Source organism: Pseudoalteromonas luteoviolacea NCIMB 1944 (assembly GCF_001625565.1).
Classification (GTDB): domain Bacteria; phylum Pseudomonadota; class Gammaproteobacteria; order Enterobacterales; family Alteromonadaceae; genus Pseudoalteromonas; species Pseudoalteromonas luteoviolacea_F.
The window spans coordinates 1-57,671 of sequence record NZ_AUXS01000028.1 but is presented as its reverse complement, the minus strand read 5'-3'; the positions used below and the strand labels follow the sequence as shown (position 1 = coordinate 57,671).

At 44.7% G+C, this 57,671-nt stretch carries 58 protein-coding genes (1 of these 58 running past the window's edge); 22 read left to right on the top strand and 36 right to left on the bottom strand.

The window, feature by feature from the left end:
- A protein-coding gene (locus N483_RS10895) for a penicillin acylase family protein (protein WP_023401252.1) crosses the window boundary here: on the bottom strand, nt 1-934 show its 5' portion. 1,499 nt of this gene lie to the left of the window's left edge; only the first 934 of its 2,433 coding nucleotides appear in the window; its start codon is at nt 932-934; its stop codon lies off the left edge, out of view.
- 282 nt (nt 935-1,216) lie between these two features.
- On the opposite strand from N483_RS10895, the gene N483_RS10890 reads away from it, so the two are divergent.
- Nucleotides 1,217-1,738 (top strand): RNA polymerase sigma factor, encoded by a 522-nt coding sequence (locus tag N483_RS10890; protein WP_023401251.1) that lies wholly within the window; start codon nt 1,217-1,219, stop codon nt 1,736-1,738.
- On the opposite strand, the gene N483_RS10885 is transcribed toward N483_RS10890, so the two are convergent.
- Nucleotides 1,735-2,193, bottom strand: coding sequence for a TerB family tellurite resistance protein (locus N483_RS10885; protein WP_023401250.1), 459 nt, complete (start codon nt 2,191-2,193; stop codon nt 1,735-1,737). The genes N483_RS10890 and N483_RS10885 overlap by 4 nt on opposite strands.
- 101 nt (nt 2,194-2,294) lie before the next feature.
- Between N483_RS10885 and N483_RS10880 the strand changes: the two genes are divergently transcribed.
- Nucleotides 2,295-2,636 (top strand): hypothetical protein, encoded by a 342-nt coding sequence (locus tag N483_RS10880; RefSeq protein ID WP_023401249.1) that lies wholly within the window; start codon nt 2,295-2,297, stop codon nt 2,634-2,636.
- Between the two features lie 49 nt (nt 2,637-2,685).
- Here the strand turns inward: N483_RS10880 and N483_RS10875 are convergent, their stop codons facing one another.
- From N483_RS10875 to fabR, 13 genes are all read right to left on the bottom strand, one after another.
- Nucleotides 2,686-3,288, bottom strand: coding sequence for a hypothetical protein (locus tag N483_RS10875; protein WP_023401248.1), 603 nt, complete (start codon nt 3,286-3,288; stop codon nt 2,686-2,688).
- A 91-nt stretch (nt 3,289-3,379) separates the two neighbouring features.
- Nucleotides 3,380-3,979: a 3-isopropylmalate dehydratase small subunit gene (leuD, locus tag N483_RS10870; RefSeq protein ID WP_023401247.1), complete on the bottom strand. Its 600-nt coding sequence runs from the start codon at nt 3,977-3,979 to the stop codon at nt 3,380-3,382.
- Entirely contained in the window at nt 3,976-5,379 is a 1,404-nt protein-coding gene (gene leuC, locus N483_RS10865; protein WP_023401246.1) for a 3-isopropylmalate dehydratase large subunit, read from the bottom strand. Before leuC ends, leuD begins: the two co-directional genes overlap by 4 nt.
- A gap of 30 nt (nt 5,380-5,409) precedes the next feature.
- Nucleotides 5,410-6,486 carry a 3-isopropylmalate dehydrogenase gene (gene leuB, locus N483_RS10860; protein WP_023401245.1) on the bottom strand — a complete coding sequence of 359 codons (1,077 nt, stop codon included), beginning with the start codon at nt 6,484-6,486 and terminating at the stop codon, nt 5,410-5,412.
- Nucleotides 6,483-8,030, bottom strand: coding sequence for a 2-isopropylmalate synthase (gene leuA / locus N483_RS10855; protein ID WP_023401244.1), 1,548 nt, complete (start codon nt 8,028-8,030; stop codon nt 6,483-6,485). Before leuA ends, leuB begins: the two co-directional genes overlap by 4 nt.
- Nucleotides 8,031-8,432: 402 nt before the next feature.
- A complete protein-coding gene (locus tag N483_RS10850) occupies nt 8,433-9,143 on the bottom strand; it encodes a PKD domain-containing protein (RefSeq protein WP_023401243.1) in 711 nt (236 codons plus the stop codon).
- A gap of 273 nt (nt 9,144-9,416) precedes the next feature.
- Nucleotides 9,417-10,484 carry a hypothetical protein gene (locus tag N483_RS10845; RefSeq protein ID WP_023401242.1) on the bottom strand — a complete coding sequence of 356 codons (1,068 nt, stop codon included), beginning with the start codon at nt 10,482-10,484 and terminating at the stop codon, nt 9,417-9,419.
- Between the two features lie 57 nt (nt 10,485-10,541).
- Nucleotides 10,542-12,020 carry a hypothetical protein gene (locus tag N483_RS10840; protein ID WP_023401241.1) on the bottom strand — a complete coding sequence of 493 codons (1,479 nt, stop codon included), beginning with the start codon at nt 12,018-12,020 and terminating at the stop codon, nt 10,542-10,544.
- Between the two features lie 11 nt (nt 12,021-12,031).
- Nucleotides 12,032-12,904: a GEVED domain-containing protein gene (locus tag N483_RS10835; RefSeq protein WP_023401240.1), complete on the bottom strand. Its 873-nt coding sequence runs from the start codon at nt 12,902-12,904 to the stop codon at nt 12,032-12,034.
- A gap of 10 nt (nt 12,905-12,914) precedes the next feature.
- A complete protein-coding gene (locus N483_RS10830) occupies nt 12,915-14,162 on the bottom strand; it encodes a hypothetical protein (protein WP_023401239.1) in 1,248 nt (415 codons plus the stop codon).
- Between the two features lie 51 nt (nt 14,163-14,213).
- Nucleotides 14,214-16,238, bottom strand: coding sequence for a Hint domain-containing protein (locus N483_RS10825; RefSeq protein ID WP_023401238.1), 2,025 nt, complete (start codon nt 16,236-16,238; stop codon nt 14,214-14,216).
- An 85-nt stretch (nt 16,239-16,323) separates the two neighbouring features.
- Nucleotides 16,324-19,650, bottom strand: a complete 3,327-nt coding sequence (locus N483_RS10820; protein WP_023401237.1) for a M4 family metallopeptidase — start codon at nt 19,648-19,650, stop codon at nt 16,324-16,326.
- A gap of 456 nt (nt 19,651-20,106) precedes the next feature.
- Nucleotides 20,107-20,718, bottom strand: a complete 612-nt coding sequence (gene fabR / locus N483_RS10815; protein WP_023401236.1) for an HTH-type transcriptional repressor FabR — start codon at nt 20,716-20,718, stop codon at nt 20,107-20,109.
- Nucleotides 20,719-20,828: 110 nt separating this feature from the next.
- On the opposite strand from fabR, the gene N483_RS10810 reads away from it, so the two are divergent.
- Nucleotides 20,829-21,962, top strand: coding sequence for an acyl-CoA desaturase (locus N483_RS10810; protein ID WP_023401235.1), 1,134 nt, complete (start codon nt 20,829-20,831; stop codon nt 21,960-21,962).
- 42 nt (nt 21,963-22,004) lie between these two features.
- Complete coding sequence (gene sthA, locus N483_RS10805) at nt 22,005-23,441, top strand: Si-specific NAD(P)(+) transhydrogenase (protein WP_023401234.1); 1,437 nt, start codon at nt 22,005-22,007, stop codon at nt 23,439-23,441.
- Between the two features lie 37 nt (nt 23,442-23,478).
- Here the strand turns inward: sthA and N483_RS10800 are convergent, their stop codons facing one another.
- Together N483_RS10800 and N483_RS10795 are read right to left on the bottom strand one after the other, a co-directional pair.
- Nucleotides 23,479-24,738, bottom strand: a complete 1,260-nt coding sequence (locus N483_RS10800) for a hypothetical protein (protein ID WP_023401233.1) — start codon at nt 24,736-24,738, stop codon at nt 23,479-23,481.
- The gene (locus N483_RS10795; RefSeq protein ID WP_023401232.1) at nt 24,731-25,423 is read right to left on the bottom strand and encodes a hypothetical protein; all 693 of its coding nucleotides are present in this window, start codon (nt 25,421-25,423) and stop codon (nt 24,731-24,733) included. Before N483_RS10795 ends, N483_RS10800 begins: the two co-directional genes overlap by 8 nt.
- 164 nt (nt 25,424-25,587) lie before the next feature.
- Here N483_RS10795 and N483_RS10790 point away from each other — a divergent pair, with 164 nt between their 5' ends.
- The 12 genes from N483_RS10790 to N483_RS10735 all read left to right on the top strand — a co-directional run bounded on the left by N483_RS10790 (nt 25,588) and on the right by N483_RS10735 (nt 32,807).
- Nucleotides 25,588-27,648, top strand: coding sequence for a glycoside hydrolase family 97 protein (locus tag N483_RS10790; RefSeq protein ID WP_023401231.1), 2,061 nt, complete (start codon nt 25,588-25,590; stop codon nt 27,646-27,648).
- Between the two features lie 317 nt (nt 27,649-27,965).
- Nucleotides 27,966-29,453, top strand: coding sequence for an AraC family transcriptional regulator (locus tag N483_RS10785; RefSeq protein ID WP_023401230.1), 1,488 nt, complete (start codon nt 27,966-27,968; stop codon nt 29,451-29,453).
- Nucleotides 29,454-29,508: 55 nt separating this feature from the next.
- Nucleotides 29,509-29,766 carry a RebB family R body protein gene (locus N483_RS10780; protein ID WP_023401229.1) on the top strand — a complete coding sequence of 86 codons (258 nt, stop codon included), beginning with the start codon at nt 29,509-29,511 and terminating at the stop codon, nt 29,764-29,766.
- A 74-nt stretch (nt 29,767-29,840) separates the two neighbouring features.
- On the top strand, nt 29,841-30,125 hold the full coding sequence (locus N483_RS10775) for a RebB family R body protein (protein WP_023401228.1): 285 nt from the start codon (nt 29,841-29,843) through the stop codon (nt 30,123-30,125).
- A gap of 38 nt (nt 30,126-30,163) precedes the next feature.
- Nucleotides 30,164-30,430: a RebB family R body protein gene (locus N483_RS10770; protein WP_023401227.1), complete on the top strand. Its 267-nt coding sequence runs from the start codon at nt 30,164-30,166 to the stop codon at nt 30,428-30,430.
- 53 nt (nt 30,431-30,483) lie between these two features.
- Nucleotides 30,484-30,753, top strand: coding sequence for a RebB family R body protein (locus tag N483_RS10765; protein WP_023401226.1), 270 nt, complete (start codon nt 30,484-30,486; stop codon nt 30,751-30,753).
- Between the two features lie 103 nt (nt 30,754-30,856).
- On the top strand, nt 30,857-31,150 hold the full coding sequence (locus N483_RS10760; protein WP_023401225.1) for a hypothetical protein: 294 nt from the start codon (nt 30,857-30,859) through the stop codon (nt 31,148-31,150).
- 154 nt (nt 31,151-31,304) lie between these two features.
- Nucleotides 31,305-31,685: a RebB family R body protein gene (locus N483_RS10755; protein ID WP_063383343.1), complete on the top strand. Its 381-nt coding sequence runs from the start codon at nt 31,305-31,307 to the stop codon at nt 31,683-31,685.
- Between the two features lie 5 nt (nt 31,686-31,690).
- On the top strand, nt 31,691-31,933 hold the full coding sequence (locus N483_RS10750) for a hypothetical protein (protein WP_023401223.1): 243 nt from the start codon (nt 31,691-31,693) through the stop codon (nt 31,931-31,933).
- 38 nt (nt 31,934-31,971) lie between these two features.
- Complete coding sequence (locus N483_RS10745) at nt 31,972-32,256, top strand: RebB family R body protein (protein ID WP_023401222.1); 285 nt, start codon at nt 31,972-31,974, stop codon at nt 32,254-32,256.
- A gap of 92 nt (nt 32,257-32,348) precedes the next feature.
- Nucleotides 32,349-32,528: a RebB family R body protein gene (locus tag N483_RS10740; RefSeq protein ID WP_023401221.1), complete on the top strand. Its 180-nt coding sequence runs from the start codon at nt 32,349-32,351 to the stop codon at nt 32,526-32,528.
- A gap of 6 nt (nt 32,529-32,534) precedes the next feature.
- Nucleotides 32,535-32,807 (top strand): RebB family R body protein, encoded by a 273-nt coding sequence (locus N483_RS10735; protein WP_023401220.1) that lies wholly within the window; start codon nt 32,535-32,537, stop codon nt 32,805-32,807.
- On the opposite strand, the gene N483_RS10730 is transcribed toward N483_RS10735, so the two are convergent.
- The gene (locus tag N483_RS10730; RefSeq protein WP_023401219.1) at nt 32,787-33,224 is read right to left on the bottom strand and encodes a hypothetical protein; all 438 of its coding nucleotides are present in this window, start codon (nt 33,222-33,224) and stop codon (nt 32,787-32,789) included. The genes N483_RS10735 and N483_RS10730 overlap by 21 nt on opposite strands.
- An 87-nt stretch (nt 33,225-33,311) precedes the next feature.
- A complete protein-coding gene (locus N483_RS10725; protein ID WP_023401218.1) occupies nt 33,312-34,490 on the bottom strand; it encodes an MFS transporter in 1,179 nt (392 codons plus the stop codon).
- A gap of 119 nt (nt 34,491-34,609) precedes the next feature.
- On the opposite strand from N483_RS10725, the gene N483_RS10720 reads away from it, so the two are divergent.
- Complete coding sequence (locus N483_RS10720) at nt 34,610-35,371, top strand: AraC family transcriptional regulator (RefSeq protein WP_231105446.1); 762 nt, start codon at nt 34,610-34,612, stop codon at nt 35,369-35,371.
- Nucleotides 35,372-35,380: 9 nt separating this feature from the next.
- Here N483_RS10720 and N483_RS10715 read toward each other — a convergent pair whose 3' ends face one another.
- Nucleotides 35,381-36,517: a hypothetical protein gene (locus N483_RS10715; RefSeq protein ID WP_155250804.1), complete on the bottom strand. Its 1,137-nt coding sequence runs from the start codon at nt 36,515-36,517 to the stop codon at nt 35,381-35,383.
- Nucleotides 36,518-36,727: 210 nt separating this feature from the next.
- Between N483_RS10715 and N483_RS10710 the strand changes: the two genes are divergently transcribed.
- On the top strand, nt 36,728-39,106 hold the full coding sequence (locus N483_RS10710) for a beta-N-acetylhexosaminidase (protein WP_023401215.1): 2,379 nt from the start codon (nt 36,728-36,730) through the stop codon (nt 39,104-39,106).
- On the opposite strand, the gene N483_RS10705 is transcribed toward N483_RS10710, so the two are convergent.
- Entirely contained in the window at nt 39,103-40,074 is a 972-nt protein-coding gene (locus tag N483_RS10705; RefSeq protein ID WP_023401214.1) for a DJ-1/PfpI family protein, read from the bottom strand. The two genes, N483_RS10710 and N483_RS10705, sit on opposite strands and share 4 nt — an antisense overlap.
- A complete protein-coding gene (locus tag N483_RS10700) occupies nt 40,074-41,039 on the bottom strand; it encodes a GlxA family transcriptional regulator (RefSeq protein WP_023401213.1) in 966 nt (321 codons plus the stop codon). The genes N483_RS10705 and N483_RS10700 overlap by 1 nt, the downstream gene beginning before the upstream one ends.
- A 424-nt stretch (nt 41,040-41,463) precedes the next feature.
- On the opposite strand from N483_RS10700, the gene N483_RS10695 reads away from it, so the two are divergent.
- Nucleotides 41,464-42,780 (top strand): trypsin-like serine protease, encoded by a 1,317-nt coding sequence (locus N483_RS10695; RefSeq protein ID WP_023401212.1) that lies wholly within the window; start codon nt 41,464-41,466, stop codon nt 42,778-42,780.
- Between the two features lie 66 nt (nt 42,781-42,846).
- Here the strand turns inward: N483_RS10695 and N483_RS10690 are convergent, their stop codons facing one another.
- Nucleotides 42,847-44,466: a glycosyl hydrolase family 18 protein gene (locus N483_RS10690; RefSeq protein ID WP_023401211.1), complete on the bottom strand. Its 1,620-nt coding sequence runs from the start codon at nt 44,464-44,466 to the stop codon at nt 42,847-42,849.
- 289 nt (nt 44,467-44,755) lie between these two features.
- Nucleotides 44,756-45,067: a hypothetical protein gene (locus N483_RS10685; protein WP_023401210.1), complete on the bottom strand. Its 312-nt coding sequence runs from the start codon at nt 45,065-45,067 to the stop codon at nt 44,756-44,758.
- Between the two features lie 261 nt (nt 45,068-45,328).
- On the opposite strand from N483_RS10685, the gene N483_RS10680 reads away from it, so the two are divergent.
- Nucleotides 45,329-45,796 carry a hypothetical protein gene (locus N483_RS10680; RefSeq protein ID WP_023401209.1) on the top strand — a complete coding sequence of 156 codons (468 nt, stop codon included), beginning with the start codon at nt 45,329-45,331 and terminating at the stop codon, nt 45,794-45,796.
- A gap of 24 nt (nt 45,797-45,820) precedes the next feature.
- On the opposite strand, the gene N483_RS10675 is transcribed toward N483_RS10680, so the two are convergent.
- Nucleotides 45,821-46,621 carry a substrate-binding periplasmic protein gene (locus tag N483_RS10675; protein ID WP_023401208.1) on the bottom strand — a complete coding sequence of 267 codons (801 nt, stop codon included), beginning with the start codon at nt 46,619-46,621 and terminating at the stop codon, nt 45,821-45,823.
- Nucleotides 46,622-46,707: 86 nt separating this feature from the next.
- On the bottom strand, nt 46,708-47,640 hold the full coding sequence (locus N483_RS10670; RefSeq protein ID WP_231105445.1) for a class I SAM-dependent methyltransferase: 933 nt from the start codon (nt 47,638-47,640) through the stop codon (nt 46,708-46,710).
- Between the two features lie 248 nt (nt 47,641-47,888).
- On the opposite strand from N483_RS10670, the gene N483_RS26960 reads away from it, so the two are divergent.
- Both N483_RS26960 and N483_RS10665 read left to right on the top strand, forming a co-directional pair.
- Nucleotides 47,889-48,035, top strand: a complete 147-nt coding sequence (locus N483_RS26960; protein ID WP_023401206.1) for a hypothetical protein — start codon at nt 47,889-47,891, stop codon at nt 48,033-48,035.
- Between the two features lie 186 nt (nt 48,036-48,221).
- Nucleotides 48,222-48,875, top strand: a complete 654-nt coding sequence (locus N483_RS10665; RefSeq protein WP_023401205.1) for an XRE family transcriptional regulator — start codon at nt 48,222-48,224, stop codon at nt 48,873-48,875.
- Nucleotides 48,876-48,885: 10 nt separating this feature from the next.
- On the opposite strand, the gene N483_RS10660 is transcribed toward N483_RS10665, so the two are convergent.
- From N483_RS10660 to N483_RS10615, 10 genes are all read right to left on the bottom strand, one after another.
- Nucleotides 48,886-49,461, bottom strand: coding sequence for a GNAT family N-acetyltransferase (locus tag N483_RS10660; protein ID WP_023401204.1), 576 nt, complete (start codon nt 49,459-49,461; stop codon nt 48,886-48,888).
- Between the two features lie 119 nt (nt 49,462-49,580).
- Complete coding sequence (locus N483_RS10655; protein WP_023401202.1) at nt 49,581-50,771, bottom strand: hypothetical protein; 1,191 nt, start codon at nt 50,769-50,771, stop codon at nt 49,581-49,583.
- Between the two features lie 80 nt (nt 50,772-50,851).
- Nucleotides 50,852-51,562, bottom strand: a complete 711-nt coding sequence (locus N483_RS10650; protein ID WP_023401201.1) for a hypothetical protein — start codon at nt 51,560-51,562, stop codon at nt 50,852-50,854.
- A gap of 71 nt (nt 51,563-51,633) precedes the next feature.
- On the bottom strand, nt 51,634-52,938 hold the full coding sequence (locus N483_RS10645; RefSeq protein ID WP_023401200.1) for a hypothetical protein: 1,305 nt from the start codon (nt 52,936-52,938) through the stop codon (nt 51,634-51,636).
- 134 nt (nt 52,939-53,072) lie between these two features.
- The gene (locus tag N483_RS10640) at nt 53,073-53,387 is read right to left on the bottom strand and encodes a hypothetical protein (protein WP_023401199.1); all 315 of its coding nucleotides are present in this window, start codon (nt 53,385-53,387) and stop codon (nt 53,073-53,075) included.
- Between the two features lie 10 nt (nt 53,388-53,397).
- Nucleotides 53,398-53,838, bottom strand: a complete 441-nt coding sequence (locus N483_RS10635) for a hypothetical protein (RefSeq protein ID WP_023401198.1) — start codon at nt 53,836-53,838, stop codon at nt 53,398-53,400.
- Nucleotide 53,839: 1 nt separating this feature from the next.
- Nucleotides 53,840-54,823 (bottom strand): hypothetical protein, encoded by a 984-nt coding sequence (locus N483_RS10630; protein ID WP_023401197.1) that lies wholly within the window; start codon nt 54,821-54,823, stop codon nt 53,840-53,842.
- Between the two features lie 123 nt (nt 54,824-54,946).
- Complete coding sequence (locus N483_RS10625) at nt 54,947-56,050, bottom strand: hypothetical protein (protein ID WP_023401196.1); 1,104 nt, start codon at nt 56,048-56,050, stop codon at nt 54,947-54,949.
- 30 nt (nt 56,051-56,080) lie between these two features.
- Nucleotides 56,081-56,905 (bottom strand): lamin tail domain-containing protein, encoded by an 825-nt coding sequence (locus N483_RS10620; protein WP_023401195.1) that lies wholly within the window; start codon nt 56,903-56,905, stop codon nt 56,081-56,083.
- 10 nt (nt 56,906-56,915) lie between these two features.
- The gene (locus N483_RS10615) at nt 56,916-57,548 is read right to left on the bottom strand and encodes a glycoside hydrolase family 19 protein (protein ID WP_023401194.1); all 633 of its coding nucleotides are present in this window, start codon (nt 57,546-57,548) and stop codon (nt 56,916-56,918) included.
- Nucleotides 57,549-57,671 lie beyond the last annotated feature (123 nt).

Here is a 57,671-nt window from a genome sequence, read left to right as displayed (position 1 = left end):
ACTGGTAGATGACTTCATGTCGGGCCGAAGAGTAAGTATGTGTCCAAGCCACATCTTGGTTAAAGCCAATATTGACGATCCCAGGTACGCCAATTACTGACGCTCCCATGGTGCTAAAATCTCCCTCAACACTGGCATGGTTCGCCCAAAATCGTAAATTACCATTAAATGGGAAGTGTGGGTTTGCCAACAGCAGGCCGCGACCATTCTCAGTTACTTCATGGCCCATTGCCCAGCCATTTGACCCTTGTGTCAATTGCTTTGGTTGGTAGTTGGTGTTGCTTGCCATTAACCAAGGCTGTGGCTGCTTGCTCTCCTGCTTGGCGATGGTCGGCAACCATTCATTACCAGTCCCCGGGTTCGCCTGTAAGATTTGCACTAGCAAACGGCCAATGCTGTTTTGTACCGCTGAGGCCAGTACGGATGCAACCACATCAACACCACTGATAGGCTTTACCCAAGCTTGGCCGCTACAAGCTGGGGCCAATGCAGCTTTACCTACGCTCACATCTTGCAAATACTGGTTATACCCCGCGGCAAAACCATCTGCCAACGCTCGAGTATCTGCCGATAGGTTGGCATACTCCCGCGCCACTCGACCATGTAAGTCAATAATTTTATAGCCTAAATCTAAGCTTACAAAAAAGTTGTCCTGACCATTTTTATGAGGCCCAAGGTACTTGGCGCGCTCCCCTTTTACACGTACATAACCATCCGCCAAAATACATGCATGGTCTTGCGCCTGTGCGTATGCATTACCATAGCCCAAACCAAATAGTGACTTAGCTTGAATATGTGGCACACCATGTTGGGTGCGTGTAATTTTAACATCCTCGCTCAAGCTCATCGTTGAAGTGCTTTCGTGAGCTGAGATATGACCACCTGCTAGGGCAAAACCCGCCACAACAGGGATTAATGTAGATTTTAACTTCATAACTTTCCTTAAGTTCTTAATCACGGTTAAAAATTTAAAGCCGCGCACCCAAGACGAATTAAACCGCAAAAAACCAAAGAAAATAACAAACCCAATTATTGCATTTTTGATAACAAAGGTTGCAAGAACCCACTCTTCTTTGCGCTGTAGTTAATTTGCCTTTAATTAGTAAAACCACACAAAACACTTGACTGCTAATAGAAGATCAAAATAACATAATAGTGATAATTATTCGCATTATCTATTACGGATAAACTTTTAGTACAAATAGGAGTAAATACTGTGCAGCTGTGCAACAAGTGGTCTAAAGTGATTGCTGAGAATGAAGCGAAATTATTGGCTTATTTGAACAATATCCTACGCTGCCCATATCTGGCTGAGGACGCTTTACAGGATACTTTTCTACGCTTATCAGGTATGTCAAAGTGTCAAGATTGCCAAGTGAAAAACACGAAAAGCTACTGCTATCAGGTTGCTAGAAATATCGCGATTGATATGATCCGTAAACAAAATCGCGAATCCCTTGTCGATTTAGAGTCTATTCAAACAGAGCAGTTTGACGACGAGAGTTCGAATATAGAAGAAAAATACATCGATGCACAGCTGTCAGATAAAGTGAATAACACCATTGGTAAGCTGTCTAAACGCCACCAAAATGTTGTCAGCTTTTACCGCGATGGCCGCTTAAAACAAAAAGAGATCGCCAAGATGTACCACATCTCTCCAACCTTGGTGAACTTTATGATCAAAGAAGCAATTCAATCTTGTCAAAATGAACTAAAAGCAGGGGCAGTGACGCACTAATCTGCCAAACCTAACACCGCTTTGACGTTGAGCTTGGCGGCGATAAAGTCGCCATGCGCAACATACATAAGCCCTGCTAACTTGCGCACGGTGTAATCTTCTTGTGGATCTAACTTACCGTCAGCAAAGGCAACCATCCAAAGTAACTCAATGACTTCAATGCGCTCCTCTTCATCGGTGTTGTCATTAACGACTTTGACAAATCGATGCAGATCTATCGCGTCATCAACCAATCGTTGAGCTTCAGTACGAATAAGTTCACTGCTTTGCTCTGATAATTCACAGTGTTGTCGCAATAATTTTGCAATCATTGTGAGCTCATCTGGCGCAATGTCGTTATCCGCTCTCATTACCTCAACCATCAGTGCGCCCAATGCCGTGGCGAAGTCCAGCGGTGCTTGTGCCTGTGATTGTGTGTCTAAACTTGCCAAAAATAATCGTATACGTTCTAACAATTGTCGCCCCTTTTGATACAATTAGGAGATTAATACCCGATAATTGGTTTCATGTAGTTATGCCGTTTCTAACCTCAGTAGTGAGAAAAAAAGCAGTGAGAATGCTGTCAATTGCCTCATTGGGCCTGCTCAGTGCATGTAGCTTCACACCGAATAAAATAGGCGTCACAGAAAAATACTATGACTTTGATCATAAAGTACATTACGAACAAATAAAGTATAGCGATGACCATTATTATTTACAGATAAAAGCAGATTCTTACGCCCATTTTTTGCAACAAAGTGTGTTTTTATTACGCCATAGCCAATCCCTTTGCCAAGGTGTGAAACCGCAAATATTATTGCATGGAGGCGTACAAAGCTTTGATCGTCTACCAACTTTTCCTCGCCCTTATCAACCCGATCTCCGCGTAGAAGTAAAGTGTGTAAAAGAACAGCAATAAAGTGCAACTTGCCAGTATAAATACACTTTATACTGGCATAGTGTGGAGCTTAATCTTGGTAACCCCAAGGCGCTTTTGGCGCTTTAACCGGCTTAGTTAGATCAAAATCCACTCTAAATTCACGACCCTCACGTACTAAACGGTATGTGAACTTATCTTCATAGATAAACATTTGCCACGTATTACCAGCGGACTGTGGTATCTGATGAGCTATAAAAAGCTCTTTAGAGTACTGATCTGCTGGGAATGATTGCACATTATTAAATCCAGCGTCTATCGTGTGACCACCGTACATTGTCGACTTGTCATCACTGCCATCTTTGTGACGATGGTCGTGTTTCAAGCTTAAACCACTTCCCGTTTTCGTAATGATCCAAGTACGTGATGCATCTTTACCCACATGAAATGGCACTTGTAATTCGCGCTCATTACAACGACGCACATGCATAACCAAACGCGCTTCACTAAATGCACTTGGGCCATGGTTATCTAGCGTGACTTTACCTTCGTATGCTTTTCCACAATGTGCTTTGATCTTGTCAAAAAAAGCATCGTGAGTTGGGATAGACACTAAAGGCGCAGGGCGTGCGACAGCTGCACTGCTCGCAAACATTGTTGCGGCAACCAGTAAAGAAGCAGAAAACTTGTTCATTATTGTGTTCCTGAATATGAAAAGCCAAAGGCTAGAATGCCTTTGGCTTAATGGCAAAAAAATGCGACGGTTGGCGTCGTGTGCAGAAAGTTTATTGCCAGGGTCGATTGGCGATAAGTTGTTGCTCAAACGCATCAATATGATGATTAAGCTGCTCAGTTTCTCCAATAAAATCTAACCCACTCAATAATCTCGCTTTGATATCTGAACGTACATCGAACGAGATATCTGCAAAATAATCGCTGCGAATAACTTGCTGTGCTAAGTCAATTTCAATATTCACTTGTGGCTGGCGCTCGCACACTGCAAATAAGCTATCGAGTATGTCGGCGCTAAGTGCAATACACAACATCTGGTTATTGCCGCAGTTATTGAAAAAGATATCGGCAAAGCTCTCTGCTAAGATCACGCTAAAGCCATATTGCTTCAAAGCCCACGGCGCATGTTCTCGAGATGAACCACAACCAAAATTATCACGAGTTAGTAAGACGGTTGCACCTTGATACTGTGCGTAGTTCAAGACAAAGCTCGGATCAGGTGCACCACTGTCTAGGTATCGCCAGTCATAGAACAGCGCTTTATCAAAACCATCTCGACTAGTCGACGTTAAAAACTGCTTTGGAATGATTTGATCTGTATCCACATTGTTTTTATCTAGTGGTGCCATTAATCCGCTGTGGTATACACTCATGCCTGCGCTCCTCGGATATCAGTAAATCGACCTGCGATCGCGGCCGCTGCGGCCATCGCTGGACTAACTAAATGGGTGCGCCCACCGCGACCTTGGCGCCCTTCGAAATTGCGGTTTGATGTGGATGCACAACGCTTGCCTGCCCCTAATCTGTCATCGTTCATGGCCAAACACATTGAACAACCAGGTTCGCGCCATTCAAATCCTGCGGCGACAAAAATGTCCGCAAGACCCTCTTGTTCCGCCTGCTGCTTTACTAATCCAGACCCTGGCACGATAAGCGCTTCAACGCCTTGCGCTACTTTTTTACCCTCGACTATTTTTGCCGCTGCGCGTAAATCTTCGATCCGGCTATTCGTACAAGAACCGATAAACACCGTATCGACCTTGGCATCAGACAAACGCTGCCCCGCTTCAAGTCCCATATATTTCAATGCAGAACGCATTGAATCAGCTTTGATTAGGTCCTGTTCTTCATCTGGGTTCGGGATCGGCTCATCAATACCAATCACTTGCTCTGGGCTGGTTCCCCAAGTCACCTGTGGCTGAATGTCTTCAGCGGCCATTTCTACGACACGGTCAAACGAAGCGCCATCATCCGAGTGCAGTGTTTTCCAATAGTCGACCGCCTGCTCGAAATCTTCCCCTTTGGGCGCAAACGGCCTGCCTTTCAGATAGGCATAGGTAATTTCATCCGGCGCAATCAAACCTGCTTTGGCACCCATTTCGATACTCATGTTACACAGCGTCATGCGTGATTCCATCGACAACGCTTCAATGGCAGTGCCACAAAACTCCGCAACATAGCCTGTACCACCAGCGGTACCAAGCTCGCCAATCACTGCCATAATCAAGTCTTTCGCAGTAACCGTTGGACGTAGTTGGCCATTAATTTGAATCTTAAGAGACTTAGCTTTTTTCTGTTGCAACGTCTGAGTCGCCAACACATGTTCCACTTCAGAGGTACCGATGCCATGGGCTAATGCCCCAAAAGCGCCATGGGTAGAGGTGTGACTATCGCCGCACACTATCGTTGTACCGGGTAAAGTGATCCCTTGCTCCGGGCCCATTACATGAACGATGCCTTGATTGATAGAATCAAGATCATAAAGTTGAACACCAAACTCAGCACAGTTATTTGCCAGTGCCTGAAGCTGATTTTTACTCACTTCGCTGGCCGCATCTATAGAGCGGCTTTTGGTAGATACGTTGTGATCCATGGTTGCAAAGGTTTTTTCTGGACAACGCACTTGACGGTTTTTCTCTCGCAATCCAGCAAACGCCTGCGGTGATGTGACCTCATGCACCAAGTGTCTGTCGATATATAGTAAGTCTGTTTGTTCATTAATTTTGGCAACCACGTGCGATTGCCAAATTTTATCGTATAAAGTCTGTGCCACTTGCTACATCCTTCCTTTAAACACGAACTATTAAATGCGATCTACGATCGCCTGAGCCACATCTAACGTGGTATAAGCTGCTTGCGGGTATATATCTGGTGTCCCAATCCCCTGTGCAACGGCTTCAGCCACCGCTTTTTCGATGCGTCGAGCGGCTTCATCCTCACCTAGGGAATAGCGTAACATCAGTGCTGCGCTGAGGATTTGTGCAATAGGGTTAGCAATACCTTTACCGGCAATATCCGGGGCAGAACCACCAGCGGGCTCATATAATCCAAACCCTGACTGGTTGAGGCTTGCTGAAGGTAAAAGGCCCATAGAACCTGTGATCATGGCACACTCATCAGACAAAATATCACCAAATAAGTTGTCGCAAAGCAGCACATCAAATTGACTTGGCTGTTTCACTAATTGCATCGCTGCGTTATCAATATAAATGTGCTCCAGTGTTACATCTGGATAGTCTCGGCTGACCTCAATTACCACCTCACGCCAAAGTACACTCGATGCCAATACATTTGACTTGTCAACCGATGTGACGTGATTGTTACGCAGACGCGCCGCATCAAATGCAAAGCGGGCGATCCGCTCAATCTCTTTGCGACTGTATTTCTGAGTGTCGAACGCAAATTCGCTTTCACCACTGCCATCTCGACCTTTTTCACCAAAATAGATGCCACCGGTTAGCTCGCGTACACATAAAATGTCAAAACCCTGTGCACTGATATCTGCACGTAGCGGAGAAGACGCACTTAATGCCGGCAGCAACTGGGCAGGTCTAAGGTTGCAAAATAAACCAAAGTGCTTTCTCAATGGCAATAAAGATGCACGCTCAGGCTGCTGCTCTGGTGGCAATTCTGCCCATTTTGGCCCACCAACTGAGCCGAATAAAATAGCGTCTGCCTGCTCGCATGCCGCAAGGGTATGTGCTGGCAGGGCCTGCCCAAATTCGTCGATAGCTGCACCACCTATCGCCTGATGAACCAAGTCTAAATTAAATGCAAATTCTTCACTCACGCGTTCAAGCACGCGCTGCGCAGCCGCCATCACTTCTGGACCAATGCCATCTCCTGCCAATACAGCAACTTGATAACTTTTTTGATTCATCCTGCTTTCCTTTGTTGTTTAAGATCAGACACTTTTCGTGCCCTATCAATTAAGTTGTAAACGCGGATCATTGCTCGAGCTGATGCTTCTACAACATCCGCCGCTAGGCCTGCACCGTGATACTGGCGACCGTCACATTTCGCGATAATATTTACTTGACCAAGGGAGCTTGCACCTTGGCCAGTGGCTTCCAAGTTGTACTCAATCATTTCAACTGCTTGCCCTGTGATGCGCTCTATTGCCAGAAACGCGGCCTCAACGGGACCATTACCGGTTGCCGCCTCTTGCACCAAGTCACCACCTAAGCTCATGCCCACAGTTGCGCTGGCAATTGACTGAGAGTTGGATGACGCATTGACAAACTGCAGCTGATAAAACTCATCTTGTTCCGCAATTTTATTGAAGTAGATCATGGCTTCTAGGTCGTAGTCGTAGACGGTGCCTTTTTGGTCTGCAAGCTCTAAAAAGCTGCTATACAGCTGGTCCATATCATAATCTTCAGCTTGATACCCAAGTTCCGATAAACGGTGTTCAATTACATGACGGCCAGAGCGTGACGTCATATTCAATTGATTGTTAGGCACGCCAACCATTTCAGGCGCCATAATTTCATAGGTATTTTGCGCTTTTAAAACACCGTCTTGGTGAATGCCTGAGCTATGTGCAAACGCATTTTCACCAACAATCGCTTTGTTCGGTTGTACTGGCATATTGCAAATTGTTGCCACTTGGCGAGAGGCGCGATAAATCTCTTCAGTGCGAATGTCGGTATGTACTTTTAGGTGATCTTCACGCATTTTCATAATCATGGCGACTTCTTCTAACGAACAGTTTCCAGCGCGCTCTCCAATGCCATTGATAGTGCACTCGATCTGCCTTGCCCCCGCCTGTACTGCCGCGATAGAGTTAGAAACCGCTAAACCAAGGTCGTTATGACAGTGCACACTCAATCTTGCTTTATCAATATTTGGTACTGTATTGCGTAAATGATGAATGATTGCCGCGTACTCATCGGGCGTTGTGTAACCTACAGTGTCAGGGATATTTATTGTTGTCGCCCCAGCCGAAATTGCACGCTCTACAACTTTGCACAGATCAGCGTAAGGTGTACGGCCTGCATCTTCACATGAAAATTCAACATCATCGGTGTACTGCAATGCTTGTTTTATAGAGCGTTCAGCCATTTCGATAACATCATCAAGGGACTTACGTAACTTATGCTCTAAATGCAAAGGACTGGTGGCAATAAACGTATGAATACGCCCTCGTTCAGCCCCTTTTAATGCAAGTCCACAGGCCTCTATGTCTTTTGGCATAGCACGGGCCAAACCACAAATAATAGGCCCCTTCACCTCTTGAGCAATGCGCTGTACCGCTCTGAAGTCAGCAGGACTCGACACGGGAAACCCCACCTCCATCACATCAACGTTAAGTCGACTTATGGTGTGAGCCAGCTGAATCTTATCTTCTTCGGTCAAGCTTGCCTTTAGAGCCTGCTCTCCATCTCTTAACGTTGTATCAAAAATCCAAACCTTGTCCTGCATTCCTATTTCCTCGCTCGCGCAAAATAAAAAACCCCGCTCGTTGGCGGGGTTTGCTATTTGGTTGCTCAAAACACGCAACTAAGCCCCGCCCTTACCTACAATAATCAGTAAGAGGTTAAGCAAAGTTGTCAGTAACATGATGTTTTTCATTTAGAGCAATCGTACCTGTTGATGTATTAAATATGTTTTAACATGCCTAAAAAGCTCAGATCAAGCATAAAAATTTCAACAAACCAAGTAAAACACCTAAAACAAAAAACAAAATCACCAAATAAAACCACAAATATGATTAAATAATGCAAGCAATAACCATTTGGACCTGTCCTTTACTACAAAATCACGTCACATCTGAATTAAATTTTGTACGTAAAAAAACCGCCAATTAGGGCGGTTTTTTTGTTTTTACTTACGTCTTCGACGGATTAAACACAGCAGCCAAAATAAGCTCACAATACCTAAACTCCCACCTCCACCACTGTCTCCTTCCCCATGATTTGGTGACTTGTCACTGTTGTCAGGTACTTTATTGCCATTATCTGGTGGTGTGACGCTGTTACCATCATCAGGATCTGTCCCTTTATTTCCATCATCTGGGTCAGTACCATCGCCCGGTTCTATATTGTCGCTTTCTTGAACTACCTCTAGCTCAATCTCTGTCGACTTTACAATAGTCGCGCCCCAAAGTGCATGGAGCTTCAACATATGCTTACCTGATCTCTCAAATACATATTCTAGGGCAGCTTCTTGTACGGCATCACCGAGTGATTCCTCATCTAAAAACCATTGATATTTGAGCATCTCTATAGGCTCGCTGGTTGTTAACAGTGCGGATATCTCGGTGCCTTGTTTGGCAATTATTTGCGATGGCAAGGCTATTTCCAGCGCTACTATCTTCGGCGTTACCAGATCGACAACTTGCTCGCTTTTCATCACCAAAATGCCATTTTGATAGACTTCTCTCTTGACGGTATAAATTCCGGCAGCCTTATACTGGTGTTCCGGTTCTGCAAGATTAGAGATCGTGCCATCACCAAAGTCCCAAAAGTAATCAAGCTGTGCAGCACTTAAATGGGCGGCGAACATGAACAGTAAAATGGGTAACAGCTTTTTCATATCAGTTCCTTGATATATGTATGTTTAGCGGTGCAATTGATCGCAGTTGATAAGTTGAGTGTATCTTAGCTCCTACGCAAAAGTTAACAAAACATTACGAGAAAAGCACATAAGAAACTAAAATATCCTTTATAATCATTTTTTTGTCTTAACACTCCACAAGTTAGTACGTATATAGAAAAAGACGTCCCTTCAGTGGATCCTCAACATGTTATCCAATCTAATTGAAGAGACAAAAAGATCAGCCTTAAGGCCAATCTTAAAGTGCTACATTTAAAGGCTGCTGCATTCTACTAGCCAAGGTTTCGAAAAACAGCGAGATTTAAGTAACTCGGCATCAGCAAGCTTTGCCTGCGCCTGTTCATAGCGAAGCTTTGCCAGTTCATATTCAGATTCCGTTGCTACTTGTAAAAATGCCTTAGCGCGCTCCAAATCGCGTACAGCCTGACCATAGTGACTGTCAGCTCTGCGCCAAATGGGGTCATATCCACTATTGTTTGTCGCCACCCAATCCTGCGCACCATAATGACCAGAATCTCGAAACCCTTTCACGACAAAACTGCGAGGCACTTTATCCAGTGCAGCCAAATCTTTCACCAACCCATTGCTATCAAAACTATACGCAACCAATTCATGTAGAGTTTCTAGGCAAGGGCCTATATTGCTCCCCCGGCAATAGGTTGGACGTTCATTTAACTGCTTTTGTAGCTTTTCAGGTAACGGTCCATTAGAGTTAACATCAACACTAAATACTGCACTTTCGGCATACTTTTCGATTTCTTTTACCTTAGTGATGGTCTTTTTGAAAAACAGCAAACGGATTTTTATCTTGATCACAAAACGTTTGTAATCTTCTACTGTTTTAAAGTGCAGGCGAGTATTTACGAATAAATCTCGGCCATAATTCACTTGATAAATAAAGCTGTGCCCGCAACTGGCAATATCCACACCATCGATCAGCGCTCGCTCTTCGAGCGTGCTGTATCCTTCGTTAAATTTCAAATGCAGCTGTGAAGTCAAAGACAAACTATCCGTCGCATTACGGTGTGTCATGGAAGTCGATACACTACCAGCAACAATGAATAAGTTGATCCCACCATGCACTTCACCAAAGGTACGGCGACGAATTAAGGTTTCATCCACTCTTTGAAAGTAATTTAGACTGCCTGAGAGGCTGGAATGGTATTGAACATCTCCTTGTAAACAAGGTTGTTCAATTGTGTGTGTATTTAAATTAAAGGCCTTACCTAAGTCCGCTGTTTTTGCTTTTTCACTGTAATACACCTTGCCATGAGCAACACAAGACAACAACGTGGCAAAGGCTGCCAAGTAAATTTTCATATCCGCTCCTTGAAATAGGCCGCATCGACCTGAGAGTACTATGCGGCCAAACTCAGGTTATTGAGCAAAGGCGTTGCCATAAGTGCTCAATGCGCCTTCACATAAGCGCCAATTTAAAATGCCACGCGCAGGTGCTGTAACATCAATAAAAGTTGGTGCCCATCTTAAGTTACGGAATCGCGCACTTTCCTCTTCTGTGACCACACCCGCTCTGACAGCTTCTTGTCTGGCTAACTCGCATTGCTTCCAGTCTTGTTTGTCAGTGCTAGGCAATTGAAGATCCGTGACGTTATAGCTTGCCGGGCACGCTTTACCACGCTCTACACACGCACTTTTCATCTCTTGCACTTTGTTTTCACACGCATAACCAAATGGGTTATCACGACAGAACTGTGCCGCATTAAAGAAGAACCAAGCATTGTCATAGGCAAGGTTTTTGATCCGCTCGACCGCAATGCGCTGCTGCTCCGGAAGGTATGCATAATAGCTGTTGAGCAACTTATCAGCGCGTTGTTCATCAAGGATTGCTTGCTTAAAGTCATCTTCAAGCTCACTGATCAACCACTTGGTTGCATTGCGCACAATTTGATACTCAGGCACTAAACTGCGTAGCGCCAGCGAAGAGTTTTCGTAACGCGTCGTATAATAGCGAACAACATTGTAGTCACTTAAGCTATTTAGCTGCGAATTAAACCCTGTTTTCGCATACTTGACCGCTTCATAGAACATATCAAAACAAGGCTTTGGGTTGTCCAGCGAACAGGTAATGATGTTATTTGGAATAATGCTCAGTAACTGTTTAGGATCGCCCCCTTGTTGCACTGCACGAACCGTTATTTTTACCGATGATTTGGTTTCATCCTTCAAGTATCTCAGCTGACCACCAACATTGAACACGCCACCATATAAATCGACATCTAAATAACCGCCAATATCAGATTTGTCCTTGTTACTGCCATAATCAATCTTGAGGTTTACTAGCACATTTGCGCCGTATTCAACACCCGTTACAAACTCATCACCTACCAAAGTTTGTAATTTAGTTTGATGGTTATTGGCAATATCTTGGCCCACTTGTGATAGAACATAGCCTTGGTTTTGGCTTTTTGGTAAAAATAGACGTTTTTTGGGCGTGCTTGCGGCACTGAATGTATACGAACTTGAATAGGTACTAGAGGCCATTTCTTTTGCCAAAGAAGCGCCCGCGGACACACGTACTACCGGAAAGTTCACATCAACATCAACACTACCATTTAAGGTATTGAGCATGTCGTCATAGCTCATATCAATGCCAGTTTTAAACTTCAGCTCTGTATTACCAAACGTTTCATCAATCACACCAGCTACAGGTTGCACATTTAAAAAGCGCTTTTTTTGGCTGTCGTACGCAGTGCCAATTGCAACATGGTCGTTGATCAATCCCGAGATAACCGACCCCGATAGATTTGAGCTAGAAACATCGGTAGCTTCACTTTGCGCTGCCAAACTTTGTCCAGTTAATGCCAATGCAATAACTGATAAATAAATAGGTTTCATATCATCTTTCCTTAACGAACTGTGATCAGGTAGTCTTCAACTTCGCCATACTGAATACGTCGACAAGCATTGTCGGAACCACCGCCAGCATCCAACGCGACGCGCATCAAGGTCACGCCCTCAGGAACATCCTTTGGCACATTAAACACAAACTGGAATACCCCATCAGACGCAGATGAATGCATTAGCTCATTGTTATCGAATTCGCCATTGTGGTTCCAATCAGCCCAAAGCCGTACTGCAACATAAGAGGGGTATTCAGGAATGACATTGCCAGGTGTCACGGTTACTTTTACCGCCCGATTCGCTGGTAATGTCACAACTTTCCCTGACACCACAGTGTGTTCGTGCGAGCCTGACATATGCTCAAACTCTTCAATTTTGACACCTTCAATCCACTCCCATTCGCTACCAAAGCTGGTATTTGCACAGTACTTGTGTTTTAAAACCGTCGTTTTTAAAGCCACCGCTTGATACTCTGGCGGCATCAGTATGCAGGCTTGATTTTCGCTGGTTCCTGCAGTCCACTCATAGGGGTTAGTAAAGTCTTCATTGGCAAAGGTCACATACTGCGCTTGGCCTGCGGCAATCTTAGCTTGAGATAGCCACAGCTGTTGCAGTTGCTGAAGCTTTTGCTCTTTAGGAATGATCTCTCTGGTATCAAACATTTGTTCCCACATTTCAACCAGCAGACCGTCATAACACTTTTTCATCCAAGCAAAGCGCCCTTGGGCCTCTGTGGTTGTGAGCATATCGCCCAACTCACTGTACTTGGCATTTTCAATGAGTTCATCCGCGGGGGTTTGCGCTTGCACACTTGCTGCGAGCAACGATGAGACAAGCGCGATTAAAGAAACATAATTGCTCTTAGTTAGCTTTTTCATAATGGTGTCCTTACTTTAATACATCGCTGATCGCACTATAATCTCTATAGTAAGCGAGGTTGCCAGATTCATAGTCGATGCAATAATTGCCTTCGGGATTGCGCTCACAATAGTCAACCATATCAGCAAACAAGTTTGCGTTTGCGCGGCTTGAGCTCTCGATTTGCTGTAGTTGATTTAACTGCTCTGGCGAGAATTGTGCTGCATAATAACGCTGTAGATTTTTCGCTCTGCGATAGGTCAAACGCTCTTCTATCCAACGTGCCGTCAATTCTTTTATTACCAACTTAGTTAGGTAATTTACTGGCGTATAACCCGCATCGGGGATCAACTGCTGCAGTGCGGCACCAGAATCTAAATACTTAGTGATATAGCTTTCGGTGATGTTGTAATCATCTAAAGAGTCGAACTGATTAATGTAGTCTGTTTTTAAGTAATTGACCGCCGCTTCAAACAGGTTGAAACACGGCTCAGGGTTGAGCAGCGTACAGCGCATGATGCCATTTGGAATGATGTTAAGTAGTCGGTTAGGATCTCCGCCACTTTGGTAACCACTGATAGAGATTTTGACCGATTGACGTTTTTCTTCATCAATTTTTTGTAGCTGCCCATCTACCTTAACTTTGCCGATCCAATCAACACTCAAGTAACCGCCAATTTTTCGCTTATCTTGCTCATTGCGGTATTCTATCTTCATGTTGATAACAACATTCGACCCATATGCAAAACCTTGCACAAAGCCATCACCCAAGTTGGCCGCTTTGTTGCCAGGATAAGCCTGAGCCAATTCTTTGGCTGCTTGCGTCGGTTGATAACCAGCATCGCCTGTCGGCATCAAAATACGAGACTTAGGCTTAACGGATGAATAGACACTGTAAGTGCCCGTATATCTATCCGCACTGATATCTTTCGCGTAATTTGCGCCAGCATCAACGCGAACCGCTGGGAATTTAAAACCCGCATCCACTTTGCCGTCGATCAGCTTAAGTGCCTGTTCATAACTCAGATCAACACCCACTCTAAAATCGATATTGGTATTACCAAGATGTTCAACAGCAGTCCCTTGAACTGACTGAAGACCTAGTAAAACATCCCCTTTACTTTGATAAGCCGTCCCAAGCGGCACTAGATCTATGCTCTTGGCCTCGCCAGACAACGCCTTTAATTCACTTAACGTCTTTGGGGTTTCAGATATTTGAGCAATGGCTGGAACTGCTGACAAAGCCAGCGCAAGGCTAATGAAATTGTATTTTTTCATTTGTTTTCACTCCGTGAAGAGGCCTGAGTAAGGCCTCAGCTAGTTTGTGTCCTACTTGTTGAGGCTATTAAGGTAGTCTTTGTGCCATGCTTCTGGAATGCGCTTGAGGACGTCTTGCTCTGTTTCAACAAGCTCTTCAAACTCATTGTCTGTTTGCATTGCTAAATCACCGACCTGTAGGCCATTTGCAAACATTGAGAATGTTTCACCCGGACTGTGATTTGGATCATCTGCAGTTCTGGCTAGTTTCAAGTTATAGACGTGCTCATTGTATTTCTCTTCTTTAACCTCAGTGATCAGCTCCAGCCCTGACGCCGTGCGAATACGATCACCAACTTGTACTTTATTGGCCCATGAAGATACACCCGATAGTGTAACAACTGGATGAGATTCAGTGAGTAACAGCTCTTTGCCAGATTCAGTCGTCAGCTTGATCATTGGCTGACTTTCAGAGCCGATGGAAATATCTTTAATTTCAAGTGGTATATGAACGTTTGGCGCAAACTGGCTCGCTCCCAATACCGTTTCACCAACGCTTAGCTGCTCTATCGCTAGCTCTTTGCCGTTGGCAAGCTTAATCATGGAACCTTTTGCCAAACAGCTAAATACCATTTGTAGTGGTGGGTGCTCAATATCTTTCCAAGACTGATCATCAGGCATATCCGCACTGCCAACAACGTACGAATATCTTCTGGTCATTTTGCGCGGCCCTCTGGTCTCTTCACTTTCAATTGACAAGTTCATGATCCAGTGTGCATCTTCATAACGACCATATAGTCGTGCATCGCCAAAGATCCCTTTCGATCTAGGAATGTTCCACGAAATACGCGTCATATCAAAAGTCATCGAGCCAACTTTTTTAGTAAAATATTTCAGGTTAATGTGATCAGAAAACAGATGATTTGATCCCTGATAACCACCACCAAGTGCAGTTGCACCACCAAGCTCTTTAGTTTGGATAAAGATCTCAGTGCCGTGGTATAGCTCTACCGGTCTTTCCCCTTTTGGGTTAATGGTATAAGTTGGGTTGCCATTATCGTCAAAGGTTACATTTTTAGTTGACCAATCAGGGCGATAGATCTTAGTCACACGGCCCATTACATCCCTAAATCCAGTAAATGGTACAACCGCTTTAATTTGGTCATTAGGTGTGCCGGGATCGTAATAGGCGTCAATATCACAGTCATCATATCGGCGGTTTAAACAAACTTTGATGCGGTTATTCGTTGGGTCAGCATTGTCAATTTCTTTTCTATCAACTGGCGCTGTCACCCCTTTCTCAAGTAAATTTGCACCAATCTGTGTGTAACTGCTTGCAGGCTGGATTGTCATCTCCGCTGTTGGGTCGAATACTTCCAAGCCTTGACCTTCTGGAGAGTTTCTTACGTAGCCAAGATCAGCTAGCAATGTATCTTTTGAATACTCCATGGACATTTGCTTCGTTTCAGCCACTTCAACACCGCTAGCATTGATATACGTAACGGTAACCCAAGCATTGGCAAAAATTTGTTCCGCTGCCATCAACTTAGGTAAAATATCGCTAAGCCTACCAACAGATGTAATATCCATGCGCTTCTTGGTAACGCCTTCGCCCCAATACTCAATAAAGCGCGGGATCGTAATTGGCTCGCCATGCTCATTAACCAGTGACAAGTCTAAAAAAGTATAAGTCGTCGGGGCTGTTTCACTGTTGATCGCTGAGATAATAACGTAATCATTACCGTTGGAGTCAGTGGCTGTTCTAAAGCCCATGTCAGTAAAAAAAGAGCAGACTTTTTCGTTATCGCATTCCGTGTTTGCCGGATTTGCCAAACCGGATACACTGGCAATGCCCATCTCTGATTGACTCGCTTGGTTAATTTCTGTGGTCTTTAACACATGAAACAAATGCGGACGGTTTTTTTCATTGATGCCATGTTGCGCCAAGCGCTGAGAAACCTGCTCATACGTACTGAGCGATGCGTCTGGTTGCACAATTGTCTGCAGAGTTAGGTTTTCGACGGAGATGGGGTTCGCTACAGCAACAAACGAAGCTCCTCCCAAAGCAGCAATCACTGCTAGGCTAACAAGTTTCATAAAGTTTCCTTTTAGATTAGTGATACAAGGTAGCTCGTAGGCAAAGGGACCTTTGCCTACATGACTGCGAGCGGTTAATTATTGATTAGTATTTAACTTTGATACGAAAATCATGTATTTCGCCGTAATCGAACAAACTACATGAGTCCTTTTTATAGGTATTTTCCGCGGGGTACTCTTCTAGTTTTGCACGGATATAAAAGTCTTTTGACCATTCGAGCCAAGATACTCGTGGTAATGAAATGGACTTGGTGGCTTTGATCCGGCAATGCTCACTACCTGAAATAGAGCGACACTCACTGTTGTCTAGCCAATAGCTATAGTTTGGATCATTGTCAAAGCTCGACTCTGACTCCACAAACTTGCCATCGCCATCTTTATCCAACCAAATTGTGAATCTCACGCCACGATTAGCATTCTCAAGTAGCCGCTCAGCTGTTGAACGCGGGATCAGGTTAGTGGCAATTTCTACACTTAAATTGGACCTTTGCTCCGCTTCAAAGTTTGGCGCAATAAATTTGCTATAGCCTTGAGGGTTGTGTCCTTGCGCATTGGTCAATGTCGCCAGTTCAGTAGAGTATCTGAACAACTTAATCTCATCGATAAAAAATACCCCAGCATTGGCACTGTTACTTATTTTTGCTGGACACTCATCCACTTTGGACAAGGTAATTTGGTCAAACTTGGTATCCGACTCGCTGTTGTCCGAATACCGAACTTCTAGCGACACATTAAATGTGCCACCTGCTGAAGGATAGCTAACGATACTAGGATCTTTTTCTGTACTGATTTTATTATCAAAACCGAAACGCCACAGATACTGAGCTGATTTATCGACATTGAGCTGCGAGGTATTGATAAATTTTACGCGATTATTATCAAGAGGTTGAATTTCAAAGTCTGAAATAATTGGCAAGTTTTTAGAATCAATATCTAACATCACATCCAACACTTGACCATTGTCGACCACACCACAGCCATCCCAAATATAATAGTCATATTCATTGGTCGTTAAGGCGATACGCAACACCCCTAAGCCTGATGTGGCTTTTTGGTTAACTTTGAATGATACAGAGTCACCAGTAATTTTCTGGTTGCGCAGTATTTCGTCTTCACTTTCAATCAACCCATTTTTATTGTAGTCGAAGAACACGGATACCAGCTTGCCTGTTAAATCCTGCGAAAAGTTAAGTACGTAATCACGATTTTTTGCCAGCGCACGTGGAGCTGCAAATTGTCCTGTATATCCAGCTGGTAAATCATTTATTTGATGACCACCAAAAGAGAGCGATGTACTGTGTCTAAGGTCGCTATTCGTGTATGGCGCGCAAGTTTGTGCTTTACGGCTAAAGAAGTGATTAAACGCGCTGCGAGAGGTGCCATCTGTAGTTGTGACATCAATAGAAAAACGCATTAATTTATCTTCAGTGACTACTTTTTTCCGTTTTAAAAATGGGTAGATTGCCGTATTGTCACTGCGGCGCCATTTTTCAACTTGCCCGTCACCCCAAACGATGTCGATTTGCGAAATCAAATCACTATCAAGTCGGCTTAAGTCATAGTTCACAGTATTGTAGTTTAACCACGTATCTGCATCTAACGTTGATAAACCAATTCCGGTTGAGATCCCAACGCCAGCTAAACTGTCGGAGACGTTTGCAGCAATGACTGAAGCGGGTTTATCTGCAACTGTCATATGCTCTGTCTGGTCTAATAGGCAATAGCCAAATTCATTGATTGAGATACCTGAAAACAAACATTGCGTCGCATTCGCCCGCAAAAACAGACTGTAAGCTTCTTGGATACTCCACCCATGGGTCTTAACAAGCTCGTAAAATGCTTTTCTTAATACTCCGCCATTGTCATGACCCGTTTTAGTGCTGGTGAAATCTTTCCAATGATCAATACTCCTGCCATCCCAAGACGGTAGTTCAAAATATCGTGCAGGTAGATCAGCGGCCATAACATCCCAGCCATACCACCACTTGCGATTGTTAGTGTACTGTCCAGGTTGCTCAAAAAATAAATCCAAAAATGGTTGGGATTGCGTATATGAACCGCTCGATGCATGCTGATAATAATCAAGCGCAGCAATGGCTGCGATGTCCGACATACCTTCATTGATCGCGCGGTCAATATCGCCATTGCCCAATGATGAATTCCATTGTGTAATAGCGTGTGCTGCCTCGTGGGCAACAATCCCTAGCCCAGTCAAAGAATAAAACTCATAGCCCCCATTACCTGGACCATAATTGGCGTAAGTGCCATCCCACGATGCATAGTTTGAGCCTAAGATAGTGTGTTTGTTTACTTTCTGGAGTAACGGTTTAATGCAGTAGCCTGTATCCGAGCAATCTTGCGCTTGTTCGGGAAAAATCTTTCTCAGATTTTTATGGAAAAACTGCATCACCAACCCAGCGTTAAAATGCGCTTCGTTGGCGGCACTGTAACTATAATAAGTGCCGTAAGTAGAGTCTATTTCATCTTTATTGTAATTTTCGTTATTGCTCTGACATAGATATGAAACTGGCTCAGTTTCTGAGATTTTTGCATCAAATGTCGTAACATAAGGGTTTTCTAGAATACAACGTTGTTGAGATTTCTTAATTACATAGGGGTAGCCATTAAACTCTGCAAAAATGGCATTGGCATCTAAATCTTCAAACAATAACTCTTTGCCTACTGGCGATGTATTGTCAAATTGGTAGCGCGTACAATTTTGCATACTATTGGGGCTCGGCGAATAACACACTGCGCCCAATTTGAAACTTCCCCCAATGCCACCGCCAACTTGATAGCCACTGTTTGATAAAGGGCTAGACGTGAAAGCATATTGCGTATTGTCATGTTGAGAAATCACTTTCAGATCAATTGCGCTCAATGTTAGCGTCTCATGATGGTCTTTAAACCAAGCCTCTATTTGAATAACAGGTAATAGCTGTTTATCTTGCAAAACGTACGCTTTGCGCGTCTCAATTCTTTGTGCATTTCGGACAATCTCCATTTGCTGCACCACTTGATGCAAAGCCGAATTTGTCATGCTGTAATACTGAGATGGGAGCTTCGCAACCACGCCACGTATCCATTTCCCCATTGTTTGACGAATAGAACCATCAGCATTACGTGCAATAACTAAGTTACTATCTAGGATAGGAAAATCCCCATAAAAAGCTTGATAGTGTTGGTAAACTGAAGTCGTTCCAACTGATTTCATCAACCGATATTGGATGTTGTCACCTAGGTGAGGGCTATCAACCGTAGCCTCTATTTGTGGCTTTATTGCAACGGCGCGCTCGATCTCATGCCATAGATATTGCTTGTTGTAGAGAGGCGTTGATTCTACTGAGGCAAAAGCATTAGAAACAATGAGTATACTCAATGATAGACCAAGCAAAACATCTACACGTTTCATACAATTTATCCTTTTAATTGTAGTGAGCAGAATGTTAACAATGTAACATTATTCAAGTTGTTTTGATCATATTTTATACTACAGCACTCTTTGGATGTATAGAGTAATTACATCAAAATGAGCAAAAAACATCATATATTTAATTTTTAATAAACTACAAATTAACAAAAAACAAACAAAAACACCGAAAGAAACGCAAAAAGAGCAATAGAATCGAGTTTTAAATATGGGGACGAATATGAAGATATCAGAAAATAACAATATTGCTATTATTTAAATTAACAACTGGGAGAAAGTGCTGCATTTACAGGGGATTGTACGCAAAATGACACTGTTATCCAGAGATAACAGACTGCTTACTGAATATGCCTTGATTGCAAATAAGCATTTGCATGGATATAAGCCTGCTAGGTTTTTTCACTGCCCTAGAGGCTACCCAGTCACGAGTTAACTAAATTAAGAGTGGCTCTTTTGATAACCCGCTGCACCTTTAGCAATATAGCGCAGCTGCCAGATCAATCTGGCAGTTAGCTCTGCCCGTTGCTGCTGATCCTGATCAAGCGCCTCTGCACCTGAGCTGAATACCAAAGTCACCATAGCTTCTGCCTGCATATAAGCGTGGTGCGCATCGACTTTAGTTTCAGATTCTAAATAGTGAGCTAACTCCAATATAAAATGCTTGATCTCCCTAGCTACAGCAGCACGAAATGCAGGAGATGTGCCAGACCGTTCTCTGAGCAACAGTCTAAATTGGTTGCTAGACGTTTCGATAAACTCCATAAAAGTCTGCACAGACGTATCAATAACACTACCACCACTGGCAATGCGTCTTCGTGCTTGGCGCATTAGCTGTCTTAGTGTTAGTCCCGCTTCATCGACTAGAGTCAGCCCTAACTCATTCATATCCTTAAAATGACGATAGAAAGACGTAGGCGCAATCCCCGCTTCTCGTGCCACTTCACGTAAGCTCAAGTTAGAAAAGCTATGCTCGGCACTGAGCTGATTGAATGCAGCCTCAATCAGTGCTTGTCGAGTTTTTTGTTTTTGTTGTGCACGCACACCTGACATCAATGCCCCCTACTTTATTTACCTCAATACGCTATTTGGGCAGTCTAATACTTGACGGCACAAGAATGAAATACTATTTTAGCGTACAAGTGTACGCTGAGATTTTAAAAATGAAAAAACCGCCTATTATTTGGACTAATTTAATATTCTTTAGTCTGTCTTTTTTAGCCGCCGTCACGCTAGTACCTTGGTACGGCTATGAATACGGTTATACGCTCACCCATTGGGTCGCATTTATCGCATGTATGTTTTACGCAGGCATGTCGATCACCGCTGGTTATCACCGCCTTTGGGCACATAAAGCCTATGAAACACATCCCGTGATCCAGGTTATTTTTGCACTTGGTGGTGCATTTGCGCTGCAAAATAGCATCTTGCACTGGAGCAGTGATCATCGTGTACATCACGGTCAAGTCGATGATCCAGTAAAAGACCCGTATGCCGCAACACGCGGCTTTTGGTATAGCCATATAGGTTGGATGCTGCGTGATTACCAAGGTGACAACTATGGCGACTACAGCAATGCACGAGACCTCCAGCGTAATAAGATCGTTATGTGGCAACACAAGCACTACCTCAAATTGGTTCTACTCACCAACATTGGTATTCCACTACTACTTGGCTTAGCACTCGGTGATATTTTTGGCATGTTGTTGCTTGCCGGTGTATTGCGTTTAGTTTTGTCACAACACTTTACTTTTTTCATTAACTCGCTGGCACACATTTGGGGCAGCCGCCCTTATACCGAAAAAAATACCGCCCGAGATAATGGTTTCTTAGCTTTGCTCACATATGGTGAGGGCTATCATAACTTCCACCATATTTTCGCCAGTGACTACCGCAATGGGATCCGCTGGTACCACTACGATCCAACCAAGTGGATGATTGGTGTTTTATCTTACCTAGGCCTTGCCAGTAAGTTAAAACGTACACCAGTAGAGCGCATTGAAAAAGCCAAAGCAGAAACCTTGTTGAATAAAACGAAAGTTACGCTTGCAAAATTGCCTTTAGCACAAGATAAGCTTACATTGTTACAGCAAGAATATGATTTGCTTTTGAAAAAGTTACAGAATTTTTGTGCAATTCAAAAGCAATTACTCGAAGCTAAAAAACATGCCGTTTTAGAACAGTGTGAACAATCAGCACTGCACAAACAATATTCTGAGTTAGAGCAGGCTTGGCATACACAAAAGCAGGCATGGTTGGCATTAAACTCGAGGCTGTTAAAAGGCGCGACAAGCTAACGCACCTAAACGGCCTCCCAATTGAGCAAGTAAGGCGAGGCCGTGACTAAATCCAAACAACAACCCAGTGAGCAACCACCGCAATCATTTCAGTATGACGCCATCATCATAGGAACTGGCCCCGGTGGCGAAGGGGCTGCGATGAACTTATCAAAGAGTCAGCGCAAAGTTGCCGTGATAGAAAAGCAAACCGCGGTTGGTGGCGGATGTGTTCACTGGGGCACTATTCCTTCAAAAGCACTTAGACATTCCGTTAGCCGTTTAATTGAGTACAAGGCTAATCCCCTATATCGATTTACTGAACGTCCTAAGCGATTAACCTTTCAGGATATTTTAAATCATGCCAGTGACGTTATTGGCAAACAATCTTCACTGCGATCCAGCTTTTACGACAGAAATCGCATTCACCTTTTCCAAGGTGAAGCCAGTTTTATCGATGCTAATACGGTCCGAGTGACTCATCTGGATGGCTCGCAAGATGTGCTTACTGCAAAGACCATTGTGATTGCCACAGGCTCTAGACCATACCGTCCACCTGAGATTAACTTTGATCATCCGAGGGTGTATGACAGCGATACAATTTTACGTCTGGAACACAACCCACAACGGGTGATCGTATACGGCGCGGGTGTAATTGGCTGTGAATATGCGTCTATCTTTAAAGGTTTAGGAGCTAAAGTAGACTTGATCAATACACGAGATCGACTTCTTTCCTTTATGGATGATGAAATATCAGATGCACTGAGCTATCACTTTTGGAACAGCGGTATTGTGATCCGTCACAATGAAGAGTTTGCCAAAGTAGAAACCAGTGACAAAGGCGTCATTCTTCACCTTCAGTCAGGTAAAAAAGTGAAAGCCGATTGTATCCTATGGGCCAATGGTAGAACAGGTAATACCGATAGTTTAAACCTCGAGGCTGTAGGCCTTAAAGCCGATGGGCGCGGTCAATTACGAGTCAATGAATACTACCAAACACAAGTTGAAAACATCTACGCGGTGGGCGATGTAATTGGCTACCCAAGTCTTGCCAGTGCGGCATTCGATCAAGGTCGAATTGCAGCCAATGCAATTGCCAATGGACAGTGTGATGAGCGCTTAATCACCGACATCCCAACTGGAATTTATACCATTCCAGAAATGAGTTCAGTCGGCAAGACGGAACAAGAGCTCACAGCCGCCAAAATACCTTATGAAGTTGGCAGAGCTCAGTTTAAACACCTTGCGCGGGCACAAATTGCCAGCACAGAAGTGGGCAGTTTAAAAATCTTGTTTCACACAAAAACCAAAGAAATATTGGGTATTCATTGCTTTGGTGAGCGTGCTTCCGAGATTGTCCACATTGGCCAAGCCATTATGGAGCAAAAAGGAGAAGGCAATAACGTCGAGTATTTCGTCAATACCACCTTCAACTACCCTACCATGGCAGAAGCCTACCGAGTTGCAGCGCTAAACGGTCTTAACAGACTCTGTGACTAGCTAACGTGTGTTGCGGCTGAAATCAATCAGCCGCAAATTAAAAGCGATACTCCCCGCTCACCCGCCATAGTTGTTCAATTTGGCGAGTTGGCAAGTTATCGTCGGCACGATTAGCCACTTTGGTTTCTAAATACTGAAATTCAGCGCCAATTCGCCAGCTCTCTGAGAACCGCCATTTAACCGTTGCTGTGATAGCGCCGCCATCACTGTCATTGGGATCAAAGACCCAATGATCCATATCTTTGACTTTAAACTGTTCGATGCGACCGCTCACTCGAAGCGCTTGCCAGCGGTGTGTCAATAAGACAAATTGACTGTCAAAATCATTGTCTACACCCCGAGAAAACCCCATCGCCGTATTGCCAGACATGGCTTGTGCTATAACATGAGTGCGTTTTGTGATCTTATATTTATAGGCAAGGCTCCAAAACTTTGTATCCCATGCATATTGTCCGGTATGGTAATTAACCACCCCAGGATCACCATTATTATCGTACCAATAGGCACGTAAATCGTGACGGTTTTGATAGCTCCAATGCGCACCAACATAATAGCCAAAGCGCCCATCAATTTCGGTAAAAGGCTCTATTTGCCATGCCTGTTTGCGTAGCTGAGGCGCTCTAAACCCTGCCGTTGGTCTTAAGGCCAAAGCTTCATTGAATACGGACTGCCTATCGTGTGGCGCAAAACCACGCCATGCCAACACCGCTCCCAATGGGTCATTGCCTTTATAAACGCCCGCCAACCACTGCCAATTGTGCGCACTCGGTTTGTCTAATCGTTTCCCGTTGCGTTTCACACTGGCCTCTAAGCCAAACGCTCTAAGTTCTTCACCAAGCCAAGCATTTAACGCGGAATAACTATAATTATAGGGTGACGACCATCCAATATCGGGGTTTTCCAACGACATCTTTGGATAAAAACCACCAACACGTAATTGTGGCTGATAAGCCCCTCTTGTCACGGGTTTATACTCGGCAAAAAGCTCCGTAAAACCCACTTTTTCATCAGGGTCTGGTACGTACTGTAAGCTACTGTGCGCCGACCAACTAGATCCTATTTCAAAGCGGGACTGCACCAAGGCTCTGCTAATTTTGACCCCATCCTCACCTTGGCCAAAACGGTTCACCGATGCGCCTCTGGAATACCAAGACGGGTAGTCACTCGCAGATTGCCAGCTTGCTTGAACGACCCCTTTATGTTGCGCAGCATAACTTTGACAAGAAACACCAGCAAGGCCAGCTACCAGTGCGCACAGAGACGGAATGACAAAGATATTTTTTGTGCTGTTATTCATAATCATCAAACTCATCTGAAAAATCTTCTTTCAGTTCAAACAGTGACTGATTGAGCTGATAGCTTAAGGTATATGTATTTGGCAGCGATTTTAGTTGCTTGCGCTCTGGCTGATCCAAATTGGCGAACCCTTCATGCCACACATTAATGGCCAAACCTGATTGCAACTGTTCTGGCATATCTATGACAGCTTTACCTTGCTCATCCGTCACCGCAAAATAGGTCGAATCGACCACCAGAATGTAGCCCAGCATCCAATCATGGATGTTGCACCCTAGTTCGACCACACCGGTATTGCCAAAGGTTAAAGACTGTGGATTATCGCGGTATAACTTAAACTCAAACGGTTGTGCGGCTGAAAAAGAATAGACATGATGCAAAATCGAGTCGTAGTTTGGAAAGGAGACCTCTGCACCTTTTGGCACAACTAAGATATGCGGTGTGAATGCCCGATCTTTTTGCCCCATTTTATAGCTCTGCTTGAGCGTGTTTTGGTTCAAAGTAAGTTGTTTACTCTCGAACCACACCACAGCTTCTTTCACTGGCTTCCCATCCGTGCCTGTAATGTTTAGCGTCAATGGCTTTGCCACCCCCATTGAAGACATCAAACAAGCACTTAGGGCCACTCCGTATCGCCACCTAGCACGCTTTGTTATTGCTTTATTTACTTGCTGCTGAAATTGCATTGAGCACAATCCTTATCTGGCCTTATTTTTCATTTGAGTATAGACCGGACGACGCAAATTATGCATTCATCGCATTTTAAATTTGAATACGTATGCAAACCATTCAGAGAGGCAAAATTAGTCCGTAAGCTAACCATAACCAGTTGCCTATATGGGAAAAAAACATGCGCTATTCAAGTTCACTTTGCTCTACCATAGGTTTCGTTGCCAGCTTACTGTCATTGACATCCACTGTGCACGCAGCCAGCTTTAAAGTCTCTTCACCAGATCAACAACTCACCGTGACCATTAGTGACGACGGTTCTCAGCCAAAGTACCAAGTCGCTTTCAAAGGACACACGGTGATCAACCCATCCACGCTTGGATTTGACTTTGCCAGAGCACCATCAATGAGAGACAGCTTGTATATCAGTGCTGTTGAGCGCCAATCACACAATGACACTTGGCAACAACCTTGGGGTGAAGCCCGCACGATTGTTGATCACCACAATGAGCTGTTGGTCACTTTTGCCGATAAACGTGAAAAAAACACACAATACCGAGTTCGGATCCGTACTTTTAATGATGGGCTAGGTTTTCGCTACGAAGTTGACAAAGAGGAAGCGAGGTATATCACCCGGGAACTTACGGAGTTTAGTGTCGCCGACAGCAGTGAAAGCCAAGCTTGGTGGATCCCTGCGAGGGGCTGGAATCGCTATGAGTATACTTATAACACCACACCACTGCACGATGCAGCACATGTCCATACACCGTTTACATTTAAAAATAAACGTGGTGTGCATCTGAGCATCCATGAAGCCGCTTTGGTTGACTACGCAGGCATGACGCTAAATCAACGCAGGCCAGGCACATTTATCAGTGATCTCACACCATGGTCAGATGGTATTGCGGTCAAAACCAACGGCCGATTCAAGTCCCCATGGCGAACAATTCAAGTGGGAGAGCACGCTACCGACTTACTCAACTCCCACCTTATTCTGAACCTCAATGAGCCAAATAAGCTGGGCGATGTTTCTTGGGTAGAACCGGGAAAATATACCGGTATCTGGTGGGGCATGCACATAGGGAAACACACTTGGGGGAGCGGCGAAAAACACGGCGCAACCACCGAACGTACTAAAGAGTATTTGAGCTTTGCCGCTGAGCATGGCTTTGACGGGGTCTTAGTCGAAGGTTGGAATACAGGTTGGGATGGCGACTGGTTCTTTAATGGCGATGTATTTAGCTTTACCGAGCCATACCCTGACTTTGATTTTAATGCCATTAAAGCACATGCCGAAAAAGTCGGTGCGCGCCTTATCGGCCATCATGAAACATCCGGCAACGTCAGCAACTATCGCAACCAAATGGATGCAGCATTTAATTTGTATGCGCAAAATGGGGTCAGCCAAATTAAAACCGGATATGTCGCAGATGGCGGCAATATCAAACGCATTGATGAACGTGGACACGCCCGGTTTGAATGGCACGATGGTCAGTTTATGGTCAATGAATATCTCGATAACGTGAAGCTCGCAGCAAAATACAAACTCAGTATCAATACTCATGAACCGATTAAGGATACAGGCCTTCGCCGTACGTACCCCAATTGGCTAACCCGCGAAGGGGCTCGAGGCCAAGAGTTTAATGCCTGGGGTACCCCTCCAAATCCACCAGAACACACTACGATGTTAGCGTTTACCCGCATGCTGTCTGGACCTATGGATTTTACGCCAGGTATATTTGACATGAGTTTTAATGGTCTAGGCGACAAAACAAATCGTCCACAGACGACGCTAGCAAAGCAACTGGCACTCTATGTTGTGTTGTATAGTCCGGTACAAATGGCGGCGGATCTACCTGAAAACTACCTTGCAAAACCTGATGCCTTTCGGTTTATCAAAGACGTCCCAACCGATTGGGAAAACAGTATCGCTTTGGCTGGTGAGGTTGGCGACTATGTGGTCTTTGCAAGGCAAGAGCGCGCGCGTGGAAAGTACACTGGTAAAGACTGGTATTTAGGCGCCATCACTGATGAGCATGCGCGAGATATCAAAGTCAAATTAGACTTTTTAGCAGCAGATCAGCGCTACGAAGCACAAATCTACCAAGATGGTAAAAATGCCAACTGGCAGCAGAACCCTTACGCATTAGACATCCAAAAACAAATCGTCACAGCCGAAGATACCCTGTCATTACAACTGGCTACCAGTGGAGGCACGGCAATACGATTTAAAGCCCTGTAACATACCAAGAGAGTAGGAGATACCTACTCTCTTGCCTTTCTTTACAAGTGTCCAGATCAGATCTATAACTAAGCTAACTTGCTGCATTAAAGTCAAAAATAACACCATAATTACACCTAGAATTAACCTTCACGTAATAATATGTAATTAATAGTTCGTAATATACCCCGATTGAAAACTAATAAAATTCCTTAAGTTGTATCCACGGCCTTAATTCACCTTGTTTGTAAATTTCCAATATGCAAAACACCAAATATGGTTGTTTCGCTTAGAAAGGATATTCGCTAGACAAAAGTTATATTGCTTTGGAGTCAACGATGAATGAATCAACAACACCCATAATGTCGCCCACAGATGCGATAAAAAAACAGTTACCACTAACTCAGTCACTGACACGCTACTTAAATACACGGTGCTCTGAAAGTGTGCTAAAACAGCTTTCATTAGAAGTGGAAGACTCATCTCAACAAGTTAAAACACATATATTTTTCGACCAAGAGCACCATCGACCAACCAGTGCGCGAAGCTACCCGATTGTTTACCAAAGAAAGCGTATCGGTGCACTCAATTTGTTAAAGCACGCAGATCTGCCAGGTACATCACCATCCGAATTAACGAATTTATCTGATCAGATAGGTATACTCGTAAAACGCAATGCTATTCAAACCTTGTCACATCAATATTTGGGTAAAAGTGCCTCGTTGCAGGGTTACAGTGATCAAATTTTGAATTTGGAAAAAACTATTGAGCGTATAGCTGCTAAATTATGCCCCGTATTCATACAAGCAGAGTCTGGCTCTGAGGTCATTGACGTTGCCTGCTCAATTCACTTTAGCAGCTACGCCAAACACCACCCATTTTATGAAATTGACTGTGCAAGTTGCGATGAAGAAGACTTTGCAAAAAAACTGCACCACATCAACTCTTCGATGAATCAAGGCTGCATATTCTTCAGCCACATTGATGCCCTCTCGGTTTCCCAGCAAAAGTACTTATTAGAGCAACTGACCACACAGAGCAATAACGCCACCAGCTATACCAGCAAAATTGATTTACAGCGCGTGCGCGTGATCAGCGCAAGTGAGCAAGACATCCAAGCAATGGTGGACAATGAACAGTTTTTACCCAGCCTGTGGCATAAACTCAACTTTTTTAACCTCAATATCCCACCGCTGCGCGAGCGACCTGAAGATATTCAAGAAATGGTTGAACAGCTATCTGAACTCTATCAACTCAGCCCTGAGCAGCACCTCACAGAACAAGCAAAATTGATGTTAAAAAACTACCGCTGGCCCAACAATGTTGCGGAGCTCGAAAAAGTATTGCTACGCGCATTTACTTTGGCCCAAGAAAACAACATAGGTGAGCAAACGCTGGCCACGATTTACCCTCAATTGGCTGCGGCCACTGACTATAGCCTTTCAAATAAACAGTGTGTTGACCATCTATTGGTGGGCAATTTAACCCCTTTTCAGAAATATCACCCCAGCTTACAAAAGGCACTCTCTTTTATCATGCAAAACTGGCAACGTGATATTTCTCTAAAGGAGTTATCGGCCAATGCGTTTGTAAGCCCTTCTCATTTATCTTATTTATTCAAACGTGCGCTTCAGCGCAGCTTTAAACAAATCCTTGCCGAGCTGCGGATCCGAAAAGCATGTGAACTCATTGAGCACAACCCCAACCTCAGGATCACCGATCTATGCATGGAAGTAGGCTTTGGTGATTTAAGCCACTTTGAAAAAATCTTTCGCCGTTATACCAACATGTCACCGCGCGAATACAAAAAAAAGTATCAACCGTAAGAGCCCAATTTACCCCTAATTTTCAATCTTTTGAGCCGATTAATCAGGCTTGTTAATGCCTAAACTGGCTGTATTGAAAACGACGGGTAACACCATGGCAGACATTGCAGCACTAGAACAATTGAATGAGTTGGTAGCACAGCAAGCCCCGGGAATATCTAGGGATATGTTATTGCAGGCCACCGCTCAATCATTGGGTAATGCCGCACATAATGCCACGCTCGCACAGCACCAGCACAATGCCATTATCAAGACAAATACTGCATTGGCCAGTGAAATGTTGCTGAGCATGGGTCCCAAAGCGTCGAAATAGTTTTTACCAGTCAATCTGGATAAAACACACCGCCTTATATAAGGCGAACAACTAACCAATAGAAGGAAAACACTATGGCAGCAGCACCAAGTGCAGCAGGTGGTGTAAACGCCCAAGTGACAGATTCTGTCACTCAGGTTAACACCAGTGTCACAGGCTCTACGCCTGCATCAGGTACGGGCAACCTACTTCTGTCAACAAGTCACGCATTGGGCACCGCAGCGCTTAACGCAACGACAGGTAATCAGCAAGCAGGGATCACAATGCAAGCAGCTACTGTACAGGGCATCAACTCTTTGATGTCAACTGGTACAGCGGTTGTTGGACGTGGTACAGCAGAAATTCTTAGCAAAGGCTAATCCAGCCGATTAATTAACTATCCAATGAGGAAAAAATCATGGCAGATACAGTAAACGCAGCAATCACAGATTCAGTAACTCAAGTAAATACTAAAGTAGTTGGTGAAACACCAGCAATGGCAATGGGCAACCTGTTAATGTCCACCAGCCAAGCTTTAAGTAATGCTGCTCACAACGCAACTTCAGCACAACAACAAGCACAAATCACAATGCAAGCTGCAACTGTGCAGGGCGTTAACTCACTTATGTCTATCGGCAGCTCAGTGGTTGGTCGTAGCGCTGAAGGTATCATCGAGAAAGGCTAATCCCCCTAATCTTAACCTTTATTTCTAATTTAAAATATTAACAGGAGTCAATCATGGCAGATGCAGTTAATGCACAAGTAACCGACTCGGTTACTCAGGTAAATACCAAAGTGGTTGGTGAAACACCAGCTATGGCAATGGGCAACCTACTCATGTCTACCAGCCAAGCGTTAGGCAATGCAGCACACAACGCAACAGCAGCACAACAACAAGCTGCTATCACTATGCAAGCTGCAACAGTACAAGGTGTTAACTCACTTATGTCTATCGGTAGTTCAGTGATCGGCCGCAGTGCAGAAGAAATCATTGAGCCTGACGCTTAATTGAATTCAGACGACTTGAACACAGGATACTGATCCACTATCCCAACCAAGCTCTTAGTGATGAATTCAGCGCTAAGAGCTTTTTTATTGTTTGGAGCTAACTATGGAAAACCTCAACAGTGCACCTGACGCGGCGGAGTCCGCTGTGCAGAGCGCACAGCAGTCCATCGCACAGTCCACTGCATTAGCCTTGTCGGATGCGACCGACAACCTTAGAAATCTCAATACATTGAGCACCACAGCTATCGGTGTAGCCCTGTCTCAATATATTGAAACTGGAGATGAAAAATTTTCCAAGATAATTGAAGATGCACAGTCAATCGTCAGTCGAGGAGCTGATAACTTCAGTGCAGTTGGAGAAAAAATTGCCACCGTTCTACATGAAAATCAAGAATAACAGCAGCCTTGGGGGCGTGCCCCCAAAATCCTAAAAAAGCCCGGATCAAATCTCACTTTACCCGATTTTAAAACGGCCATACCTCGTATTCTAGGTTGCATTAATTGCTCAGTTGTTGAGCAACTAACCAGTTTGAATTCACGAGGAGATAATCATGAGTGAGCAAGACAAAGACAGTGTGCCCTTTTCGCAACAAGCGACCAGCATGACTGAAACCACGTTAGCTGAAACGCTCGGGCTATCCATGCACAACGCCGTAACCAGTCAGCAGCATGCCCAAATGACCACCGCGGCGTCCATTACAAATGCATGTGCCAGACTACTCAAGACACCAGGTACGCCCCCCGCTCCCGGCAATAACAAAGCACCAGCTGATGAGGAAGGTGATGAAGTGATGATTGCCGAACCAGCAGAGGCTGAGCCGAGTAAAAAGGAGAAAAAGCCCCGTTTTAACCTTTTCCGTTTTGGAAAAAATAAAAAAACACAAGCAGCTGATCCCCCACCAAAAACCGATGACTCAACAGAGACGGAGTAAATACCATGACGTCACTTGCCAAATACAGTGCGCTCTATGAAGAGCATATGGCACAAATACAAGCACTCTCAGAAAAACAAGAGCAAGAAGTGGCTGATCTGCTTGCCGAAAATGACCAGCGTCTCGATGCGCTTGCACCATTTGCCCAAGCCGACTCGGTCAATCAAGAAGTATCCAAGCAATTGGAGGCCGTCGAAGAACAAATCAGCGACGCGCTAAGTGAAATAAATAGCCAACTCCTTGGCTAACAACCAGATCCATTATTAAACCTAAGAAGGAAACCGCAATGGCGACTAAAGACCCTACAGTCAATAAACAAATCACTGATTCAATCACCCAGGTCAATACCAAGGTGCTTGCCGATAACCCAGCAATGGCAATGGGTAACCTCTATGCTTCAATGGGGGCCGCACTCTCCAACGCAGGAAACAATGCGACCAATGCGCAACAGCAAGCAGCAATCACGGTTCAAGCGGCAACAATTCAAGGTGTAAATGCCTTGGGTGCCGTAGGTAGTGCTGTACTCGGACGTGCAGCTGCCGCCATTACAGAAAAAGATGATGGGCAGTAACACAGCCTCAACACAGAGGCAGTCACTGCCTCTGTAGACAAATACAGTCCACTTATTAGGCTACTCGCCTTAACTTTAAGAGGTCGATAATTATGTCAGACAAAAATGGCCCCAGTGTTGACGAAATCATTTCCCAACTGAGTGATTCTGCTTTAGCAGATACCGTCGGGTTGATGATGCAAAATGCAATCACAGCGCAACAAAGTGCGCAAACTTACACCTCAGCGTCAGTCTCATCTGCTTGCGCTCTCATCCTAGCGCAAGGTGGATAAACTGACATGGCTGACAAACCAGCAGCTTTGGTTAAGGCACAACAAGCGGTTGCACAGTCAACCTCGATGGCTGTACAGGATGCAACTGACAACCTGCGTAACTTGAGCACTATCACCACAACAGCCATAGGTGTGGCATTGTCGCAATTGCTTGCTACCGGTGATCCTAAATACGTTAAAGTCATAGAAGAGGCACAAAAAGCCATGACCAAAGGCACTGAGAACTTCTCTGAGGTTGGTACCAAAGCAGCTAAAATTTTAAAGGACTTTTCTCCTTAATGTATATCCGCCATACCAGCGCCTATTGAGATATCGGTAGCGATTGAATAATCGCGATTGCCTTCCTAGCACTTGCAAGCAAACCACGAGATGGTCCACGCAATTGTAAGTCGCAATGTTGTAACTGGCCGCATCAATATCATTGAGTTTTATAAATAGGCGCTCAACTCCTTGGCTCGATAACTTGCGATAAAGCCACTCTTTGGCAAGCAACTTCTGTGGCTTTGGCAATGGCTCTCGATTAAATCCATTGAAGCCAAACCCATAGGCATAACTAGACTGATCACAATTGTTTTTAAACACTAAACTGGCGTGGCGGTGGTATAAGGGATGTCTAACTGGCAATCCTAATTGGTCTGTTGCTTGACTGCGACGGATACAAGCATAAACAGAAAAGGTCAAAGGCTCAGATGTCATAATGCATACTCATAGTTTACTATCTCGTTAGACTATGAATATGCCGTGTTAAATGCTCGGTAACTTAAACGCTGATTGGCTGCGAATTTACGAGCTTTGCGAGGCGTTTAGTTTGCGCAAGTGTGGTGAAATAAACTGACTCAACAATAAAGAGCAAGCCGCAAGTGCTGCGCCAAAATAAAATACCAAAGACTGATCATACAGCCAAACCACACCAAAACTCGCCGGGATCACCACAGCCGCAATATGATTGATGGTGAAGCTTACGCCCGCAGTGGCTGCAATGTCTTCTGGCCGTGCAATTTTTTGAAAATACGTTTTCAAAGCTATCGCCATGGCAAAGAAAATATGATCAACCACATACAGCATGGCCGCGACCTGTGCCGACTCAACCAAAGCATATCCGATAAAGACCACAATTAACCCAGTGTATTCAACGGTCAGTGCTTTTTGCTCACCAATACGTCCAATCCAGCTACCTATCTTGGGAGCCAAGAAAATGTTGATCACGTGATTAAGCATGTACAACGCAGTAATTTGTGCGACATCATAGCCAAACTTTTCAACCATTAAAAAGCCTGCAAATACCATGAATATTTGCCGACGAGCGCCAGAGAAAAACACCAGTAAATAATACAAACTGTATTCTTTGCGCAGAATCAGCTTTTTATTTTGTCCTGCCGCAGCAATAAACTGAGGGTGGGTCGAGGCCATAAATATCGTCACAATTAACCCCATACCACCTATCAATAAATACATCCACATATAGTCGGTTTGCAGCCAGCTAAATCCCACCCAGATAATTGCAAATGTCGCCAGTGAAGCCATAGACTTAATCGACAACAATTTGCCTAACTTTTCTGCTGCTTCATCTTTTTTAAACCACTGCAAACTGAGGGATTGATTTAAGGTTTCGAAATAGTGAAATCCTATCGACATCAACACTGTCGTAGCGTACAGGCCATAAATCGTTGGAAAAAACCCTGTGATGGCAACACCAATAGACAGCAGACACAAGCTTACAACCGCAAAGGTCTGCTCTTTTAATACCAGTAATATAAATACCGCGGTGAAAGCTAAAAAGCCGGGGATTTCTCGTAGTGATTGCAATATCCCCATATTGGCGCCAGTAAAGTCTGCTGCCTCAACAGCAAAATTATTCAGCATTGCAGTCCAGCCGGCAAATGTCATCGCCATTACACAGGTTGCTAAGACTAAAAAGCTCATCGGAGAAGGTGTAAACCGCAAGAATGATTGTTTTTCCATTTACTTTCCTAAGCACATTGAGTGAAACGCCTGGCTAGTATATGCTCAATTTTTACTGGCCTAAATCCAAAAATATGACAGAAAACTTATCTAAACAGACAAATAATTCTTGGGTGAGTGTGAAATCTCGCTTTAAGCGTAGCCAACTGGGCAAGCCCGTATTTCCGCGTGCCACGACTATGCCACAGTGGGAACATGTTGAAGAACATAGTCATCCCTGGGGACAGTTGACGTATATTAGTGATGGTGTCATGACCATTTTTACACCCCAAGGCAGCTTTGTGATCCCGCCTCAGCAAGCCCTTTGGATCCCCCCTCATGTTGGCCATGAACTCTATTGCCGGTACGGGGGGCACTTTCGCAGTGTTTACATTGACCAAAAATACCAAAACCTGCTTGGTGATCAGGCCAAATCACTGGTAGTCAGCGATTTATTAAAAGCCTTAATCTTGGAAATATGCACATGGCCTGACGACTATATCCTCGATGACAAAACCCAACGTTTTATCGATGTTTTTATCGATCGCTTGGAGCAAGCGCCCACCAGTGACTTTTTTATTCCACGGGCACAAGATACACGCCTTCACCCTATTGTTGCTGAGCTTTATGCCAACCCCGGGAGTCCAGTCACATTAGAGCAGTGGGGAAAGCGCGTCGGCGCATCCAGCCGTACGCTCAACCGTTTATTTCATAAAAACTTTGCGATGAGCTTTAGTCAGTGGAAGCAAAAGCTTCGGGCATTGCGCGCCGTAGAAATGCTCAACGCTGGACAATCTCAACAAATGATTGCCCAGCAATTGGGGTTTGAATCGAGCAGCGCGTTTAACACTGCATTTAAAAAAGTGTTTGGGGTCCCTCCCAAACAATACACCAAAGCGTAACCAATTTGGTTACCAGTGCACCACCATACGCAGCGTTACCACTTCCTGCCAATTAGCCACTAACTGCGGCGCTGCCTCAAGGGGAGATTCAGTATTCACGACACCATCGTGCCATTGGTGAGAAAGCGTTGTGTGTAAGTTTTCCGACCAATGATACTGAACATAACACTCTGCCATACGTGTTATCCTTGAGACATTGTCTCGCGATTGGTTAGATAGGTAGCTCAGCCCGGATGCAAAAACAAAGTCATGATATTGATACTGTGCAACCGCGCTGGCGAAGAGGCTTTTGTCACTTTCGAAGTTGTCTTCGGTATGCTCGTAGCTGATACTTTGGCTCAGGCGCCCGTGCAGTTTAAACGCACCTCGTTGCGTGTACCAAGCACCATAGGTACCGTATCTTTTAGTATCACTATTGTGCCAACTGCCTAAGGTAAGCAAGATGCCATTGGCCAGCTTCTTTTGCCCTTCCAATGCTATGAATACGCCTTCTGAGCCATCAATTTGAGCGAATGTGTCGGCATAGTTACCCTGATTATCAGCCAACCCCTTAGCGTTTGACAGCAGGGCACGCCACTGCCAGTCACCCTTGGGGATGGTGCCTTGATAACGTATCGCAGGCGCATAATCCGGAAAGTCGATAGAGGGATTGTTGACAAATCCAGCAGCGAGAAATTGACCAACCTCATCGTTGGCTATCTCATTGGTATCCAACAACATGCTTACTTCGGCCAGCCCGACCATCACCTCGCGGTGCTGTTCAGCAAAACGATACCGCCAGTACAAAGATGACAATTGGGTCCTACTGGTTTCATCACTATCTAACGTCGTCCCCGCGTCTTCATTGGTATTCTCAAGCCATGCAGATACCCCATCAGCAGGTTGGTTTCGATTGTGTTCCAGCCATAAAAAGACACTGTGTTGGTCCTGATGTATGGTTGTTTCCAAATCGATTGAGTACAGAGTTTCACTGTCGACGTCAATGTTTTCACTGCCCTCAGAAACAAACTTCTGAGTGGGCAGTACCTGTTCGCTCAGCAACGCAGAGCCTTCAAATTCGACTTGGCGTTGCTGCGCATGTGCGGTATGCCAAACCATGCTAAACACAACCAACACGATCCCCAGTTTGCTGCCTACTATCGTCACTTTAATCACCCATATTGTTAGCCTCTATTTTGTGGTTACAAACTAACAGTGGCTGTCACCTGATACTGAGCCAAAGTAACGCAATACCATGGTAAACGCCGGATACAAGATTAATGAATCTCACCTAGGTGTATGTTTTTATGACGGACTTTGATAACGTAAACGTATAAAATTTCACCACATCTACGCCAAAGTAAACAAGGAATGGAAATGATACGCTTAGTAATGCTGTTAATTGGATTATGCTGCTTACCCGTCTGGGCTGCCCAGCCTAACGTCAACCTCATGCCCTATCCAAGCAGCATTCAATTAGGTTCAGGCTCCTTAGATACCACTTCCCCACTGCGTGTGTATTTGCCAAATCTTGCGCCATCGCAATCCCACTACCTCAAACAACAGTTACGAAATACGTTTGAAAATGTTCGCTTTAGTGAATCAATTTTAAGGGCAAATATTATTTTTGATGTCACGGACTCTACACCAATACATCCCAGCCTACATCAAGATGAAAGCTATCAATTAAACATCTCACCCTCTCAGATCAGAATCAAGGCAGCAAACTATTGGGGACTGAATTATGGGCTACAAACTTTAAGACAGCTGGCATATCAATATCCAAACCAACTACCCTCCTTGCACATAGACGATCAACCTCGATTTGCTTGGCGAGGCCTGATGATAGACAGCGCACGTCACTTTATTCCTATCAACGCCATCAAACGTCAATTGGATGGTATGGTGTCCGCCAAGCTCAATGTTTTACACTGGCACCTGACAGACGATCAGGGCTGGCGCTTTGCCAGTCAACACTACCCCAAATTGCAGCAACATGCTGCTGATGGTCAATATTATACCCACAAAGACATGGCTGATATCGTGGCATATGCGGCGCAGCGAGGGATCCGCGTAGTCCCCGAAATAGACTTACCTGGTCATGCGTCTGCACTCGCGGTTGCCTACCCAGAATTGATGGCACATCCCGGCCCGTACAAAATGGAAAGAGGTTGGGGTGTATTTAAGCCTTTACTCGACCCGAGCAACTCTGAGGTATACACCTTCATAAAACACATCATTTCTGAACTGGCTGCCACTTTTCCCGATCCCTATGTGCACATTGGTGGGGACGAAGTAAAACCGGATCATTGGCGCGACAGTCAAGCTGTGCAGGAATATATGCAACTGCACACACTCTCCTCACCGGCGCAGCTACACAATCATTTTAACCTTAAAGTGCAATCCTTACTCAGCGTGCACAATAAAGTGCTGATGGGATGGGATGAAATATTTCAACCCGAGCTCAACAAGTCTGTAGTGATCCAATCTTGGCGCGGATTCGACTCACTCACCCGACTCACCAATGCCGGCCATATGGGCGTTTTATCGGCAGGCTTTTACGTCGATCAACCCCAGTATACCAGCTACCATTATCGCAACGACCCGCTGCCTCAAAAGCGCATCACACTTGAGCACACAGCCTCAATGCAACAGGGGCAAGCTTGGCAGTTTTCAATTACTCGACTAAAGGGCAGCCCTGTCACGGGACATTTTGTCTTATCACCTGATAAACGTGCAAAATACCTCGGCTACATTGTAATAGATGGTAGAAAAGTCATTGAGATTGAAGGCCTTGAAGAGTCTACACAGATGATACGATTTAATATCGACACCTGGATGGGCCCGCTGCGTATCAGCCTAACAAAAAACCAGCCTTCACAAAGCCAAATATTAGTGGGCAATACCCCGTATACACACCAAATACGCCCCTTATCTCAAGTGCCCAAGCTAGCTCCCTCCAACTTTGCCAGTGCGCCTATGGACAGCGCAAAAACGCGAGTTTTAGGCGCTGAGGCAACCATTTGGGGCGAGCTCGTTATGCCGTACAATCTCGATTTGCGGCTCTGGCCGAGACTGTTTGCCATCGCCGAACGTCTATGGTCCCCTGTTAATCAGCAAAGCGAAACCAGTATGTATCAGCGTTTGGCAAAGTTAGACAAATTTGCCACTCACCGCCTTGGACTAAAACACCAATCTCAGCACTTACATGGACTTGCCACACTTAGTGGCCAAGGCGATATTGACGCACTCAAACGTTTTAGCCAGTTGATCGAACAAGCACAATATTACACTCGACATCATGTTAAGTATCAAAATGGACAATACCACCAGCAAGCACCGCTGGATGCACTAGTCGATTTTTTACCAGCTGAAAGCAGCTACTTGCGCCAATGGCACATTCGTCTAGCGTCGCAAGATAAAACTGCACTTTATGCAAAGTTAATGGCACAGTATCAACTTTGGCTAAACGACATTCCTAAGCTCAAAAGCACTTTTTCACAATCGAGTAAACTTGCCGAGCAACATGCCTTGCTCAGCCAGCATCAAAGTAGTCTTGAACTCGGGATCCGAGTCATTCAATACTGTACGGGTGCAACGCAAATAGTCGATCTACATGCCCTCCGAGCGCAGATCTGGCAGCACACTCTGCGTCATGGAGAATTGATCTTAGCTGTCAATCACTTGACCGAAGCAATTTTGGATGGCTGCATCACACAAGATGAGCAGCCAAAACAGAGTAAGAATGTGGGTTAGATCTGGCGATTAAGAGTGAGCTGAGTGGAAAATTGTGTGCCCTGCAGATGGGATACGCTGACATGCAACAGCCATTGCTGCTCACCCAACTGCTTTGACCAAGCTAACGTATTATCACTGCTCACAGCTTGCCAGCCGGCGTTTTTCATTTGTTGGTCAAGCCAGCTCGATAAGCGAGATGGCTGCTTTACACCGACATCAAAAACATGACCTTGAAACCAGTTTTGCTCATCGCCATAGTGAAACGTTTTTGCCATTAAGGTCACTCCAGTAGGAAGCGTATCGAACTCAGGAAGAACGCGATCTGCCATTTTACCTCTGATATAACCGCCACTTGGCACCCAATCGTATTCAATTTTTGCCGCCACAGTGCGCGCAGAGCGCATCCCATTGACTTTCGCAACTAAGGATAACGCACCGTCAATACCCGAAGATAGCCCAGCTGTCGTCAGTACTTTACCATTGTCGGTAAACTTTTTATCCCTTGCTAGTTTCACCGCTGGATATTGCCTTGCAAAACTATCAAATGCTTTTTCTATGGTCGTCGCATACAACCCATCGAGCAGACCGGTATTGGCGAGAATAAACGCGCCATTACACACTGACATAACATAATGCGCGGACTGACTTTGCGCCATAATCCAGTTTTGAATCACGGGATCTTCGATTAAACGGCCATTAATACTGCCTCCTGGGATCAAAACAGCGTCAAACTTCATCGCAGGCTCGAGGCGCTGATCCGGCGTCACTTTTAAGCCCATGGCAGTCGTGATCTCGGCGCCGTCTTTACTTACCGTGGTCAGGCGAAAACCTGCCTGACCAAACACTTCAACAGGACCTACAAAGTCGATGGCTTGAGCCCCATCAAACAATAAAATACCGACATGAAACGCATCGGGATCCTTAGAATGCGCGTTTACCTTCATACAACACAAACACATCAACCACATCATTATTCTTTTTTTCATTACTTAGCCTCTAAGGTAAAATTTTCTCTAAATTGCGTCGGGTTGACGCTATATGCTTGGGTAAACTTTCGCGACAATAGCGGGGGCGATCCAAACCCCGTCATAACACTGATCTGCGCAACCGATAAGTTTGTTGTGCACAGCAAGTTTTTCGCTTTTTCCAGTCGAACTTGCTGTACAAAGCGCATTGGAGAAAGCCCCATTTTGTCGGTGAATATACGGCGAAAATGCCGAGGGCTCAGGGACGCTTGCTCCGCCAAGAGCTCTACCGAGAGCGGTTTATCTATGTTGTCTTGAATAAAATCGATGGCACCTTGAAAACGCTGAGACAAGGTTTGTTGTGCGCTGAGTAAACTGGAATACTGACGCTGATCGCCACTGCGCCTTATATACATCACCATATATTGCGCCACTTGTTGCGCCATCGCGGCGCCGTGATCTTGCGCAATGATACTAAGTGATAAATCAATACCAGCCGTTAGTCCTCCAGAAGAATACACTTCTTCACTTTGCACAAATAACTTCTCTGACTCTACGGTGACATGCGGAAATTGGGTCGCCAATTGTTCCGTAAAATTCCAGTGGGTAGACAAAGTCAATGTACGCTCAGGAAACAGCGCCGCAACAATAAAAGCCCCGGTGCAGATGCTCACAATACGTTTGCTGCTTGCTGCAACTCGTTGCAGATGCGCCATTACACTTGGGTTATGTATGACTTTTTGACAGCCTCGGCCACCAATAATAACCAACATGTCGAGTGCATCACACTCCGCTATCGTGTCATCGGCTAATGTCTGCAAACCACTTTCGGAGCGCACAGGCAAGGCATCAGCAGACAGTGTCATCAATTTGTAAGCTTCACGGGGCGCGAGCAGCTCATTCACCGTCGCAAACGCATCGAGTGGCCCAGCCAAATCTACTGTTTGAAATTCGTCATAAATGAAAAAACCAACTACTTGTGACATAAAATACCTCCTAAGCCATGAGCATAGCTTATTGCTTAGATGTCCTTAAGGACTTTGAGATATCTAAAAAGGACAAGTATTTACTTGTTCAGATCCAGTTGCCGCGTATCGGCGGTGTATATCATCTTGGTGTTTAAACACACTATTACAGCTAACAAAGCAGTTGTTCTTGATTGCCAAATCGCGCTAATTGTCTGGCAATTTGTTACATTTTCACGTAAAAACAGCGCCCAAAAAGTAAACAGAGCTTTACATGATTATTGGTTCCAATTAGCCACCCCTCAACAAAAGACGCTATATTTCAATAGACTATAAAAAATAACAGCCAACTTATTGAAATCATTTCAATCACATTTTTTATACATTTTGCAACATTTAGTTGTATCTTAAATTTTGTCTAACAAGTGAACAACATAGGTACAACATGAAAGGAACAACACACTCAATCAAACGCGCAGTGCGACACACCTTGCTGGCCGCAACGGTCGTGGCCAGCTTACCAGCACTGGCTTTGGACGATGTCACACCTAATATTGTCGGCGGCATGCCTGCAAATACGGCAGACTGGCCATTTTATACTCAAATTCTGAGATCAAATGGCACCACTGCATTTTGTGGTGGTAGTTATATTGGTGACGGCTATGTATTGACTGCGGCGCACTGTGTTCGCAACCGTACAGCAAGCGAGTTAAACGTTAAAGTCGCAGGGTTTATTCTTGGCGGCAATGACGGTGACCGCATCGCCGTTGAGCAGATCCATATGCACCCACACTACAATAACCAAACCTTGCATAACGATATTGCAGTTTTAAAACTCACCCGAGTGCCAACACAAGGCGCTAGCGTTACGCTCGCTCAATCATCAATTGACTATTATGCGCGTGAAGGCGATTTACTTTCAGTTGCAGGGTTAGGTCGTTTGCAAGAAGGTGGCACTCGCCCTACCAACCTCTATGAAGTAGATGTGCCACTGGTGTCTGATGCTGTTTGTCGTCAAACAGGTGGACACTATAGCAATGTCGGTGCAACTGAGTTTTGTGCAGGTTACCCGCAAGGCCAAAAGGATTCATGTAGCGGTGACAGTGGCGGTCCTATCGTCATTCAATCAGGTGGTCAGACCGTTCAGCTTGGTATTGTGAGCTGGGGTGTCGGCTGTGCGCGTCCAGACAATTATGGTGTATATGCAGATGTAGCCGTATTTGATCAGTGGATAGAGTCTGTGAAATCAGGCACAGCACCGGTTCAAGTTGGCTACCAAGAGCAAACTACACTGGCTGATTTTGTTGTTGGCGATACTGTCCGTCATACATTTACAATCACTAATACAGGCAGCCCAACCTTCACCTTTAATCAGCTCAACGTAGCTGCGCTTGGTGTGACCAGTAACTTAGTAACTACTGTGGATAACTGCTCGGCTAGTACACTAACACAAAATCAAAACTGTAAAGTCAGTGTTGAATTCAGTGCCGCCAAGCCTGGGCTTGCGCAGACCACACTGACTTTTAAAGTAGATGGCAGTACAACAACTTATGTTGCACGTGTTTTTGCAACGGCGACCGACGGTTCAAATGTGTGTGAAGGTACTTGGGATGCAGGTACTGTGTATGTCAGACCCAACCGCGTGACCTATCGAGGCTCTGAATATGAAGCTCGCTATTGGACTCGTGGTGATATTCCAAGTGAGTCAGGTCTGTATGGCCCTTGGAAGTTGATTGGCAACGATCCAACATGTGTAAAGTAAACAATTAAACATCATGACAAACAAAGCCGTGCATCTGGGTGCACGGCTTTTTTCACATCTTAAAATCTAAAACTGGCAAACAAATTGCCAACTGCCATCACTGCCTGGTACCGAACGCGTCCACCAATTTGCCTGATAGACAGCTTGTTGATATCGAACTCGCTGATCAGCTGCTGCGTGATCACCATTAGGCCAATTGGGGTGCGCAACATATTGGCTTGGATCTACTTGAATATCAGCACATTGTGTTGGCTTGTCTGGACCACCCGTACCATCACACTGATAACTCGGCGCCAGTCCTTGGGCAACTTCCCACTTTGCCGTCAATAAAGATGTGGCTCCTTGACTGTCATGGGAGAGTTCCCAATTCATAATGCCACCAGCCTGATCGAGCGCCAACTGGGTTTTTGCTCGTATGGTCGGAATGCCGTTGTAATAAGATGTCCCATCGCTATCACGACAGGCATTGGCGGGGTCTTGTGCAACCAAAGTGCGGTAAGCCTGCCAAGTTGGACGAGAGTAAAAGGGCACACCCAAGACGGTTTTTTCTTTACTCAGCCCTCTACCTTGCCAATATGCAATTGAGTCGAGCGCATATTGAAAACTGGCATGATCGGCATTGTTTGCGTCATATGCCATCAAATTGAGAAAATCGACATCTTGGAATACAGACTCCAATACCCCACCGCCAGTGTACCCAAGCGCAACAACAGCCGCAGTTAAAAACTTACCTTTTGCCTTGAGCTCAACATTGAGTTCTTTCATTAACAGTGCAAAGTTCGTTGCTGAACTGCCTGGATCAGGATATTCCCAGTCCATGTCCACACCGTCTAGCTGATGGAGTTCAACAAACGCCATCAGGTTGCGAATAAATGTCGCGCGGCCTTGAGCTGTGCTCGCAAAGGTTTCAAATGCGCTGTCATCACCACCATTCCAGCCACCAACGGCAATACCCACTTTAACACCCGACGCATGCGCTGCACTCACCAATTGCTGCATTTTGGCGAGGTTTTCTAACGGCTGTAACGAACCGTCTGCATTGGGTAATAAAAATGAATAATTGATATGGGTGAGCTTATCAAATTGAATGTCCGCTACCTGCCCTTGCCAGCTGGGGAAGTAGCCCACGATTTTAAACCCACTTGGCGGCACAATCACATCATCAGCCACCACTGTGATGGTGCGGTTACCAGAACTCGCACGCCCACCGACCTCATCAACGACTTCAGCTGAAACCGTGTGCTCTCCGAGCCCACTCGCCGTCCAAGTTACCTCATATGGTGCAACATCATCTGTCGCTATCACGGCTCCGTCCACACGAAAATCAACATACTTGATCGGGACGTCCATCGGGTGAGAAGCCGTTGCTTTTATGGTCACTGGAGATGCAATAATATGACGACTTTGGTCCAACGGCGCGTCGAGTGCAACAATCGGCAAAGGCGTGCCAATTGGGTCGCAGATCCCTTCTTTACGCCACACATTTTCTGGTTCAGAGTACAGAGCTGGATCCTGATTTTGTGTCCACCATTTTGCAGTATACTTTGCGGTTAAATGCTGAACTTCCATCCCTCCTGTATACACTTGGTTTGGCTGCCAGTCATTTAATTGCGTACAGTCCAATGCCAAAGTCGGTGCACTGAGCATACCCAGTGCAGCCATGACTGCTAATCTTGTTGTTTTCATACCTTTATTTCCATGTTGTTAGCCAGCGTGTGACGGCGAGCTTTGGCTGGCTGTTATCCAATTGTAAACCCGCCCATGCCCAGACTAACAAACTGTACAAAAATCACCCACAACATATCACTCTATAAACTTGAAAGATTGTAATGTTTACTTTCTTTCAAAGCAGATCAGGACACAGTCAGTGTACTTTCTCGCACCTTGTGGCCATCAATTGCCTTCAATTTACATTTCATACTCATCGGTTTAGTGCTAATTTGGCATTGATTTTTGCTTCGACATTTGCACTCAATCAAATGCGATATTTTTCAGCTAATTTCAAGCCAAAGTTTGCCAACACCATTAAACCTATCAACCAGCGGTACCATTGCGGTAGGTGTGCTAGCAATGCAAACCCTTGCACAATGTACTCCGCTGCAAATGGAATAAACAGCAAGATGCAAGGCATCAGTAAAACAATGTGCAACCAATCTACTGCAGGAGTAGATTTGGCCTGTTCGAGGTGTGTTATTTTCGCGTTCACCTTGGCATTGCGAATACGCTTGTGGTTGTGTAGTGACTCAAGCGCAAAGTCATATAACAGAGAGAGAAACCGGCTTTGCATTATGTGTTGCTCCTTACATCAAACTCCTTGCTGAATTCCAATGGTCATAGCGATAAACAATTAAACAACGCTTCGTGTTCAGCATTAAAAATCTTTACTAGTGTACGCTGCTGCTCGCTCCTAAAATCGGGTAATACACAGAAAAAATCGGTGAATCTGCGTATTTTTACGATTGCCAAATGATTATAAAATGAGCGATTTCATACCAAATTAGCGCACTATAACGAACGGTTACCCAATATTGAACAAGGAGAAATCAATATGAATAAATCACTTATTAAACCGCTGTTGTTGCTATGGAGCCTGTCAATCTTATTGGTCACGCACGGCACACTCGCCAATAACCAATCAGGCAATATCAAGGTATTTTCTTTATCTGTATTTTCGCCAGACGAAATTGCCCCCATCGATGCCAAGCCTGTTGAAGTGGGTGAGGGCTATCGTTATCGCTATAACCCTGAATCACATAACTTCGATCCACAACAAACTCAACGTGAAATCGTCTTTGAATTTGCTGCCGAGCTAGATGAACGCTATGAATTCCGCTGGATCACAGCAGATCAACCGCAACATGTTAGCCTAGTTGATAAACAAAGTGACAAAATAACGGTGGCGTTAGATGATGGAGAGATCGCACCGCTGACCTATTTCGAGGTGTGGGTCTATGACACACAAACTGGTGAGGTATTTATGTGCGATCCAGTTATTGTCATTCGCCGACCAAAGTAAAATCCAGAATTTCGGCGACAGCATTTAATCAGGCGAGGGCTGTTGCTTCCTATATTGTTCTACAAGATTTTGAATTGAAGGTCGAAGAGCAACAATGGCTTGATCTATGTATCGCCTTTGAGCTGGCGTGAATTTATCTTTGCGCAATAGAAAGTGTACTTCGTTGTCATGTACAGGATAGGCCCAAATATAAATGGGCTTATTGCTGTATTTTTGAGTGAGGTAGTTACCGACAATCTCATCTTCAATAATAAAGTCGACACGCTCTTTTGCCAGCAGTTCTATACGCCTTTGGATAGTTGAAATACCGATAAATTGATTGCCAAAACGTTCATTGTTGGCAAGCGATTTGATCTCTTCACCATAATAAGAGCCAATGCTCAAGCCAATGGTGGTCTCAGCGCTGAGCAAAGCCCTCAAAGAGTATACAGAATCAGGGGGTTTTAAAGAAAACAGTCGCATCCGCTCGGTGCGATACGGCAGCGTAAACAGCCCCCACTGTTTGCGCTTAAAGGTGTAACTGACCATCAACACCACGTCGACGACCCCTTTAGTGAGCTGCGCAAAACTGCGAGCTGCGGAAGGAAGACGAACAAACTCAATGCAGATCCCAGCTTGCTTGAACACCATTTTGGCTATTTCAATATCTAGCCCTTCGGCGACGCCAGCCTCTGAAACGCTGGTCAATGGTGGCCACCCAGCAACCACACCGACTTTTGCCTCTGCCGAGCATAATGAAGATGTTACGGGCGCAGTAGGTTTTGAAGCAACCACCTGCCCACTGCTCACCAACATACCAAAAAGAGCAACACCAAATATATGCACAGCAACCTGCATTCCACATAAACATGTATTAAGTGTAGCCGCTAATTCACACCTTACTTATTCTCGCAACTTAGCAATAAAACAGCTTAACTTTGTTTGTTAAACACCAAACACTTCAACCCACCTTGTGGATCAATATCGTTAAACTCAATTGGGTTTTCAAGGCGCTCAACAAACGTCATGCTCGGTGCTTCACGATGCATTTCGTCAATTAAAAACTGGCTCTGTACAGCCGGGTCATTCACACATGCTAAAACCGTTGCACCTGAGTTAAGCAGCTCTGGTAGGCGGCGCAAAATACGCTGGTAGTCTTTGGTTAGTGCAAAACTGCCTTTTTGAAACGTGGGGGGATCTATGATGACCAAATCGTAGGGACCCATTTTGCGAAGCTTTCCCCACGATTTAAATAAGTCATGACCTAAAAAGGAGATATTCTCCAGGCTATGGCCGTTTAACTGATGATTGCGCCGGCCTTGTTTTAACGCAGCTTTGGCCATATCAAGATTGACGACTTGCTTTGCACCACCTGCGATCGCAGCGACGGAAAATCCACAGGTATAGGCAAACAGGTTTAATACTTTTTTGTTGTCACTGTGCGCTTTAACCCACGCCCGGCCATTGCACATATCAAAAAACAAACCGCTATTTTGCTTTTTACCAAGCGACAGCTCAAACTTCAGTCCATTCTCCATCACTTCCAGTTGCTCTGAAAGCGTGCCATATAGCACTTCTACTGAGTTATCGGTGCGATATCTATGTTGAATAAAAATGCATGTCACAGCCTGCTGCGCCAAAGACGTTTGCATAAACGCGTGCAGACAACCGCGCAATGCTGCCATCCATGCTTCATCGTGCTCTTTAAATACGGTACACATGATCTGACCTGACAGCCAATCAATGGTCAATTGTTCTAGTGATGGGTAACAACGTCCTCGGCCATGAAAAAGACGAGTAACTTCACTGGGCGGCACAGTTAAGTGTGAGAAAACCTGTTGTACAGGTGAAAAATCAAAATGCATAGCCAACATCGATAGATTAAAACAACAAAGTGTAATTGTACTCGACTGAGCTCGATTGCCAATCAGAAATGACCCCACGCTAAAATAGAAACCACATAATTAACATCTATTTACAATATGGATAAGTTAATATAGATTACTCTTTGTGCAATGAAGCACGAAATAATAACACCTCATTTAGTTTATAAAATTAAAAATACGCAATGAGCTAAATTGAGAATCCAAAATAAAAAACAGGAATTTTAATCATGCAACTCAAACTATCGAAAAAGTCTGTTAAATCTCTTTCAGTACAACGTCCAATCGATGCAAAACAAACTCCACATATTGCAGGTGGAAATTTAGGTACTTGGACCTGTGCAGGTTCTAAACCTTGCCAAGATAAGTTCGAATAACAGCGTATCTGAACAAAAGGCGACAACGTTCGCCTTTTGTTAATGTATATACTTTCTAAACCGCCACGCTCGTCTTTTCACACCAAAAGCTGAAAAACCAACTCTCCCACTTATTTTTGCTGTACACCAAGAGGTGGCACGCGTACCCTTGCGCTTTCATCATTTTTTGAAGCTGAGAGCAAGTCCATGAGTACAGCATTTTCACGTCGCTTTGTGACCCTTGTTGAGCAATTTGCAGGCGGTAACAAGCGCCAGTTTGCCGAACTAACTGGCAAGTCGCCATCCCATATTTACCGAATTTGCCAAGGGCTTGGCCGTCCTTCGATGACGTATCTTGAGCATCTATATAGCTTATTTTCAGTAGACTTAAACTGGTTACTTACAGGCGTACAAGCCGCTGATGCACCTGCTCAACATAGTCAAGACGACTTGCTAGTAGTGCCTAAACTTGATGTTGAAGCCAGTGCAGGATTCGGTGCTGTTAATGGTCAAGAAGATATCACCGAACAATTTGCACTCAACAAACGTTGGCTACAGTCACAATTAGGTGTGCACAGTGAGCGCTTGGCTTTTGTGTCTGTGCGTGGTGACAGTATGCAGCCGACCTTAGAGCATGGTGACATGGTGCTGGTTGATTTAAGCCAACAGCAGCCCAGCAAGGCTGGCGTCTATATTATTCAAACTCAAGACGGATTGATGGCAAAAAGATTACAGCAAAAATCAGATCATATCGCTGTGATCAGTGACAACCAAGACTATCCCAGCTGGCAAATAAATTCACAAAACGCGGAGCAACACGGTGTTGCAGGCAGAATTGTGTGGTGCGGACGCAGCTTATAGGCAATGACCCTTAGGCAGCACCTTTGCTGCCTAGCCTCTCATTGAGCGCGAGATGATAGCTACGTATTGCCGTATCGACACTGTGCGCCTGATGAAAACCTAAGCGACATAGTAACGTTTGAGATTTCACATTCTCTACGTACACATTGGCAACGACTTTATTGATCCCTTGTTGCGCCATCTCCATGAATAACTGCTTAAGCGCCCAAGTCATCACGCCTCTCCCTCGGAAAGACTCCGTTAGCCAGTAACTGAGCTCGGCAATATCTGCTGAACCGATGTAACTGAGTCGGCCAAAAGCGAGCCCACCAATCAACCCAGCAGCCTTGTGGCGTATCGCATAACGGCATTGATGCTGACTGCCGCAACCCAATACGAAACGTCGAGCACAGCGAATATCACCCAACGCATCAATTCCTAAATTATGGCAAGTTTGTTCCGATACTTTGCATAAAGCTGCCTCAGCATCCTCACTGTAAATGGGAGTCAAACAAAAAGGCCAACTCTGTTGTAGCTCAACGTCACAGGCAGATGTATGTAAACCAAACCCACTATGCAAAGCCAGCGGAGACATCGCTACAACCATAAATCAACCAATGCGCGAAAGCTGGGAGAAAGAGCGTATAGGGTCAATAGAATCAACCACACAATCACCATCAAATCGAGTAAACGCATTGTATTATTCCCTCTAAATTATCTCTGGCGTTAACGCCACATATCGTGATTACCTATAGACTGGCCAGTATTGAATGCACTTAACTCATGCTGACACAACTGCCTTGATAACCAATCGCAATGATAGGCCGCCGCCTTGTTAAACTTAAACCACTCTGATTGTTTAAACCCGGTGATATCATGGATCCAGCCTCGTTCGCTCACAGCACCTGCTGCCAGCGCCAGATCCAAAAGGTGGGTTTCGCGCAATGAAATTCCGTGTAGGAACACACTATGCAATTCATCTTCAGGAATATTTTGAGCAACTAATCGAGCCCAGCTCTGCTCTATATCAATATTACCTGAGTGCAGTTTGGGCTTTTGCAAAAGCATCGCGACCTGACGAATTGCCCGTACGACATAAGCAGGCAGGTGGCTGTCATGCCAATTACCAATGTGCTTAAGCGGAATTCGTTTATACCAACAGTGTATTGCGTAACAACTGGCACGAAAGGCAGCGATGTAGGCGAGGCTTCGATCACGGCTACCTTGCCAAGTATTTTGATAGACATGTAATCGACAACCAAACAGCGGCAGTAAAAACCCCTTTATTTGGCTGTCGTAATGACTTTTATAAATCACATCATTGAGCATTTTCCGAGCCAATGCACTATCTACCGCCGAATTGAGTCTAGTTGGCACATTCCACTTGTCACCGCTGTGCTCATTGGGTGTTTCTTGATCTTGTTGCGCTTGCGGATCCGGGTGTGCAGCAACCTGAGGGGCATATAAATTGGCTTTTTTGGCCAAGCGCTGACTAAAATGCCTTTTAAACTCGCCTCCTTGCTGCCAATCAATATCGGTCAGCGGATTGTAATAACAACGTGTGATCAAGCCATTCTGGCACACCAATTTGGGCTTTTTCAGCACCATTAAATCCGTATTATGATATTGAGGTTGCGTAGCGATATCCCTCTTATCAGCATCCTCTGTCATTTCTAATAAGGCTGGCAATGATTGGAAGGCTAAATTGCAACAATACCTTCCCAATCGACTCTCATCATCGGCTGTCAGAACGGGAGTGAATCGGTAACCTTGATAATAAAGGGGAGCAGATATCTCTTGCCGTGTCTGGCGTGATGCCGCATGCGTAAAATATGCCAATGATTGCGCTTGCTGAGCAGGTAACCCCATGGTCAAGGCAGCTAAAAAGGTGCCGTAATAGTGAAAGGTCGGGTCCATAAAAAGGCACTCCTTTGATCAAACAACGCCCTTTCGATCAATCAATAAGCTTGATCAAAAGTGCGTATTTATTTAAGCGATTACTCTGTATCTTGGTGGGTTAGTGCGTGTGTTTGATTACCGAGGCTATGCAATGTCTCGACAAAACGGTTGAGTATCTGATCAGCAGCTTCTTGATCGATTGCTGGCTCACCAATATAAGCATCAATGTCATCTCTAATATGACCACCGATCAAATTGTCTTTAGAGCGCTGTGTCACAATGGCATTGATAGCTTGGCAAAAAGCTGAAGCTTCTGTTTTACAATAAATGCGATGCTGCTGGGCGATTTGCTCACCCTGCTCATATCGAGGCGCACTATAAGCGACTGTGTGCGGCTGGACTTTTGGGTCTCCGCCGACCAATGAATCACATGAAAATAACACGAAATCTGTCGAGCGATGTTTATCCATGACGTCATTGCACATGGGTAAATCACCTTCAACCCCAAGGTTGTAATCACAAAATAGAATATCGACCCCTTTGAGTAAACTCGATACCATGGTGTTGAAACCCTGTTGTACTGACGGTGGGATCTCATCGCCTTCCGGTAACATACTAAATGCTCTAGAATGCACTGTGTATGCTTCTTTCCATTTTGCTAATAACTCAGGCGTATCTTTGCCATCTTTATCTTTGTACGCAATCTTGTAGCCATTATCGAATTTTTCTTCTACATCAAGTTGATCTGATAACAGCGCAATTTTACGTCCATCACTTGCAACGCACGAACGAAATACGAGGTTGGTCATACCATTCTGCTCCATAGTTTTGGTTATGTTGTTAGGCCTATCCTACTGGCCTCATCAAACGAAAAATTGGGCTAATCAGGTAAACACTGCTGCGAATGTATGAACTCCAATAACGAGGCTTCTAACAAAGGGTGCCAAGCCTGCTGAGCGGCCAAATATTCTAATTCCAACTTGTGTTGAAAAGCATTTGGCAACGAAAACAGCACCACTTGGCTAGATTGTTGCCAATCTATGTGACCATCTCTGCAAACTGGGTAGGTGCGATTTTTCCCATTCCCCAGGTCCGATTCGTAGAGGTGAACAGCATTATTTTGATATTGCAGTAGCCACAAAGGCGCATTTGAACTTTGCGCATGGTCGCGATGTATCTGAGTAATTTCCGCTAGAGATCCACATAGATACTGATGATAAGACACTGCCAATATGGGAAGAAGACGCTTCATCAGTTTTGCCAGACTGATATCACCATGTTGCAACTGCGTACAGCTGGATATGAATTGCCTTATGGTGATTTTTTGAACAGGTATTTGCTGGTAAGGTTTGCATATCTCAGCCAATCTATTCAGGGGTAAGCCTGCAACCCACTGCGCAAGAGCTACAGGGCTCTGATACCAACTCGCAAACTCATTTAACGTTAAACCTAGCACTTGCAAGTGCCCAGAGATCAGCTCAGCTATGTGTGACCGTGTCGTGTAACGATTTGTTTGATGACCACCAAAACGGGCTGGCAAATCTGTCAATTGTGGCGCTTTGACTCCTTGGCGTGTTTTAGGCGGATCAAATGTATTAAGTTGCGGCTGATTTAAAAAATAACTTTCATCACAATATGCGTCGTTGAATTGACCTAGTTTAGCAGTAATATCTTGCTCAACTGGTACAGAACACGCAATTATAGAATCTTGCCCTAGCCCACTCTTTTTCTCACCCTGCTTGTGCGGAATTTGCGCCACTTGAGCTTGCGCAGGTTCCTCAAGCAACTCAGGTGACGATTCAACAGGGGTCATTATCGCCACTTCGTCGGGTAAACCTTGCAGCATCACAGGCACTTGCTGTAAGTAAAAAATATAAGGGTTTTGTCCAGGTTCAAATAGCGCCAAGGGCGCTTCATCCAATATTTCACTATGTTGCTCATCAACTTGCAAAGAAGATGACTCGCGAGAGTCGCTAATCACTTTATCTAGCTCTGCTCCTAAATGCGCTATAGGCTCCGTTGTTGCCGATTCGGTAGCCCCGCCTTCAACAACCTCATTCGATAGTTGCTTTTGTACTGCTTGGGGCTCTGCATGCGGTGCTTTTACCGTTAAGGGGTAGTAATAATTGTAGGGCTTAAATACTCGGACACGGCGCCAACGTATACGTTTTTTACCTTTACTCATCACCTATCTCCATTTTAAATAGTATGAGCTTAAAGGTATTGTGTAGTCGCTAATCGGTCTCTTCTCGTATTCTGTCAGTCATAACAACCATATTGATCACGGGTGCATCCTTGCACCCAAGCTTAAGAAAAAGCTTATACAGCCTTGGTGACGGTACCAATCAGTGTATTTACAAAGCCGTTGACCGCTTTTTGAATAGCAGCTTTACCGGCTATTTCAATACTGATTAATTCAGCCTCAATAACCAAGCTTTCCCTTTTCATTTCTTCGGCAAACTCTGTTTCACTGATCTCCCCTTGCAATAACGCATTGCTCAACTGTGTTAGGCTCTCCTGCTTTTGCGCGACAATTTTTGCGAGGCCATCAGCAATCTCTCCGCCTGACTCTCCTAACTCACCAGTTGCCTGACTAACTGCACTCTGTAACGTTGATGCTATATTGAGTCCCATTTAAATTCTCCTATGGTGCCTTACTTTTTTCGCCGCGGATCATTGCCAGCAGTACCCGCTGGTATTCAGAGCGACGACGCTTGATAATAAAATCTGAAATACTGTTTTGATCTTGATGCGCTTTGCGCCCTTGTTGCCACAGTTGCAGCAGAATTTCCACTTGCTTTGTGGTCAGTTCATTAAGTGCTCGTACCTTTTGACGCTGAAGCAATGCATTCACTTCTACTTCAATATTGAGATAGCTACTTGCATAGTGTGAATACTGCCTCTTTGGCACATCAACATGTTGCATATGTAGATAAAACCCATCTATTTTTTGCATGAGTTTCATCATTTGCTGTTGAGAAGCGCGATCGTAATCAGATACCAAGTTCAATGAGCAGCCCGAAGCCAAACTAAGGGCCAGTATCACTGCAATGGCGCTAATCATCTTGATGGTGGCTTTAAGCATCTCACCTCTCCTCATGCGCATTCATAATTTCATTTAGGTAATCAGCCAACAATTGCTGCACCTTGCTGTTGGGCATATTTGGCTCCAATGCCAGCCGGCTTTGAATGGCAACTATGCCTTGGCTCCACAACGTCAGTTGCTCCAGCTCTTGCTTTCTAAATTGATTTTCTAAATTTTGCTTAAGCACTTGTGGGTCATCTGGCACCGTAGGTGAAATAAAAGACTGTACGGTTTCAACAATGCGATCGAGAATTTTATAGACTAAGTTAGCGGAAAACCCACCGACCAAGGCCATGGTTATCCTAAGCGCAGCATGGCTAACAGGCGCACCACCAGTTTCACTCGATGCCGCATTTGCAACGGCATCCAAATTGACCGGGATCAGCTGAGTTAAAATAATCCCAGCGATTAAGCCAACCACAAACCTGACCCAATATGAGCTTTCAAACTTGGGGTCATAAACCCCAGCGGTTACGTAACTATTCGCCTTAAATAAGGCTGCAAATGACGCCCCTATCGCGGCTGACGCCAACAGGATCGCTTGCACATACAATAACCGAGTGCCCTCCATATCAAACATGCTAGCGACCATATTTTCATTGTTAATATAACTAGACAAACTCAGTGCGATTAAAGCGACCAAAGATATGATCGCTACTAGCATCATTTTTCTGATCAGCGGCACTCGGCCTAAAAATAACAACCAACTTCCTTTTTTAGTTTCTTCAGACATTAACCAAATGGTTTCTGGTTTAGCGGGGGCAACTAAGTCTGTAAGGCGATTATGTACCTGAGTTAACACTTTGGCTTCTATCTTACTTTCATCCTGAGCATGCATCTGCTCCAACTTAACCATAATGGACTCTGGTACCTTAATACCTTTGTGAAAAGAAAATTCTGCCATTGCCTGACACTGTGAAAGCACAGTGCTAAACCCATGCTTGCTCACCTGTACTTGCGGATGTTCTTGAAACTCCGATTCCATTTTTTTCTCCTGTATCTAAGTCCACCAAACAGTACACAAAGCACATCAGCGATAATCGGGTTAAGTCATGACAAACAGTGACGAAAGCACGAAGTTTTCTTACACTCTTCCATGTTCGAGTAGTTAGCCATTGCCACTACCCTGAATTGATTTACCTTTTGAGCCGTCATTGGCAGCCATTGCACCGCGTAACTTGTCGATAATTTGGTCCATGATCGCAAATAGCACATCAACGTTGTAGCCCATTAAAAATGCCATTGCCATTGGCGACAAAGAGGCTAACCCAGAGAGCTCTTGAGGGTTTAAGAACCAACCGATGATCATTCCACCCAGCGCGCCTAATGTAAGCCGTAAACGGTAGCGGATCTCACTATCAGTCGTAAATGTGATGGCTCGGATCTCGCGCAGTAAATCTCGTAGGACAAAAATAAAAGCCCCTAACAATCCGTACAACAAAGGCAGAACATACCCCTGTAATACTTCCAAAACAGATTGTGCAAACAGCATATTCTCAAATAACTGCAACCGTGCTGTTAGACGAGTTTGTGCCAAATTTAAATTGTCTAACGCATTCGCATCAGCCTGTGCACGCTCCAATCTACGTAGCTCTACATTGAGCTTTTCCTGACTGTATGGCGGAATCTCACTACCAAAGCTGAATCCCATCAACCAGATACGGTTCCATACTTTCAATAAGTTATAATTTGCATCAAGGCGCTGCCCGACTTCTTCGTATTTACTTTGTATTTGTTTAAACTCTTTGCTGTTTGGCTCTTCGCTATCTAACTTGAGATGCCATTCATTACGAGATTCGTACAAGTCTTTTAAGTCATGTGCTAGAGCATGACCAAATAGGTAATAAACCTGGACAAACAGCAAGCAAATTAACGCCACCAATGTATAGCGACGATACCAAGCAACTGCTTTCTCGGCCTGACTCGGTTTGTCATTGTCACTGCGAGAGATAGCTCGAATACTTTCCATTGATACAGGCGCTACCGCTTTGGCCAATTGATCATAACTGTGTAAAAAGTGAGCTTCATCTTGTGCGTTCCACTGCTTTTTTTGCAGTTTGTATTTTGCATCTATCATTACTTGCGCTAAATCAGGATCTAGGCTGACCTGACCATCTTTGGCCATATAAGCAACCAATTGCTGACCATCTTGAATCACTTGAGCAATGTCCGACGAAACTTCAATCGTGTTCGTTTGTTTTTTATTTAGCATGATTATTTGGGGGGCCGTGCCCCCTTTATTTCACCAGTGATATTCACTGACGCACTGCTGGCGATAGTCATTTATCGCAGCGTGGCCACCTTGGTTGGACCATAATGCTTTACCGCTTTCAAAATTATGACCGCCCGTGCTTGGATGATATTGATTTGTATATATGCGAATAATACCTGCGGGTTTGAGTAGGGCACCGTCGTGAAAAGCAAATAGCTGCCCTTTGTCTCCGGTCAGCTGCCACCCGGTTAAATCGATAGTTGCACTGCCATTATTGGCAATTTCTACAAATTCATCCCCTTCTTTTTTTGCCTCTAGACCATCAAAATTGACTTGGCTTATTTGCACATCCTCATGCGCTGCATCGCCATATAACCAGGTAGAAATCACCGCGCCATCTTTGTCTTTTAATTCCGCCTTGTCCCCTTGGTTATTCCAAATAGGTGCTTTGCTTTCAAAACTGAGTGCACTGCCTGGATGAGTTTCAATTCGAAGTATCTCTTTTGGGTATATCAAGGTATCTTTAGCGAATGTGAAATCTTGACCTTTGTCTCCAGCATTTAAGCTCCACCCACTTAAATCAATGATCGCGGGCCCAATGTTTTTAATTTCTATATATTCATCGCGGTAGTTCAGCGCACTTATTTGTATTTGATGTGGCGCTAGCAACTCGTAGCATGTGTGCCACCAAATATGCATAACAGATAATTCGTGAGGTGCCTTACCACTTTGCTTCCAACTCTTTGCAGTGTCACTCACCATCTTTTCAATCCGTGGCCAACATACTTCCTCACCTTTAAGGGCGCTAAAGTGGCTACTGAGTTCTATAAGTGACATTTTACTAATTGCGTCCATTCTCTTTTCCTTAAGCAATATTTAAAAACTGTTTCGCGCGATTTAAAAATGCAGCCCTGTCGTCAAGACCATGGGTCCCGCCGTTGATGCGCTTAGTAATGGTCAATAAGTCATCTTGATCAGCGTATTGGTTGAGTTTTCGACTATCCCAGTAATAACAAGCTGTTTTCACTGTCAGCGTTGGATCTGCAACCACGAGCTCGGGATCGTTGACCAAATCTATTGCAAGTGCATCACCACAGCGATGATAATTGTCCTTACCTGTAAGCTGGATCAGTCCTCGACCGCGATACTTCCAGCCATCCCCCGATGTTTCATCACCATTGCCCATGCGATTGGCATAAACACGATTAGCTATTTTTTCTGGTTTACGCGCGTAGGCTTGCGCTTCCTCTTCAGTGGGAAAGTACTTGCCAAATATTGCTTTTAACGCCTTATCGCTATAGTTAAGGTTTTCGCTTTCATAACGAAAACTGCCACTTTCATGGGCTATTTGGGCAATAAAATGCGCTGCACGTAGGGGTGTATTAACTTCAAATTGCGGCAGTACTTCATTCAATGCATCAATATATTTTTCAATATCCTCAGCCTTCGCGCTAGGTACAATACCGACAAGTTGATCATGGGTAATTGAGAATGCCATGTGTTTTGCTCTTTGTTATATGAAGTAGCAATATCATGACAAATCTCTTATTCACCAACTGAGAGAAAGTTATGGTTAACACAGGCAATATCGCCAATTAATGAGTTCAGGATGACATCGTGC

What these genes read in the sequence shown, in the direction of transcription:
- N483_RS10800 (WP_023401233.1), bottom strand. Translation starts at nt 24,738, where the DNA reads ATGAATAACAGCACAAAAAATATCTTTGTCATTCCGTCTCTGTGCGCA.
- N483_RS10750 (WP_023401223.1), top strand. Translation starts at nt 31,691, where the DNA reads ATGACGTCACTTGCCAAATACAGTGCGCTCTATGAAGAGCATATGGCA.
- N483_RS10810 (WP_023401235.1), top strand. Translation starts at nt 20,829, where the DNA reads ATGAAAAAACCGCCTATTATTTGGACTAATTTAATATTCTTTAGTCTG.
- N483_RS10745 (WP_023401222.1), top strand. Translation starts at nt 31,972, where the DNA reads ATGGCGACTAAAGACCCTACAGTCAATAAACAAATCACTGATTCAATC.
- N483_RS10740 (WP_023401221.1), top strand. Translation starts at nt 32,349, where the DNA reads ATGTCAGACAAAAATGGCCCCAGTGTTGACGAAATCATTTCCCAACTG.
- N483_RS10640 (WP_023401199.1), bottom strand. Translation starts at nt 53,387, where the DNA reads ATGGGACTCAATATAGCATCAACGTTACAGAGTGCAGTTAGTCAGGCA.
- fabR (WP_023401236.1), bottom strand. Translation starts at nt 20,718, where the DNA reads ATGTCAGGTGTGCGTGCACAACAAAAACAAAAAACTCGACAAGCACTG.
- N483_RS10665 (WP_023401205.1), top strand. Translation starts at nt 48,222, where the DNA reads ATGAGTACAGCATTTTCACGTCGCTTTGTGACCCTTGTTGAGCAATTT.
- N483_RS10775 (WP_023401228.1), top strand. Translation starts at nt 29,841, where the DNA reads ATGGCAGCAGCACCAAGTGCAGCAGGTGGTGTAAACGCCCAAGTGACA.
- N483_RS10620 (WP_023401195.1), bottom strand. Translation starts at nt 56,905, where the DNA reads ATGGACGCAATTAGTAAAATGTCACTTATAGAACTCAGTAGCCACTTT.
- N483_RS26960 (WP_023401206.1), top strand. Translation starts at nt 47,889, where the DNA reads ATGCAACTCAAACTATCGAAAAAGTCTGTTAAATCTCTTTCAGTACAA.
- N483_RS10730 (WP_023401219.1), bottom strand. Translation starts at nt 33,224, where the DNA reads ATGACATCTGAGCCTTTGACCTTTTCTGTTTATGCTTGTATCCGTCGC.
- N483_RS10840 (WP_023401241.1), bottom strand. Translation starts at nt 12,020, where the DNA reads ATGAAACCTATTTATTTATCAGTTATTGCATTGGCATTAACTGGACAA.
- leuD (WP_023401247.1), bottom strand. Translation starts at nt 3,979, where the DNA reads ATGAGTGTATACCACAGCGGATTAATGGCACCACTAGATAAAAACAAT.
- N483_RS10660 (WP_023401204.1), bottom strand. Translation starts at nt 49,461, where the DNA reads ATGGTTGTAGCGATGTCTCCGCTGGCTTTGCATAGTGGGTTTGGTTTA.
- N483_RS10690 (WP_023401211.1), bottom strand. Translation starts at nt 44,466, where the DNA reads ATGAAAACAACAAGATTAGCAGTCATGGCTGCACTGGGTATGCTCAGT.
- N483_RS10695 (WP_023401212.1), top strand. Translation starts at nt 41,464, where the DNA reads ATGAAAGGAACAACACACTCAATCAAACGCGCAGTGCGACACACCTTG.
- N483_RS10630 (WP_023401197.1), bottom strand. Translation starts at nt 54,823, where the DNA reads ATGGAATCGGAGTTTCAAGAACATCCGCAAGTACAGGTGAGCAAGCAT.
- N483_RS10850 (WP_023401243.1), bottom strand. Translation starts at nt 9,143, where the DNA reads ATGAAAAAGCTGTTACCCATTTTACTGTTCATGTTCGCCGCCCATTTA.
- N483_RS10755 (WP_063383343.1), top strand. Translation starts at nt 31,305, where the DNA reads ATGAGTGAGCAAGACAAAGACAGTGTGCCCTTTTCGCAACAAGCGACC.
- N483_RS10795 (WP_023401232.1), bottom strand. Translation starts at nt 25,423, where the DNA reads ATGCAATTTCAGCAGCAAGTAAATAAAGCAATAACAAAGCGTGCTAGG.
- N483_RS10765 (WP_023401226.1), top strand. Translation starts at nt 30,484, where the DNA reads ATGGCAGATGCAGTTAATGCACAAGTAACCGACTCGGTTACTCAGGTA.
- N483_RS10705 (WP_023401214.1), bottom strand. Translation starts at nt 40,074, where the DNA reads ATGAAAAAAAGAATAATGATGTGGTTGATGTGTTTGTGTTGTATGAAG.
- N483_RS10725 (WP_023401218.1), bottom strand. Translation starts at nt 34,490, where the DNA reads ATGGAAAAACAATCATTCTTGCGGTTTACACCTTCTCCGATGAGCTTT.
- N483_RS10655 (WP_023401202.1), bottom strand. Translation starts at nt 50,771, where the DNA reads ATGGACCCGACCTTTCACTATTACGGCACCTTTTTAGCTGCCTTGACC.
- N483_RS10780 (WP_023401229.1), top strand. Translation starts at nt 29,509, where the DNA reads ATGCCTAAACTGGCTGTATTGAAAACGACGGGTAACACCATGGCAGAC.
- N483_RS10760 (WP_023401225.1), top strand. Translation starts at nt 30,857, where the DNA reads ATGGAAAACCTCAACAGTGCACCTGACGCGGCGGAGTCCGCTGTGCAG.
- N483_RS10670 (WP_231105445.1), bottom strand. Translation starts at nt 47,640, where the DNA reads ATGCATTTTGATTTTTCACCTGTACAACAGGTTTTCTCACACTTAACT.
- N483_RS10650 (WP_023401201.1), bottom strand. Translation starts at nt 51,562, where the DNA reads ATGACCAACCTCGTATTTCGTTCGTGCGTTGCAAGTGATGGACGTAAA.
- N483_RS10680 (WP_023401209.1), top strand. Translation starts at nt 45,329, where the DNA reads ATGAATAAATCACTTATTAAACCGCTGTTGTTGCTATGGAGCCTGTCA.
- N483_RS10880 (WP_023401249.1), top strand. Translation starts at nt 2,295, where the DNA reads ATGCTGTCAATTGCCTCATTGGGCCTGCTCAGTGCATGTAGCTTCACA.
- N483_RS10700 (WP_023401213.1), bottom strand. Translation starts at nt 41,039, where the DNA reads ATGTCACAAGTAGTTGGTTTTTTCATTTATGACGAATTTCAAACAGTA.
- N483_RS10770 (WP_023401227.1), top strand. Translation starts at nt 30,164, where the DNA reads ATGGCAGATACAGTAAACGCAGCAATCACAGATTCAGTAACTCAAGTA.
- N483_RS10635 (WP_023401198.1), bottom strand. Translation starts at nt 53,838, where the DNA reads ATGCTTAAAGCCACCATCAAGATGATTAGCGCCATTGCAGTGATACTG.
- N483_RS10820 (WP_023401237.1), bottom strand. Translation starts at nt 19,650, where the DNA reads ATGAAACGTGTAGATGTTTTGCTTGGTCTATCATTGAGTATACTCATT.
- N483_RS10790 (WP_023401231.1), top strand. Translation starts at nt 25,588, where the DNA reads ATGCGCTATTCAAGTTCACTTTGCTCTACCATAGGTTTCGTTGCCAGC.
- N483_RS10835 (WP_023401240.1), bottom strand. Translation starts at nt 12,904, where the DNA reads ATGAAAAAGCTAACTAAGAGCAATTATGTTTCTTTAATCGCGCTTGTC.
- leuA (WP_023401244.1), bottom strand. Translation starts at nt 8,030, where the DNA reads ATGCAGGACAAGGTTTGGATTTTTGATACAACGTTAAGAGATGGAGAG.
- N483_RS10710 (WP_023401215.1), top strand. Translation starts at nt 36,728, where the DNA reads ATGATACGCTTAGTAATGCTGTTAATTGGATTATGCTGCTTACCCGTC.
- N483_RS10875 (WP_023401248.1), bottom strand. Translation starts at nt 3,288, where the DNA reads ATGAACAAGTTTTCTGCTTCTTTACTGGTTGCCGCAACAATGTTTGCG.
- N483_RS10825 (WP_023401238.1), bottom strand. Translation starts at nt 16,238, where the DNA reads ATGAAACTTGTTAGCCTAGCAGTGATTGCTGCTTTGGGAGGAGCTTCG.
- N483_RS10615 (WP_023401194.1), bottom strand. Translation starts at nt 57,548, where the DNA reads ATGGCATTCTCAATTACCCATGATCAACTTGTCGGTATTGTACCTAGC.
- N483_RS10845 (WP_023401242.1), bottom strand. Translation starts at nt 10,484, where the DNA reads ATGAAAATTTACTTGGCAGCCTTTGCCACGTTGTTGTCTTGTGTTGCT.
- N483_RS10785 (WP_023401230.1), top strand. Translation starts at nt 27,966, where the DNA reads ATGAATGAATCAACAACACCCATAATGTCGCCCACAGATGCGATAAAA.
- N483_RS10685 (WP_023401210.1), bottom strand. Translation starts at nt 45,067, where the DNA reads ATGCAAAGCCGGTTTCTCTCTCTGTTATATGACTTTGCGCTTGAGTCA.
- N483_RS10735 (WP_023401220.1), top strand. Translation starts at nt 32,535, where the DNA reads ATGGCTGACAAACCAGCAGCTTTGGTTAAGGCACAACAAGCGGTTGCA.
- N483_RS10830 (WP_023401239.1), bottom strand. Translation starts at nt 14,162, where the DNA reads ATGAAAAAATACAATTTCATTAGCCTTGCGCTGGCTTTGTCAGCAGTT.
- N483_RS10645 (WP_023401200.1), bottom strand. Translation starts at nt 52,938, where the DNA reads ATGAGTAAAGGTAAAAAACGTATACGTTGGCGCCGTGTCCGAGTATTT.
- N483_RS10625 (WP_023401196.1), bottom strand. Translation starts at nt 56,050, where the DNA reads ATGCTAAATAAAAAACAAACGAACACGATTGAAGTTTCGTCGGACATT.
- leuB (WP_023401245.1), bottom strand. Translation starts at nt 6,486, where the DNA reads ATGAATCAAAAAAGTTATCAAGTTGCTGTATTGGCAGGAGATGGCATT.